At 57.0% G+C, this 48601-nt stretch carries 44 protein-coding genes and 5 pseudogenes; 20 read left to right on the top strand and 29 right to left on the bottom strand.

Annotated features, from left to right (window positions below; genetic code table 11):
• Positions 1–171 precede the first annotated feature (171 nt).
• Positions 172–1095 carry a dihydrodipicolinate synthase family protein gene (locus LCF40_RS19160; RefSeq protein ID WP_224829789.1) on the top strand — a complete coding sequence of 308 codons (924 nt, stop codon included), beginning with the start codon at positions 172–174 and terminating at the stop codon, positions 1093–1095.
• A gap of 129 nt (positions 1096–1224) precedes the next feature.
• On the opposite strand, the gene LCF40_RS19155 is transcribed toward LCF40_RS19160, so the two are convergent.
• From LCF40_RS19155 to LCF40_RS19140, 4 genes are all read right to left on the bottom strand, one after another.
• Positions 1225–3720, bottom strand: coding sequence for a cbb3-type cytochrome c oxidase subunit I (locus tag LCF40_RS19155; RefSeq protein ID WP_224829788.1), 2496 nt, complete (start codon positions 3718–3720; stop codon positions 1225–1227).
• 334 nt (positions 3721–4054) lie between these two features.
• A complete protein-coding gene (gdhB, locus tag LCF40_RS19150; protein ID WP_224829787.1) occupies positions 4055–5347 on the bottom strand; it encodes a glutamate dehydrogenase GdhB in 1293 nt (430 codons plus the stop codon).
• Positions 5348–5349: 2 nt separating this feature from the next.
• The gene (locus LCF40_RS19145; protein WP_224829786.1) at positions 5350–5493 is read right to left on the bottom strand and encodes a rubrerythrin-like domain-containing protein; all 144 of its coding nucleotides are present in this window, start codon (positions 5491–5493) and stop codon (positions 5350–5352) included.
• A 382-nt stretch (positions 5494–5875) separates the two neighbouring features.
• Positions 5876–6619 carry a uroporphyrinogen-III synthase gene (locus LCF40_RS19140; RefSeq protein ID WP_224829785.1) on the bottom strand — a complete coding sequence of 248 codons (744 nt, stop codon included), beginning with the start codon at positions 6617–6619 and terminating at the stop codon, positions 5876–5878.
• A 93-nt stretch (positions 6620–6712) separates the two neighbouring features.
• Between LCF40_RS19140 and LCF40_RS19135 the strand changes: the two genes are divergently transcribed.
• Positions 6713–7687 carry a deoxyhypusine synthase gene (locus tag LCF40_RS19135; RefSeq protein WP_224829784.1) on the top strand — a complete coding sequence of 325 codons (975 nt, stop codon included), beginning with the start codon at positions 6713–6715 and terminating at the stop codon, positions 7685–7687.
• A gap of 173 nt (positions 7688–7860) precedes the next feature.
• Here the strand turns inward: LCF40_RS19135 and LCF40_RS19130 are convergent, their stop codons facing one another.
• Together LCF40_RS19130 and LCF40_RS19125 are read right to left on the bottom strand one after the other, a co-directional pair.
• Positions 7861–8337, bottom strand: coding sequence for a halocyanin domain-containing protein (locus tag LCF40_RS19130; protein WP_224829783.1), 477 nt, complete (start codon positions 8335–8337; stop codon positions 7861–7863).
• Positions 8338–8466: 129 nt separating this feature from the next.
• Positions 8467–8765, bottom strand: a pseudogene (locus LCF40_RS19125) (sulfite exporter TauE/SafE family protein); the annotation flags it as partial.
• A 188-nt stretch (positions 8766–8953) separates the two neighbouring features.
• Between LCF40_RS19125 and budC the strand changes: the two are divergent.
• The 3 genes and pseudogenes from budC to LCF40_RS19110 all read left to right on the top strand — a co-directional run.
• The gene (budC, locus tag LCF40_RS19120; protein ID WP_224829782.1) at positions 8954–9736 is read left to right on the top strand and encodes a meso-2,3-butanediol dehydrogenase; all 783 of its coding nucleotides are present in this window, start codon (positions 8954–8956) and stop codon (positions 9734–9736) included.
• Positions 9737–9834: 98 nt separating this feature from the next.
• Positions 9835–11358, top strand: a complete 1524-nt coding sequence (locus LCF40_RS19115; RefSeq protein ID WP_224829781.1) for a formate/nitrite transporter family protein — start codon at positions 9835–9837, stop codon at positions 11356–11358.
• Between the two features lie 780 nt (positions 11359–12138).
• A pseudogene (locus tag LCF40_RS19110) lies at positions 12139–12755 on the top strand (transposase domain-containing protein); the annotation flags it as partial.
• A gap of 35 nt (positions 12756–12790) precedes the next feature.
• Here LCF40_RS19110 and LCF40_RS19105 read toward each other — a convergent pair.
• Positions 12791–13780: pseudogene (locus LCF40_RS19105) on the bottom strand (LLM class flavin-dependent oxidoreductase).
• A gap of 182 nt (positions 13781–13962) precedes the next feature.
• On the bottom strand, positions 13963–14568 hold the full coding sequence (locus LCF40_RS19100; protein WP_224829780.1) for a TetR/AcrR family transcriptional regulator: 606 nt from the start codon (positions 14566–14568) through the stop codon (positions 13963–13965).
• 160 nt (positions 14569–14728) lie between these two features.
• Between LCF40_RS19100 and LCF40_RS19095 the strand changes: the two genes are divergently transcribed.
• The 3 genes from LCF40_RS19095 to LCF40_RS19085 all read left to right on the top strand — a co-directional run bounded on the left by LCF40_RS19095 (position 14729) and on the right by LCF40_RS19085 (position 17809).
• Positions 14729–15325 carry a TetR/AcrR family transcriptional regulator gene (locus tag LCF40_RS19095; protein ID WP_224829779.1) on the top strand — a complete coding sequence of 199 codons (597 nt, stop codon included), beginning with the start codon at positions 14729–14731 and terminating at the stop codon, positions 15323–15325.
• Positions 15325–16827 carry an MATE family efflux transporter gene (locus LCF40_RS19090; protein WP_224829778.1) on the top strand — a complete coding sequence of 501 codons (1503 nt, stop codon included), beginning with the start codon at positions 15325–15327 and terminating at the stop codon, positions 16825–16827. The genes LCF40_RS19095 and LCF40_RS19090 overlap by 1 nt, the downstream gene beginning before the upstream one ends.
• A 736-nt stretch (positions 16828–17563) precedes the next feature.
• Positions 17564–17809 carry a ferredoxin gene (locus LCF40_RS19085; RefSeq protein WP_224829777.1) on the top strand — a complete coding sequence of 82 codons (246 nt, stop codon included), beginning with the start codon at positions 17564–17566 and terminating at the stop codon, positions 17807–17809.
• A gap of 83 nt (positions 17810–17892) precedes the next feature.
• Here the strand turns inward: LCF40_RS19085 and LCF40_RS19080 are convergent, their stop codons facing one another.
• On the bottom strand, positions 17893–18765 hold the full coding sequence (locus LCF40_RS19080; RefSeq protein ID WP_224829776.1) for a succinate dehydrogenase/fumarate reductase iron-sulfur subunit: 873 nt from the start codon (positions 18763–18765) through the stop codon (positions 17893–17895).
• Between the two features lie 382 nt (positions 18766–19147).
• On the opposite strand from LCF40_RS19080, the gene LCF40_RS19075 reads away from it, so the two are divergent.
• Entirely contained in the window at positions 19148–20329 is a 1182-nt protein-coding gene (locus LCF40_RS19075; protein ID WP_224829775.1) for a tryptophan--tRNA ligase, read from the top strand.
• Positions 20330–20333: 4 nt separating this feature from the next.
• Here LCF40_RS19075 and LCF40_RS19070 read toward each other — a convergent pair whose 3' ends face one another.
• The 5 genes from LCF40_RS19070 to LCF40_RS19050 form a co-directional block, all read right to left on the bottom strand.
• Entirely contained in the window at positions 20334–20783 is a 450-nt protein-coding gene (locus LCF40_RS19070; RefSeq protein WP_224829774.1) for a universal stress protein, read from the bottom strand.
• Between the two features lie 73 nt (positions 20784–20856).
• Complete coding sequence (locus LCF40_RS19065; protein WP_224829773.1) at positions 20857–22647, bottom strand: ribosome biogenesis/translation initiation ATPase RLI; 1791 nt, start codon at positions 22645–22647, stop codon at positions 20857–20859.
• Between the two features lie 206 nt (positions 22648–22853).
• Positions 22854–23981, bottom strand: a complete 1128-nt coding sequence (locus LCF40_RS19060) for a DUF2249 domain-containing protein (protein ID WP_263623765.1) — start codon at positions 23979–23981, stop codon at positions 22854–22856.
• A gap of 150 nt (positions 23982–24131) precedes the next feature.
• A complete protein-coding gene (locus LCF40_RS19055; RefSeq protein ID WP_224829771.1) occupies positions 24132–25103 on the bottom strand; it encodes a hypothetical protein in 972 nt (323 codons plus the stop codon).
• 36 nt (positions 25104–25139) lie between these two features.
• Positions 25140–25454: a CGCGG family putative rSAM-modified RiPP protein gene (locus tag LCF40_RS19050; RefSeq protein ID WP_224829770.1), complete on the bottom strand. Its 315-nt coding sequence runs from the start codon at positions 25452–25454 to the stop codon at positions 25140–25142.
• Positions 25455–25561: 107 nt separating this feature from the next.
• Between LCF40_RS19050 and LCF40_RS19045 the strand changes: the two genes are divergently transcribed.
• The 9 genes and pseudogenes from LCF40_RS19045 to mobA all read left to right on the top strand — a co-directional run bounded on the left by LCF40_RS19045 (position 25562) and on the right by mobA (position 32676).
• Positions 25562–25891, top strand: a complete 330-nt coding sequence (locus LCF40_RS19045) for an antibiotic biosynthesis monooxygenase family protein (RefSeq protein ID WP_224829769.1) — start codon at positions 25562–25564, stop codon at positions 25889–25891.
• A gap of 417 nt (positions 25892–26308) precedes the next feature.
• The gene (locus LCF40_RS19040; protein WP_224829768.1) at positions 26309–26551 is read left to right on the top strand and encodes a hypothetical protein; all 243 of its coding nucleotides are present in this window, start codon (positions 26309–26311) and stop codon (positions 26549–26551) included.
• Between the two features lie 155 nt (positions 26552–26706).
• The gene (locus tag LCF40_RS19035) at positions 26707–26922 is read left to right on the top strand and encodes a heavy-metal-associated domain-containing protein (RefSeq protein WP_224829767.1); all 216 of its coding nucleotides are present in this window, start codon (positions 26707–26709) and stop codon (positions 26920–26922) included.
• Positions 26923–27077: 155 nt separating this feature from the next.
• On the top strand, positions 27078–27740 hold the full coding sequence (locus LCF40_RS19030; RefSeq protein ID WP_224829766.1) for a DUF3267 domain-containing protein: 663 nt from the start codon (positions 27078–27080) through the stop codon (positions 27738–27740).
• Positions 27741–27865: 125 nt separating this feature from the next.
• Positions 27866–29099: pseudogene (locus LCF40_RS19025) on the top strand (IS4 family transposase).
• A 172-nt stretch (positions 29100–29271) separates the two neighbouring features.
• Positions 29272–30450: a hypothetical protein gene (locus LCF40_RS19020; RefSeq protein WP_224829765.1), complete on the top strand. Its 1179-nt coding sequence runs from the start codon at positions 29272–29274 to the stop codon at positions 30448–30450.
• Positions 30451–30556: 106 nt separating this feature from the next.
• A complete protein-coding gene (locus LCF40_RS19015) occupies positions 30557–31327 on the top strand; it encodes an MOSC domain-containing protein (protein WP_224829764.1) in 771 nt (256 codons plus the stop codon).
• Between the two features lie 300 nt (positions 31328–31627).
• The gene (locus tag LCF40_RS23845; protein WP_224829763.1) at positions 31628–32053 is read left to right on the top strand and encodes a molybdopterin-dependent oxidoreductase; all 426 of its coding nucleotides are present in this window, start codon (positions 31628–31630) and stop codon (positions 32051–32053) included.
• Positions 32050–32676, top strand: coding sequence for a molybdenum cofactor guanylyltransferase (gene mobA, locus LCF40_RS19005; protein ID WP_224829762.1), 627 nt, complete (start codon positions 32050–32052; stop codon positions 32674–32676). Before LCF40_RS23845 ends, mobA begins: the two co-directional genes overlap by 4 nt.
• 190 nt (positions 32677–32866) lie before the next feature.
• On the opposite strand, the gene LCF40_RS19000 is transcribed toward mobA, so the two are convergent.
• The 11 genes from LCF40_RS19000 to LCF40_RS18950 all read right to left on the bottom strand — a co-directional run bounded on the left by LCF40_RS19000 (position 32867) and on the right by LCF40_RS18950 (position 44713).
• Positions 32867–34180: a P-loop NTPase gene (locus LCF40_RS19000; RefSeq protein WP_224829761.1), complete on the bottom strand. Its 1314-nt coding sequence runs from the start codon at positions 34178–34180 to the stop codon at positions 32867–32869.
• A 1-nt stretch (position 34181) separates the two neighbouring features.
• Positions 34182–35018, bottom strand: a complete 837-nt coding sequence (locus tag LCF40_RS18995; protein WP_224829760.1) for a HEAT repeat domain-containing protein — start codon at positions 35016–35018, stop codon at positions 34182–34184.
• Positions 35015–35854, bottom strand: coding sequence for a DUF8068 family protein (locus LCF40_RS18990; protein WP_484593365.1), 840 nt, complete (start codon positions 35852–35854; stop codon positions 35015–35017). The genes LCF40_RS18995 and LCF40_RS18990 overlap by 4 nt, the downstream gene beginning before the upstream one ends.
• A 140-nt stretch (positions 35855–35994) precedes the next feature.
• Positions 35995–36726 (bottom strand): molecular chaperone TorD family protein, encoded by a 732-nt coding sequence (locus tag LCF40_RS18985; protein WP_224829758.1) that lies wholly within the window; start codon positions 36724–36726, stop codon positions 35995–35997.
• A 2-nt stretch (positions 36727–36728) separates the two neighbouring features.
• Positions 36729–37547, bottom strand: coding sequence for an ethylbenzene dehydrogenase-related protein (locus tag LCF40_RS18980; RefSeq protein WP_224829757.1), 819 nt, complete (start codon positions 37545–37547; stop codon positions 36729–36731).
• Between the two features lie 54 nt (positions 37548–37601).
• Entirely contained in the window at positions 37602–38678 is a 1077-nt protein-coding gene (gene narH / locus LCF40_RS18975) for a nitrate reductase subunit beta (protein WP_224829756.1), read from the bottom strand.
• Complete coding sequence (narG, locus tag LCF40_RS18970; protein WP_318247913.1) at positions 38675–41770, bottom strand: nitrate reductase subunit alpha; 3096 nt, start codon at positions 41768–41770, stop codon at positions 38675–38677. The genes narH and narG overlap by 4 nt, the downstream gene beginning before the upstream one ends.
• The gene (locus LCF40_RS18965) at positions 41767–41964 is read right to left on the bottom strand and encodes a DUF8120 family protein (RefSeq protein WP_224829755.1); all 198 of its coding nucleotides are present in this window, start codon (positions 41962–41964) and stop codon (positions 41767–41769) included. The genes narG and LCF40_RS18965 overlap by 4 nt, the downstream gene beginning before the upstream one ends.
• Positions 41957–43405, bottom strand: coding sequence for a cytochrome b (locus LCF40_RS18960; protein WP_224829754.1), 1449 nt, complete (start codon positions 43403–43405; stop codon positions 41957–41959). Before LCF40_RS18960 ends, LCF40_RS18965 begins: the two co-directional genes overlap by 8 nt.
• A 1-nt stretch (position 43406) precedes the next feature.
• Positions 43407–44096 (bottom strand): Rieske (2Fe-2S) protein, encoded by a 690-nt coding sequence (locus tag LCF40_RS18955; RefSeq protein ID WP_345777865.1) that lies wholly within the window; start codon positions 44094–44096, stop codon positions 43407–43409.
• Between the two features lie 41 nt (positions 44097–44137).
• The gene (locus tag LCF40_RS18950; protein WP_224829752.1) at positions 44138–44713 is read right to left on the bottom strand and encodes a hypothetical protein; all 576 of its coding nucleotides are present in this window, start codon (positions 44711–44713) and stop codon (positions 44138–44140) included.
• A 614-nt stretch (positions 44714–45327) separates the two neighbouring features.
• On the opposite strand from LCF40_RS18950, the gene LCF40_RS18945 reads away from it, so the two are divergent.
• Together LCF40_RS18945 and LCF40_RS18940 are read left to right on the top strand one after the other, a co-directional pair.
• On the top strand, positions 45328–45654 hold the full coding sequence (locus LCF40_RS18945; protein WP_224829751.1) for a CGCGG family putative rSAM-modified RiPP protein: 327 nt from the start codon (positions 45328–45330) through the stop codon (positions 45652–45654).
• 64 nt (positions 45655–45718) lie between these two features.
• Positions 45719–46036, top strand: coding sequence for a cupin domain-containing protein (locus tag LCF40_RS18940; protein WP_224829750.1), 318 nt, complete (start codon positions 45719–45721; stop codon positions 46034–46036).
• 21 nt (positions 46037–46057) lie between these two features.
• On the opposite strand, the gene LCF40_RS18935 is transcribed toward LCF40_RS18940, so the two are convergent.
• The 4 genes and pseudogenes from LCF40_RS18935 to LCF40_RS18920 form a co-directional block, all read right to left on the bottom strand.
• Positions 46058–46330 (bottom strand): hypothetical protein, encoded by a 273-nt coding sequence (locus LCF40_RS18935; RefSeq protein WP_224829749.1) that lies wholly within the window; start codon positions 46328–46330, stop codon positions 46058–46060.
• A 393-nt stretch (positions 46331–46723) separates the two neighbouring features.
• Positions 46724–47122 (bottom strand): group I truncated hemoglobin, encoded by a 399-nt coding sequence (locus LCF40_RS18930; RefSeq protein ID WP_224829748.1) that lies wholly within the window; start codon positions 47120–47122, stop codon positions 46724–46726.
• A 53-nt stretch (positions 47123–47175) separates the two neighbouring features.
• The gene (locus LCF40_RS18925; RefSeq protein ID WP_224829747.1) at positions 47176–47817 is read right to left on the bottom strand and encodes a helix-turn-helix domain-containing protein; all 642 of its coding nucleotides are present in this window, start codon (positions 47815–47817) and stop codon (positions 47176–47178) included.
• Between the two features lie 333 nt (positions 47818–48150).
• A pseudogene (locus tag LCF40_RS18920) lies at positions 48151–48473 on the bottom strand (IS5/IS1182 family transposase); the annotation flags it as partial.
• Between the last annotated feature and the right edge of the window lie 128 nt (positions 48474–48601).

Raw genomic sequence — 48601 nt, 5'->3', positions numbered from 1 at the left:
GCACCAACGTTCCAAAACATGAGTAGTTGCGTCGCTGCTGGCAGCGACGCTACGGTGATTCACGCCCATATCTCACTGATCGCACAGATCTACGCTCGTCCGAAACAACACTCTGTTTGGTAGGGCCTGGTAACATCAACGCTTATTATCACGCTAGGCCAAATCCAATACGTGTCGTCCGCCGAAGTCACATCCAATCTAAAAGACGCTGCTGTGGGATTGTTAACCCCGTTCGACGACGTCGATACGGACGAGATACTGTTCGAGGAGCTGTCGGCGACGACCGACTGGCTCTACGACGAGGGCATCCGGCTCTTTCTAGCGGGTGCCAACATAAGCGAGTACCATTCGCTCTCCCACCAGGAGCGGATCGACGTCGTCCGCATCCCCTGTGAGACCCTTCCCGCAGACGCGACCGTCCTCGCTGGCGCCGGCGGGAGCACGAAGACCGCGATCGACCTCGGGCGGACTCACGAGGAAAACGGTGCGGACGCGATCATGGTGATGCCGCCCCACCACACGTTCAAACACGAACAGGGCGTCGCCGACTACTACGGCCGGATCGCCGACGCCGTCGACGTCGGCGTCGTCCCCTACCTCCGGAACTTCGAGGTCACGGTCGGGCTCGTCACGGCGATCGCCGACCACGAGAACGTCGTCGGGATCAAGTGGGCGATCCCCGACATCGAACTATTCGCCGAGTGCGTCGCGTCGGTCGACAGCGACGTCGTCTGGATCTGCGGGATGGCCGAGCCGCTCGCACCCGCCTACTGGCTCGAGGGTGCCGAGGGCTTTACCGCGGGTGCGACCAATGTCGAGCCCCGCCTCGGATTGGCGATCTTCGACGCCCTCGAAGCGAGCAATATGGAGCGAGCCCACGAACTCCGCGATCTCGCCCAGCCGTTCATGAACCTCCGGAGCGAGCCGGGCGTGGATAACGTCTACCCCAGTGCCAACAGCGTCCCCGTGCTCAAATCCGGTCTCGAGTGTGCCGGTCGATACGGCGGTCCCGTCCGGGAGCCCCTCGTTGACCTCACCGACGAGGATCGGGAGTGCGCCGAACGGGCCTACGATCACATCCAGGACGGGCTCTAGGAGCATCCGTCGATTTCCCCAAAATGGCGATTACGAGTTCAATGAAACGTTGAAGTTTAATATCAGGTCAGATTATTGTCAAGATACCGCATGATGTTTAGAGTGATATTCCTATAGCTTTAGAGGTAGTTATATCAGATAAAAAAGCGGGAAGAGGAAGACCCAGACGATGTCGACGAAGTGCCAGTAAATCCCAAAGAACTCGACCGGACGGGGATCCTCGAGATAGGCGTCAATCGTGATCACGCGGTAGATCATGAAGCCGGCGATGAATAATCCAAATAGGATGTGAATTCCGTGGAGACCGGTCGTGACGAAGTACATCGAGTACTGAAGGTCGGTAAACCAGAAGACCCCGTGGCTGAACTCGTAGCTCCACTCGTAGGCCTTCACGCCCATGAACGCCAGTCCCAGCAGGACGGTCGTTCCAAGCGTGGCCAACAGACCAGTCTTGTTCTTCCGTTCAGCCATCACGAGCGCGAGGATGACCGTGAAACTCGAGGTGAGCAGGACATAGGTGTTGAGGAGACCAAGTTCGGTAAACGGCGGGACAGGATCCCAGCTTCCCCAGCCCGCGTAGATCCGCATGAAGAGGTACGCGCCGATGAACCCACCGAAGACGACGATGTCCGACGCCAGGAAGAACCAGACGCCGAGCTTCGTGTTACCGACGTTCTCGAAGGGCCACCGCTCGGCGATCGCCATCGTCGGCGCAGTAAAGCTCTCGCAGCCGAACTCGAAGAGCGCGTACGCGACGGTCACCAGGCCGACGACGGTAATCCCAGAGTAGAGATAACTCACGTTGGCCGTGAGCCCCGCGCTCTCGGCGTACTCGGGGTCGAGGGACTCGACCAACGCCGCGACCGTCCCGGTCATCCCGGAGATCCCGAGAAGGGTAACAAAGATTCCGAGACCGATGCCAAACGGCCAGATACTCGCGTGGTCTACGTGTTCCTCGTCGGCGGTTGCATAGCCGTGGACGGGGTCGCGCTCGAGGGTGGTCGCGACGTCGGCAGTCCCGCCACCGTCAGTCGCTGGCGTGTCGTCGACGAACTCGAGGCGACCGCTGGCATAGGAGGGGCGTCCGGGCCAGTTCTCCAAGGGCGGTGGCGAGGGAATCGCCCACTCGGCGGTCCGAGAGAACTCCCAGGGGTTGTCGGGGGCGTCAGGTCCGGAGATCAAACTCTTCCCCAAGGTGTAGAACATGATGAGGAACGAACTCCCGAGTACGAACGCGCCGACGGTCGCCATCTGGTGGTAAATCTGCATCCCCTCGCCATAATGGAACACCCGACGCGGGGTCTCCCAGGCGAGGAACATCGGGAAGTAAAGCAGGTTGAAGCCCACGAAGTAGACCGCGAAGTTGAGTTTCCCCAGCGTTTCATTATACATCTTTCCGGTCATCTTCGGCCACCAGTAGTAGAGTCCACCCACGAGCGCGGTGACGCCCGCGACCATCACGTAGTGGAAGTGGGCGACGACCCAGTATGTGCCTCGAAATTCATAGTCAAGCACGACAGCACCCAGGAACACGCCCGTGATCCCGCCGAGGATGAACAGGACGAGCGCACCCAAGTTGAAGAGGAACGGGGTAGTAAACCGCACGCGCCCCTTGACCATCGTGTAGATCAGCGAGAAGACCATTAGATCGAACGGCAGCGAGATCCCAATCGTCGTTGCCATGAAGAGCGTCTTGATTTCCAGGTTGATCGTCGTCAGGAACATGTGATGCATCCAGACCAAAAAGGACTGGACGGCGACCAGTACCATCGCGATGATAACCCACTTGCGGCCGACGACCCGCCGGCCGGTAAAGGTCTGGAACGTCTCGAACATGATTCCCAGGGCAGGGAAGAAGACGATGTATACCTCCGGGTGACCGAAGAACCAAAACAGGTGTGCCCACAGCAGGCTCGAGCCTTGATCGGTTACGAAGTACCGCGTCAGCAGGATCTTGTCGGTCATGAGCAAGAGCAGCGCTGCGAGCAGGGCCGCAAACGCAATGAGCATCATCCAGACCGTAAGCAGCCATGACCAGGTGAACAGGGGGATGTTCCAGAGGCCCAGTCCCTCCGCTCGTGAGCGGTGGATCGTCGTCAGGAAGTTGACCGTCCCGACGGTAATCGAGACGACGAACAAGGTCAAGGCGACGATCGCGGCGGTTCCGCCCGTAGTCGCCTGGACCGCGGGCGTGTACATCGGGACGTTGAGCGGGGCGTACATCGTCCAGCCGCCCTCGAACGTCCCACCTTGGAAGAAGGAGATTGCGAGCAGAACTCCCGAGAAGAGGTAGAACCAGTAACTAAGCGCGTTTAGGCGGGGGAAGGCGAGGTCCTTCGCGCCGATCTGGAGCGGGACGAGGTAGTTCGCAAAACCCGTCGCGACCGGCGAGAGGAACCAGAACACCATCACTAAGCCGTGGATGGAGACCGCCTGGTTGAAGCCGCTGTTCGAGAGGAGGGTCCCGCCCGGGCTCCAGAGTTGAACTCGAAACAGTAAGGCCAGGACCCCTCCGAAGATCAGGAAGAAAAATGCCGTCACGATATAGAGGATTCCGACATCCTTGTGATTTGTTGTGACCAGCCAACGCTTGATCTCCGTCCTCGGCGGAAAGTGCTCAGCCATTAGTTCTCACTCTTCTTACCGGTTTTGTCACTAATCCCCCTACTTCGTTCAGCGTTGGGTGTGGAATATGAATCGACATTATCTCGATTGGTATCTACTGGCCAGTAGATTCTGTGCCCAACTCGGGGCTCTTTCTGTAGCGTATTAAATCTCCATGACCTTAATAATAGAAGGTCATATTGTCCCTATACACTATTTTATTGTACTATAGAATATTTTGCCCCTTCTATTCTTATATAGTTTCATTAGATGAGAATTTTTGATCGATCGTTTCAATAGTTATGGTCACTGAATTACGAAAGAGGAGTCGACGCAACGAGGCTCATGCGGTGTGTTATGGCCAAAGTCCCCGTGCTTCATGAGCATCAGCGATCCGCGAAAGCGCAACGATGTAGGCTGCATCTCGCCATGTAACCTCTCGCTGGTCGAACTCGGTCCGGACGGCTTGCCAGGCCGAGCGCATCTCCGTCTCGAGTTCCTCGTTAACCCGTTCAAGGGACCACGCCCGCCGGTTGATGTCCTGGAGCCACTCGAAGTAGCTCACAGTGACGCCGCCCGCATTCGCGAGAATATCAGGAATGACTGGGACGCCTCGTTCGGTAAGGATTGTATCTCCAGTCGAGGTTGTTGGGCCGTTTGCCCCTTCGATCACCATGTCTGCGTCGATTGTACCTGCAGTTTCTTCCGTAATTACGTTCCCGAGAGCTGCAGGGATGAGTACATCGACATTGAGAGCAAGTAATTCCTCGTTCGAAATGACATCATCGGCGTGATCCGTTACGGCTTCTGGCTCTTCATCATGTGAGGGGACAGACTGAGTATCGATCCCGTTGGGGTCGTACATTGCGCCATTGACGTCGCTGATGGCGACGACCGAGGCGCCCCAGTCGTCGAGCAGGCGCGCGGCGTTTGCCCCGACGCTGCCGTAGCCCTGGACCGCAACCGTCGTCTCTTCTAGGGGCAGATTATAGTACTCACAGGCAAGTTCGGTGACGATGGCGACGCTCCGGCCGGGGGCCTCCTCGCGGCCCTCGCTGCCGCCAATCACCGGGGGCTTGCCGGTGACGACTCCTGCGATGGTCTCGCCTTCCTGCATTGAATAGGCGTCCATCAGCCATGCCATGGTCTGGGAGTCAGTCCCCATATCCGGAGCAGGGATATCGATAGTCGGACCGATAACGTTGCGAAGCTCTTGGGCGAATCGTCGGGTGAGCCGTTCTTTCTCACCCGAACTGAGCTTCTTTGGGTTTACAGCGATCCCACCTTTTGCCCCTCCAAAAGGAAGGTCCATTACCGCACACTTCCAGGTCATCCACATTCCCAAACCGACACATTCCTCTTTAGTTACTTCGGGATGGTACCTGAGTCCACCCTTATAGGGGCCTCGGACACTGTCGTGTTGGGCGCGGTAGCCCGTGAACATCTCGACGCTCCCATCGTCACGCTCGATAGGAACATTCACCTCGTGAATTTTCGTCGGATATTTCAGACGCTCAACGATGTTGGGGTCGATCTCGAGATAGGCGGCAGCATGCTTGAGTTGGCGACGGGCCGTCTCGACGGCTGACTCTGGCTTAGCTGCTTCCGAGGGTGTATCATCGGACTCAGAGTGAGAGAAGGATACCATTGTTATTCGATTGGTGTCTGCCGATTTCGCATCTGGCCGCCACAGTCGGGACAGTGGCCAGGATTATCTTCTGCTACGATGATGGTGCCACACTCAAAGCACTCGTACGGGCTAGCTTCCTCGGAATCGATTTCAATATCTCTCATTATGAATCGCGAGCGCCGGCGTATACACCGGCTGGCTCTACAATAGAATACTAAGTGTATAAGGAAATGTCTGAGGGTCCACTATCGAACATTAAGGTGCCGTGAGGTATACTACCTGAACGATATTTAAAATTGGATGTCTAAAATACCAGTCGACTAAACAACATTATGGGCAATGGATGATGTGGATTCACCTGCGACTCCGCTTTTCCCCCCGATGGTAGATTCGCATCAACTACTACCAGCACTTTGGGCCAGTATCAAGATTTTCTCAGGGAAACGATAAGGTTTTGATAGTAGCCATTAGAATCTGCCGCTTTACTCTCAAGGATTACAAATGGAGTCTCCGTAATTATGGGATCACCAAACTCAGTGTGATGTACTATGAACACTCGTTTGTCGATTTGATTTTCTGAATAACGCGGTCCGCAAGCTGATCAAATCCTACTGTGGGAGGTTTAACATCGACACAAATAGACTCTGAAAGCAGCGCACGTTCCGTCGGTGTTCCAATTGCACCAATAATTGTCTCCGTGACCTGCTGTTGTAGCACCGAGAGTTGGTCGCGATCATCTGCGATATCAAGGAAGTGCTCAACCGTTTTAGGAGAGGTGAACAATATCCCATCCAACTTCCCGTCTATGGCGAGTGAGACTGACGACCCTGCAGTATTCGGACGCTCCAAACGATATAGATGCGATTCATGAACAGTGGCACCAGCTTCTTCTAGGCCCTGAATCAGCACCTCACTTCCGTGTGCACTGCGAGCGATTTCGACAGTCCTTCCATCAATCTTCGCGGATAGTTCTTCAACGAGTCCTCTGGAAGTAAACGTCGATGGGATTATATCGACTGGATATCCCTGTCTCCGTAGCGCGGCTGAAGTTTGTCGGCCAACAGCGCAAACTGTCTCCTCATCTGGATCCCATCCCTGCTGAACTGCGAGGTTAACTCCCGTCTTACTCGTGAAGATACAATATTCCGCCTGCTGCGGAGTCTGACCTGTCGGACAAATGGTCAGCATTGGATCCGCAATTGGCGACACTCTCAGTGATCGAAGATAACGGACAGCGTCGGCGATACGAGTATCATCAGGGCGAAGGACAGCTACCCTCGGCTTCGACATAGTGGATTCTCCCTCCTTGATGGACTTGGATGTACCGAGAGTCGAGTGATCGATTTCGAGTTCTTCAAGTCCCTCGCTGGATTATTCAATTGTATGGCCAACGAGGATTCGCATGACTACGTCGTCCCCGAGGGTGAAGAAGAACTCGATACGCCTGACGTTCGTGGCTACGATTTTCGGGGCGAGTTTGATCTCGACAAGATGCTTGACTCCTATGCGACGACCGGGTTCCAGGCAACACAGCTTGCCGAAGCCATCGATATCGCCAACCGTATGCAGGAGGCTGATGCCACGATTTATCTCACGTTCACGTCAAATATCGTCTCGTCGGGCCTGCGTGAGACTATCGCATACCTCGTACGGGAGGGATATGTAGATGTTCTTATCACGACATCCGGATCACTAACGGAGGATGTCATCAAGACAGCAAAACCGTTCAAGATGGGTGATTGGAATGCAGATGAAGTGGCACTTCGAGAGCGTGGGATCAATCGGCTTGGAAATCTGTTCGTCCCCTCTGACCGATATGTGTGGCTGGAAGAATATCTGTACGATTTTTTCGACGACTTCTTCGATAAGAAGAAGATTCGAACGCCGACAGAATTTGCGCGTGAATTAGGAGAAACGCTTGACGATGAAGACTCGGTACTGAAGCAAGCGGCAGATAATGACGTACCAGTGTATTGTCCGGCACTGACAGACGCTGAAGTCGGGAACTTCCTATACTACTACCGACAGAGCTATGACTCAGATGTTGGAATCGAGATCTTGGATGACTATGATTCCCTGATTGAAGATGGTCTATTAGCGGATACAACCGGTCTGATAGCCGTTGGTGGTGGAGTCCCAAAGCACCATGCAATCATGACGAATCTCTTTCGGGGCGGGGCAGACTACGTTGTCTATATTTCAACCGGAATGGAGGGGGATGGATCGCTATCTGGTGCAACACCGAGCGAAGCTGTATCATGGGGAAAAATAAAAGAAGAGCAGACAAATTATACACAAGTTGAGGCAGAAGCAACACTTGTGTTTCCGCTCTTGGTAGCAAGCGCGTTTAAACAATAGACCTTAACAATCCTATCGGGTTAGAAGTATAGGTCTGAACAGGCCCAATTGTAACTTGGAGTGTCACAGCACTAAATCCGAACGCGATTAACCTTACTTGGCCCAAACGCTATTGCTCTCAACGTCGGACGTTACAGCGGTTTCGAAACTACCTCTGTGGCGGTAAATCGATACTATTCAACGACGATAGCCCCCTTCATTCCCTGGTTGACGTGGGGAGAACAGTAGTACTCGTAAGTGGCCGCTTCCTCGAAGGTTTGATCAAACGTCGCTCCTTCGTCGGTCTGTATCTCGCTTTCGAAGCTGTCGTCGGCAACAACGTTGTGGCCGCCGCCGTCGCCGGTCCACTCCCAGACGACGGTCGTTCCGGTATCGACCGCGATCGCCGCCGGATCAAACTGATAGCCCTCTTGACCGGCTCCAACTCTCACCGTGACCTCGTTCTCGCCAGTGTGATCAACGACCCCGTCGTAGTTATCCACGTCGTTGAACCAATCCCCGAAGTCATATTCTTCGGTGCTTCCATTTCCGTTCCCGCCGTTGCTGGTGCCGTTTCCGTCGTCACCGAGACAGCCCGCGATAACCCCGAGCGCTATCGCGCCGCTGGTTGCCTGCAGGAACTGTCGTCTACCTGGATCGTAATTGATCATCGTGCACCGTTAGTAAGTATTGAACGGATACAATCCTTGGGTTGATTCCTATAGAGTGGGAACTGGCCACGTTGGCTACCTTCATCTGACGTAGCTAGCCTGATCCATGATATCCACGAACTGCTCAATGCCACGAAGCGGTTCGACCGCCGCGGTCACCGAGTTGGTCGTAACGAACAGTACCCCACCGAGCGCGCCGAAGACGGCCCCGAACACGGTGTAACTCGCCGTCCGTCCGAGGTTGAACAGCGTGTGTTGGCGGACCCGTACGTCGTGAGGTGGGCCCCGCGGTTCTCGCGGTTCCGATCCATCCGGTCGGAGTAGATCGTCACGAGCGGGCCACACATCCCAAGGCAGTGGGCGCCGGCGAGCAGGCCGATGACCAAGAACAGCGCCACGTCGACCCCGAGAAGAGTAAATATGTCCATGGACCGGTCCTTGTCTCAGCTATCGGCTTTACGAGGTAATGGGTTTCACCTCACCGACGTCTCCGGTGTCAGTCTTCGAGAGATGGACCAAACGATCTCTGCTGATCCGACCGTACCTCACGGGGATGAGTAACAAAGTACGACATACGGGAGTAACATTGATACGTTTCGCCGGCTCGATTGTAATTATGGTGTCAAAATTGTCGGGAAAGGTCGCTATCGTAACGGGTGCTGCATCGGGAATCGGGAAGGCAGTCGCAACCGCCTTCGCTGCGGAAGGTGCGTCGGTCGTACTCGCAGACATCGACACGGAAGGAATGTCCGAGACTGATGCATCAATCGACGGTGAGACACTCACAATCGAAACCGACGTCAGTGATTCCGAAGACGTCGATAAGATGGTCGAGGACACAGTCGATGAATTCGGTGGGCTCGATATACTCGTCAATAACGCAGGTGTTGGAACGTTCGGTCACGTGACGAACCTTAGTAACGAGGACTGGGAGCGAACAATCGGTATCGACCTGAACTCGGTGTTCTACGGGAGTCGTGCTGCACTTCCACACCTCGAAGACTCGAACGGGTGTATCATCAACACGGCCTCCATCTCAGGGCGCGGCGGCGACCACGGTCTCGAAGCATACAACGCGGTAAAAGGGGGTGTGCGAAACCTCACAAAGGCGTTAGCGATTAATCACGGTCCAGAGGTCCGAGTCAACAGTGTCAGCCCTGGATTCGTTCTGACCGATGCGACACAGGATTTCCAGGAGAACGAAGCAATCATGGACGAGTACGAAGAACGGATTCCCTTGGAAAGAGGCGCTGACCCGGAGGAAATCGCGAGCGTGATGGTCTTTCTGGCTTCCGATGCTGCCTCGTATGTCTCCGGCCATGATCTCGTTGTTGATGGCGGGATGACTGCGTCGGCCGGACAGCCGAAGTTCGCGAAGCACCTCGGCCTCGAAGAGTAATCGGACAAACGCTCTTCTGTAGCAGGGTGATTTCGTATCACGTTGAAAACAACGGGGAGGCTAAAGTGGTGAAGGCGTAATCATACACATAGCATCCCATGAGCCGATCAATAGTCTCTACACTCTCAACTCCGGTCACAGAGCGGGATCACATCCGCGGCCCCGACGATGCACCGCTCATACTCGTTCAGTATGGCGATTTCGAATGTCCGACTTGCGGAGAATTCTATCAGGAACTCAAACAAATTCAAGACCGCCTTGGGGACCAGTTCCAGTTTGTCTTCCGCCATTTTCCGCTCACTGAAACCCATCCGCACGCACTGCGCGCCGCAGAAGCTTCCGAGGCTGCAGCCGCTCAAGGAAAGTTCTGGGAAATGCACGATCTCCTTTACGAACACCAGGATGCACTTGAAGACGATGATCTCTTGAAGTATGCCGCCGATCTGGGGCTCGATACCGAGCAGTTCGCTTATGAGCTTGATACCGGTGTCCACGAGGAACGGATCGAGGAGGACGTTTCGAGCGGAGCGCACAGCGGCGTCGACGGGACCCCGACGTTCTTCATAAACGGCCATCGATACGACGGACCCTTCGAACACGACGCATTGCTTGAAGCGATCGCCCAAGCGGGCGATCTTACTGCGATCCAAGCGTCTATTCGACATCGTGACAGGGCAATGCGCGAGACGATCGAACGGGCGCGAAGTGGAGCACCGGCTGCAGGTGCGGCTATCCGCGATTATTTCTCGGCAGATGAAATCTTCCAGCGGCTTGTCGCCACCGCAGACGAGGAGTTCAGCCGGAGCAATCGCCTTTTGTTCATGAGTGGGTTAGCTGCCGGCCTTGCGATTACATTGACGTTTCTCGCTCGATCTGCGGTTACAGCGGCCGTTCCGACTGAATCGGCGGCACTAATCGGGAATTTATTCTATCCGGTTGGCTTCGTCCTCATCGTGATGGGACGGTATCAGCTATTCACCGAGAATACACTTACACCCGTCACACTCGTGTTGACGCGCATCGCAAGTGTGCGAAACCTGCTCCGACTCTGGGGAATTGTCATCGTGGCGAACGTTCTCGGGGCAACGATCGGAGCATTCGTTCTCGCGACGACCGGTGTGTTTACGGCTGAAGCCGCCTCCGTCGCAAATGGTTTCGGCGAACATGCTTTCGCAACCGCCTGGTGGGACCTCTTTTTCAAGGGAGTGTTCGCAGGAAACATCGTTGCGGCAATGGTTTGGCTCGTGCACGCGAGTCGGGACACGACGACGCGCTTTCTGCTCGTCGTCTTCCTCATGTTTCTGATTCCATCGGCCGATCTATTCCACTGTATCACCGGTGCGTGTGAGGTTCTCTATTTCGTCTTTCAGGGACACGCAAGCCTCTGGGCAGCGTTTGCAGAGTTCTTCGTACCAGTCACGCTCGGCAATATCGTCGGTGGCGTCTTGTTGGTAGCCCTGCTCAACTATAGCCAAACGGCCGAGCGACAGTTCCCGGACCGAGATGCGAACCAACTCAAACTCACCTGGGCAGAGTGGCTGTATAGTCGACGTACAGGTCAGCCTCAAACAGCCTCATTTACCGGTAGTTCCGAAGATGAGCCGACCGAGTCAGGCCGGTAATCGCCCGCAAATGGTAGTCCTGCAAACTAAGTTTCTTCCTCCCTCCGATTCCTGTCTTAACAATGATGTGGTCAAACATTGGACAGGCCGCTCAAGCAGATTCCCTGCCATGATGGGCTCCAGTGCCCGCGCTGCTGCTCTGAGTCAATGAGTCAACACGGCAGTTATCGAGCGTATCAGCGGAATCTCTGAAAATTAGATCCCGTAATCATAACAGAATATAACAACATGTTACTCCGTACCGGTTAATCCTCCCAACCTGCCGGGCCCATTACTCATCACTATTAGCGGAGAGTGGTAGTGTCAACCTCGTCGCCACTCAGGGGGACGTTGCAGAACGCACTCGTTGCCTATTCCCATTGTGCAGCGATGGATGAATTGTCGTGGTTCTCCAACTTCAAGAGAACGAACAGGTGTTGGTAGTTCGCCTGTCGATGGTGTGTCTCTGACTAACAGCACGATCCTTCGAATCGGTATGGCTTGAAAGCGGACCGTGTACTCAAAGAGGTGATACTGGAAACCAAAAGTTGTGCGGCTTGCAAGAATTCCTCATCTGTGAAAGCGACCGGGCCGGGTGTGGGGATTTAGCCCGATCGTTCGCCATCAGATAGCACGACCTGGGGGAACGGTTGGAAGGGGAATCAGGTCGTGCAGTTAGAGATTATACCCGAACAATTATAGGTTTCATGGTTCTCCCAAAGAGGGTTGGGAATGGTATGCTCGCCAGCTCTGGACGCAAGCGGGACCAACTAGGCGGATTTAGAAGAATCTTGGTAGAACGAATGGACGGCGACGCCCGTTCGGGCGTTCACCGTCCATCACCATGCGACCAATTGTTTAATTCAAGAATAACTACGATTCTAGCGAAATTAGGCGTTGAACACTCTCACGAAGCGGTCTGGAACTATGTACATCGGCTGGCTGACAGCGGGCATGACCCGCCGTTGGCTTCGCCGACACGGGTCGCGGTTGACGAAACTGCTGTCAAAATATACGGAAGGTGGTTTTGGTTGTATGCTGCAATAGACCTCGAGACGAAGTTGCTTTTCGATGTCGCGTAATTCGGTCGGCCTGGCACTGATCCAGAAGTTGCATTTCTCCACCAGTTGACCGAGTAACACGATCTCTCAGAAGCGACGTTTTTCGTCGATCAATTTGTCTATCGGATTGTTCTTTCTCGAGTAGGATTAAGCAGTCGAGTCGGATATACCAATCAAAATTTCCCTGAAAAATGGTTTCACACACTCAAAATTCGAGTCGAACACTTCCCCAATTTGTGAGTGGGCAGTTGGGCGAGCGAACACCGCTGGATTGAACATTTTGTACATTACTATAATCATCAGAGACCACTCCAATCGCTCGATGGACGAACGCCAGTCGAAGAGGGACTGAACTAATCAGTGCCAGCGGAGTCAATTTATCTGGTTAGTGATTAGTTGAACGCCGGGATAACTTCCTCACCGACCAGCTCGAGTTGGTTGCAGACTGTCTCGCTCGGCATTCCGGAGTGGTGGAAGCGTACAGCGAGATGGTCAAGCGCAAACCGGCTCTTCATGTCCTTGATCTGTTCAATAATCTCGTTTGGTGTCCCAACAAGAAAGTGGTCCTCCGCGAGTTTCTCGAAGGTTTGGAGGTCTTCCTGACTGATGTAGGGATGTTCGAATGACCCCCCGTACTCGTCGAGGTAGGACTGGTAGAGATACTCCTTCCCAAGTTCGACGGCCTCCTCGTGGGTTTCGGCGATGACACCGTCGCGCATCAGGGGATGGGGCATCTCGTCCCAGTTCGCGTCCATCTCTGTGACCATGTCCTTGAGCTTGCGCGTGCGCTTTTCGACACCCTCGTTGTGCATAACCGGTCCGGGAACCCAGGCGTCGCTGAACTGTACGGAACGGCGGAGTTGCCTGTCTCCCCAGCCACCGACCCAAAGCGGTGGGCGAGGATCCTGTACGGTTTCGGGAATGGGTTGCCAGTCCTCCACCTCGAAGAACGGGCACTCGAAGTCGAGAGGCCCATCAGATCAGAAGAATTCGTCGAAGAATTTTAGGCTCTCGATCATTCGGCCGGCGCGCTCGTCCATCGAGACGCCGAAGGCTTTGAACTCCTTGGGAGCGTAGCCGAGGCCAACGCCGAGTGTGAGACGACCGTCGGACATCAGATCGAGTTGGGCCGCGCGCTGAGCGACGTGGAGCGGATGATACAGCGGGACGATCATCACCGCCGTGACTAGTTCGAGTTCGTCTGTGGTCGTGGCGATGCCGGCCTGCCGAGCAAGCGGCGCGGGCCAGTAGTTGTCACCCTCGGTTGCCTGGTGGTCGTTGACCCAGGTGGAATCGAAGCCAACGTCCTCGGCGAGTTGGCACTCCTCAACCGCGTTGTTGAAGTTCCTACCACCCTCTGTCGGACAGAAACCGAACTTCATATTCAAGACTTTTGTTGTATCCGGGAAGTGTCTATCGAAGGTCGGCAAATAGCCAACAGATTCGGTACTTTTCAGCCATGTTTAATTAATGATGTGGTCCGTCCCCTCGGAGTATCAATTTGTAATTACGGACCCGCTCGATATCGGTGACCCATAGGCAGGTCCCCCACCGCTTGATAGCGTCAGTTCTCCGGTCGGTGTTCAAGCGTCGCTGCGACGTACTCAGCGGCGGCCCGTCTCCCAGTCGATAGTGCCGTCTCCTGATCAAGGACGACAGCCCGAGCTCGGGCCCCGTCGACGATCGTCATAAGTACTCGGGCTACGTGTTCGGCGTCCGCGTCGGCGAAGACCCCCGCGTCGATGCCCTGGTTGATCACGGTCTCCAGTAAGTACCGCACGTAGGCATCGTTCTGCTGGAATCGTTCCCTGAACGGCTCATTGTAGGGCGCCTGACTTCGCATCTCGAGCATGGCGATCAACAGATCGGGGTGGTCGTTCGCTTTCACTAGCAACTGATCGAGCAGTAATTCCAATCGTTCCTCCGGATCAGTCGTCTCGACCGCGTGGACGGCGTCTTTGAATTGGCCGATGACGAAGTCGAGAAACGCCGCGAGTAGGTCATCTTTCGTGTCGTAGTGGTAATGGATTGCAGCCGTTGACTTACCATACTCGTCGGCGATCCGTTTCATCGTGAGATCGGCGTACCCGTGAGAACTTAACGCACGATAAGTCGCCCGTATGATTGCATCGTCGGGATCCTCATCCGAGCGGTCCGGAGTGTCGGTCATTACGCTCATTCAACACTGTCAAGGGATAACAGTTTTGTACGCGCTGGCTCGGATACAGTTGACTATTGACCGATCGAGTATCGTCGAACCCCTAGGTCTGTCGCAGTCGTCCAGCTCCCCAAGGCTTTTGACTGACTGGTTAGTAAGTAGTTATACTCGAATGAACGACTCGGAGCAAGAAATTATCGAGGCGACTTACCGCACTCTCTGCGAATACGGCTACGCGAACCTCACGATGCGGCGGATCGCGGACGAATCGGAGCTGAGCAAGGCGACCATTCACTACCATTACGACAGCAAGGACCGTCTTTTCAAAACGTTCCTCGAGCGCCTTTACGAGCGGTACGTGGACCGGTTAGACGAGGTGTCGGGTGAGACCGCGCGCGATCGGCTCGAGGCGCTGCTCACCATGGAACTCGCGGACAGGGAGGCCGATCCGTGCATCAACTTTCAGACCGCGATGCTCGAAGTGCGTGCGCAGGCCCCGTACAACGAAGACATTCAGGAGATGTTGAGCGCGTTCGATGAGGCGCTGATCTCTAGCCTCCGCGAGATGATTGCTGACGGTATCGACGCAGGCGAATTTGACAACTCCGTTGATCCCGACCTGGCCGCCGATCTCCTGACGACAACGATCAAAGGCGCGCATACGCGGCATATCGCCGTTCAGCATCCACTCGATCATTCCTACAGAGCTGCGAGTACATACGTCGACACGTATCTCCTCGGCGAAAACCCATCGAAGGTGACCGTCTGATGGGACTGGGGGAGTCCATCGACTCGCTCTTTAGAGGTCCGGAGGGGCTCGATCTCACTTCGGGTGACATCGGCTGGCCGCTGTTTTACCTCTCGCTGCCGATCATCGTCCAGAACCTCTTTCAGGTACTATACAACCTGGCCGATACGTTCTGGCTTGGTCGCCACAGCACCGAGGCACTGTCTGCGATTACGTTCGCGTTCCCAGTCGTCTTCCTAATGATTTCCCTCGCCCTCGGCGTCTCGGTAGCGGGGAGCGTCCTCGTCGCTCAGCATATCGGTGCAGGGAACGAAAAACGCGCCGCGTACGCCGCCTCACAAACGATGGCCTACGCGGCCGTCATCTCGATTGTCCTCGGCATCTTTGGTTACGTCTTCGTCGACGATATCACTGCGCTCCTCGGCGTCAACGAGACGGTCGCGCCGTTGGTCGTGGAGTACATGCGCGTCTACGCAGTCGGCCTGTTCGCCGTCTTCGGCTTTGCCGTCTTCATGGCGCTCATGCGTGGGTACGGCGACACAGTTACACCAATGTACGTGATGGCCGGCTCCGTCGTCCTCAACATCGTCCTCGATCCAGTTCTCATCTTCGGGTTCGAAGCGAATCCTCTGTTCTCGTTCCTCGGCCTCGGTGGGCTGGAGGCGTCCATGCTGACAGCGACCGGCTTCACCGGCTGGGGGATCGGGGGTGCCGCAGTAGCAACGGTGTTCTCGCGGGCGGTCGCTCTAGTGATTGGACTCGTCATCATGTTTCGCGGGAATCGCGGCGTGCGGATCCGCCTCTCGGAGATGGCCCCAGACCGTTCGTTCGGGTGGACCATTGTCGACATCGGACTGCCAGCCTCCGTTGAGGGTGCAGCTCGATCGCTCTCTATCACCATGCTCCTCGTCGTCGTAGCGACCTTCCCGAACGAGGTCAGCGGGGCGTACGGCATCGGGACGCGTATCTTTTCAGTGATCTTCCTGCCGGCGCTTGCCGTCTCGCAGGGGATCGAAACGATGACCGGCCAGAATATCGGGGCCAAGGAAGTCGACCGCGCCGCCGAAACGAACCACTTCGGTGCACGCGCCATGCTCGTGCTCCTTACAGTGGGAGGCGGACTCATCATGCTTGCCGCGAGACCGATCGCCGGCATCTTTTCTCCTGATCCGGCGGTGGTCGACCACGCCACGACCTTCCTCCGCGTGACCGGGCTCACCTTTGGTTTCATCGGGGTCATGCGCGCCTACACCGGTGGCTTCCGCGGTGCCGGTCATACGATGATCGCGGCCGTCATCTCCCTCGTAGCGCTTGGTTTCGTTCGTCTTCCAGTCGCCTGGGTCGCCTCAGGCCCGCTCGACGTGATGGGACTCTGGATTGCCTTCCCCATCTCGAACGTCGTCGGCGGGGTTGTTGCGTACCTCTGGTTCAAGCGTGACACTTGGCGCAACGGCAATCTGACTGAGAGCAAATCATCGCCCGAGGGAATCGGATCGAGCGTCTCATCGCCCAACGACGATTGAACCTGACCGACGTGATCGAGACCACAGGACGGTGTTGGAACGAATCAGTTGGGAGCGATCGATGAACGTGACGCACAGCAACATTGGTCGCCTCTCGAGAGTAAGCCGCTCAGGGAGCAGCGAGTAGCGTTGAGAGGCGACGCAATAATGGAGGGGTGTGCCTCTGACAATCGGGTTCCGAACTAGAGGAGCCAATCCGAAACCCACCTTCCATATTCTGTCACATTAAGTATATAGTTTTCGGCCGCTATGAGAAAGAAGGTGGGCCGCATTGATTAGTCGCGCAGTATCACACTGGTGCATTATCCTAACAACAGAGACCGTCTCGACCGTGGGGTAACTTCGCTGCGATATTTCACTATCACTATGCTTTCTAGCTTTTTGTCTGTCATGTATGTGGTATTCTTTCAATCTACTATATTCCAAGGAGATTTAAAAAGCGTAGGGAAAATTTCAGGTATTGGATTCAGAACCGCTCAACCCCTCTAACAGATAGTGACCACACTTGAGAGGATTTCAATTAATCAATGTGCAAACCTACGTAATAGTTGTTTCACCAACGTGTCGAATTCATAGAGATCTATCAAAGCCAGGTTCAGTACTATAAGGACTGAAAGCAAGCTATTACGACGGTCCGGGAGTAACTACCACAAAAACACCGTCGGTATCCCCCTGATCAAACAGAACAAATCGTTGAAACGGACGATTCAAAGTTCCACAGACCGATATTCACTCAATGTACGTCGAATTCGACCGCGATACCTGTACAGGAATCTTCAACTGCGTCCACGAGTGGGAGAAGTTCGTCGAGGATCGTGATGCGGGGAAAGCGACGCTCGTTGCAAGCGACGAGTTCGAGCCCGATCACTATAGACGAGACGTTCCCGAAGGAGAGGAATTCGATGCGAAAATGGCCGCTCGCGTTTGTCCGGTAGACGCAATCACCATCTACGACGAGGAGGGAGAACAATTGGTTCCGTAGTCTGCTCTTGACTGTCATAGATCGCGTGAGTTGAAGGTTTGACCACTACGTTGTCGAGTAGCCCTGCAACCAGATATCTCCGATCACCAGAATTTCTGGTTCTGTTTGACTGACTCGCGCTTCAATTCCTGGATTTCCTCAGTGATCGGAATATTCTTCGGACAGACGGTAGTACACGAAAATTGCGTGTGGCACTGCCAGACGCCATGTTCCTTGTCCAGGAGTTCTAACAGGCGCTCTTTGGCGTCATCGCCTTCTCGTTCATCGAAATAGAACCGATACCCTTTGACGATAGCGGCCGGCCCGATGTACTCCTCGTCAAACTGAGAAGGATTACAAGACGAGGTACAACACCCGCACTGAATGCAGCGAGAAGCCATCTTGATCTTCTCGCGGTTCTCCGGACTCTGTCGTTGTTCTTCTAAGTCGCCGTCGGGGAGGTCGTCGGGTTGAAAGTAAGGTTCGACAGCCTCCATCCGTTCGTAGAAGTGGTCCATATCGACGACGAGATCCTTGATTACCGGTTCGTGAGGAAGCGGTTCTACCTGGACTGGAGTGTCGAGATCCGAAATCTGGGTCTGACAACCTAGTCGCTGTCGTCCGTTTATAAAGAACCCGTCGCTGCCACAGACGGCCATTCGGCAGGAGTGCCGAAACGTGAGCGACGAGTCGAACTCGTCTCGTGCATAGATGAGTGCATCCAGAACGGTCATCCCCCGCTCGTAGGGGACAACAAACTCATCGAATCGGGGGTCTTGTTTGTCCTCAACGTCAGGGTCGTACCGGAATACCTTCAGGCGGACAGTTTGGCCAGTCGAATCAGTGCTGTCTTCGGCGAGTGACTGTGACTCGGAGTCGGCTGCTCGCTGGTGTTTTTCTTCGAGTCGCCGCTGCTGTGGTGACGAATCTGTATCGGACGCGGATTCTGAACTGGAAGGAGTCTGTGGTGAACTCATATGTATTGTTGGGAATCCGATGTCGAGGCTGGTGCCATGGGCCTCACAACGATAGTCCGTGTTAGGAGTTAACGAAGCGTCCGCTAAATAGCTAACTCCGAACTGACAAAACAGATGGACGATTCCCTGTACAAGGTAGTTCCTCCAGAATCCGAAGGAACATTCGTCGACAGAATAGATATCCCTGCTACTACCATATCTCCGTACAGGATGCCCACTTTAGCGAGATGTCGATCACGGTCGTCGGTTGTGAAGTTTCTCCAGACAGCGTACAGTGTCGAAGGACTGGGTTCGAGGGAGCTACACCTAGCTAGTCTATCTATATCACGCCCAGCTCTCTCACCGGCACCATTCGATCCGTGTACCCGAAGCTCAATCAACAATGACTGACGACGAAGCGTTCACCGTTACACCATACGAAGTTGAGGGAGACGTCGATTACGAGAAACTTCTCGATGAGTTCGGAGCTGACAGGCTTACGGACGAGCAGATTTCAGCATTTCCTAAACCAACCCATCCATTGGTCCGGCGGAAGGTCTTTTACGCAGAACGCGATGTCGATCGATTTCTCGAGGCCGTGAATACAGAGAATCCGCATTCACTCGTCACAGGACGTGGTCCGTCTGGACTGATGCACATCGGTCACGTCTTCCCGTTCTATTTTGCAAAATACATCCAGAAGCAAACAAACGCCCTCGTGTATATCCCGATCTCCGACGACGAAAAATACCTGCTCAAGGATTTGCCCCTCGAGAAAATCGACGGCCATACACGGGAAAATTTACGAGATATACTCGCTGTCGGGTTTGATCCTGACCGGACCCGTATTATCGTCGATACGGCTGACGCGGACGTAGTGTATCCGCTCGCAACGGCCTTTGCGAAGGAAGTGACACAAGCAACAGTTGACGCCACGTACGGTGCGCCACCAAATATCGGAATTTCGTTCTACCCCGCCGTACAGGCAGTACACCTTCTTCTCCCACAACTCGTCGATGGCCGACATCCGACACTCGTACCGATCGCAGTCGACCAAGATCCACACATCCGTGTTTGTCGAGATATTGCGAGTAAGCAGCGTTACAATGTGAATAAACCAGGTGCGCTACTCTCGAAATTCCTTCCAAGTCTTGGGGGGCCAGGCAAAATGAGTTCCTCAGATGATGCTCCAAGTATCTTCCTCTCCGACGATCGAGAGACGGTGTTCGAGAAAATCCGTCAATTCGGTTTCTCCGGTGGCCAATCAAGCGTCGAAGCACACAGAGAGCAGGGTGGCGACCCTACAATAGACGTCTCGTATCAGTTCCTAGCGTACTTCTTCGAGGAGAGCGACGATCGACTGGACCAGCTCGCACGTGAGTACCGCGACGGGTCCTTACTGAGCGGTGAACTCAAAGACATCGCAGCGACACAGATTGCTGATTTCCTCGAAGAGCACCAGCGGCGACGGGCAGAAGTAGGATCGCTTGCGAACGAACTCATGCCGTATCGATTGACCGAAAACGAGCGGAGCCGTGCTCGCAAACGAGTCGGATATCCTACCGATGCGGTAGTTGAGTGGTAGAGCTCTATTCCTCGACTTCAGTCTTGACGACGACGGTCGGTCGAGTCGTCAGCCGAAGGACGCGGTCAGTAACACTTCCGAGGAGCGCGCGATATTCTGCTGGTCGGTGTTTCGTTCCGAGGACTACCATATCGACGTCGTTCCGGTCTCCATACTCGAGGATCGTTTCAACTGGATGACCATGCTTGAGCGCTTCTTTGGTTTTGACATCGAACTCTTTCGCACGTGACTGGACCTGCTCGATCGCTTCCGTACCGAATTCTTCGAGTCCGTGTTCCGGGCCTTCTGCTTCATTCACGTACTCATCGCCGCTGTAGGCCGTGTAGACACTTTCATCGACGACAAAGAGAACGTGCAGGTTGGCATCGTGTTCCTTGGCAAGCTCGATCGCGTGTGTTTCGGCGTTCTGCGATGAGACAGTTCCATCAGTGGTGAGCAGAATACGGTCGTACATTCTATCTGGAATTCATCCCATCACCCAATAAGACTACCCTGCGACTCCCATCTCCCGAGAGGACATTTGATGGTTAGCCTCGGTAGTAGTATTCGCCGCTCGATTTTTGTTTCCGGTCGAGTTGACTGCCCGGCTTATTCACTCGCGGTCTACCAGTTCGTTCGTCCCGACGAAACGTGATGCCGAGGGCGGATAGAAACGCGTTCATCCCATTCCGCATCGATTGCGGAGAATTCGCATAGCCATTCTGACTCGGTTCGCCCTCGAAGACGATCAACCGATCGGCGACTCGATCGATGACGAAGAGGTCGTGATCCACGACAAGGACGGGTTGGTTCGTTCGTTTGCTGAACTGGTGAATCTGGTCAGCGAATACCACTCGACGGTCTACATCGAGGAATGCTGAGGGTTCGTCCAAGAGATAGAGATCTGCGTCACGAGCGAGACAGAGCGCGATCCCGGTACGCTGCAACTCCCCACCCGAAAGCGAGTCGAGTGAGCGGTCGTACAACGATTCGAGATCGAAGGGATCCTGGATTCGCGTCTTGAACGATTGGGCGTTGATATCGGTTACTGATGCGAAGCGCTCACGGACAGTAACGTCACCGTCCGGCGCAATGAACTGGGGTTTGTACGATACGACGACCTTGTCCGGCACTCGCCCACTATCGGGAGTTACACTCCCGGCGAGCATTTTCACGCACGTCGTTTTTCCGAGCGCGTTCTCTCCGACGATACCCACAGATTCTCCGGCGTGAATCCGTCCTGGTTCGACGACGAGCGAAAAGTCCGCAACCGATTTTGCAAGCTTCGGATATCCGAGAGCCGGTTCGCCGTGTCGACTCTTGCGAGAATCAGCTGACGGGAAGTCGATCGAATGGCGTCGAATCTGGACGTTTTCCTCCGATAGTTTCCCCTTCAGGAACTCGTTGATGCCCGTCCGGACTGCCGAGCGCTGGGCGACGACGCCGAATCCCCCCGGTTCACCGTACAGGACGTGGATCGCGTCAGAGAGTAGGTCGAGCGTCGCAAGGTCGTGTTCTACGACAACAGCCGCGGTATCGGTTTCCTGCACGTGATTGCGAATCGTCCGTGCCACTGACAACCGCTGTTTGATGTCCAAAAACGACGATGGTTCGTCGAACAGATAGAGATCCGCCGTCCTCGAGAGAGTCTCCCCGATAGCAACCCGCTGTCGTTCACCCCCGGACAGATCAGACAGTGACCGATCGAGAATTGAGCGGATATCGAGAGTATCGACGAATCGGTCCGGTTCGTCCGAACGGATAGCGAGCAGTTCGCGTACCGTTTCCGCGTCGGTCTCATGGAGGGTGTCGACCCGCTGGTTCTTGTATGCGGTGACGACCGACTCATCTCGGAGCCGTTCGAGATGGGTCTGCAGAGTCGTTCCCCGAAATGACTTGATTGCCCGATCCCAGCCTGACTCTTCATCGGTATCGCCAAAATTCGGCACTCGGTTGCCAGCCAGAATATCCAACGCAGTACTCTTCCCGATGCCGTTGCGGCCGAGAAGGCCAATTACGGAACCATTGTCCGGAATGGGGAGATTGTACAAACGGAACCCGTTCTCGTCGTACTGGTGAACGAGTTGCCCGGTTTCCGCTGGAAGCGGGACGATTTGAATCGCGTCGTTGGGAATCTTCTTTTCGATGAGCCTGTGCTCGGCTAGCACGTTGGCGTCGTCGATGTGGAGTTCACCGCTCTCAGTGACGTGGAAACCCTCGTGTCCGGATCGATTCAATGGATCGTATTTGACGGCGATGTTTCGCACTTCGTCGGTGACTTTGTCCTGGTCGATGATTGCGACGTATTCTTGCTTCCGTCCGCGTTCGGGCCCTGTCATAGATTATCTGAACCGGCTGACCGAGCGTTCTTTAGCTGCTGTCGTAGGGTTGGTTCCGGCAACCCAAATCCTAAGTGGTGGGTCGAGGTTTGCTCGATCACGGGAGCCAACCCAGACCACGTTCTCGACCGATCGAGCGCCATCGCGCCGACGTGTATCCAATAGATGGTCAGGCTCACCTTCGACTCGGTAGCCAATTACGCCGTTCAGAACGGGGCTCCCTCTTCTGCGGGATCTAATGACGCCTCTTCGCCTTCGGCGACTTTCCCGACGAGCACTTGGAACTCCCCGGGTTCCTTCTGTCGATACTGCCAGTGGAATTCCGGACCTTCATCGGCAGTGAACTGATGGTACAGCGGCTTCGGATCGTGGTCATTGACGAGGATGAACGCTTCGCCCCGTTCGAGGTCGTCGTATGCCTGGAAGATCAGTTCGTGGCGACGAGCGGGCGGATACTCCCTGACGTCGAGTTCCTGGCTGACTTCGACATCGGGGTCCTCGCCGGCTTCGGACGCTGCTCTCTCGTCTCCATCAGCCTCCTCACCGGCGTGATGGGTATGTCCATCGTGATGAACATCCTTACCGGCACAGGAGCTTGCCTCGGCGTCTTCACCGTCGACGTCCGCGCGCTTCGTGATCCAGACGGCGACGCGTCCCGGCTCCTGCTCGACAATCCGCCACTCGAAGGCGTCGCCATATCGCTGCTGGAACTCCTGTTTCAGCGGCTGGGGTTCGTGGGGAGCAACGATCTCCATCGCTTCGCCTTCCGGGATCATTCCGTACCGGTGGTGTATCGACGGGTGCCGCTCGGATTTGGGAATCTGACGGACGTCATACCGGGTAATGATCCCGTCGTCCGGCGCAGTCGACTCCTCGGTCTTCTCGATAGCGACGCGCCAACCACGTCCCCCTTCCTCCAGATATTCCCACTCGAAGGTCTCTCCGCGTGTCGAGCGGAGCTCGTGGTACAGCGGCTTCGGATCGTGGTCGTTGACGAGTACGAACCCCTCCCCGGGGGCGAGTTCGTCGAAGCCCTTGAGCAGCACCTCGTGGCGTCGCTGTGGCGGCATGACGCGGACGTCGAAGTCAGGGAGCGCGTCGGCGGCGAGGTCGCCCTCCACCGCGATCGCCATCCGAACCTCGTCTGCGTCCCTCGTCACGTCCCACGAGAACTGGATGTTATGTTCGATTTGATACCGCAGTAGCGTGAAGCCGGGCACTTGATCTGCAACCAGATGAAGCGTGTCTCCCGCTTCGACATCGTCGAACAGCTCGTAGAGGCGATCTCGACCGTCCTCACGAGACGCACCGGTCAGGTCAATCTCCGTACCCATACTGTCGACTTTAGTGCCGGGGTGCATAGACACTGGGGCGAACACTTCCGCCAACACCTCGAAGCGTCCACCTCACAGTTCGTTCCCCGGGACCAGATCAATAGCCGACGACTCGTCACGGAGACTCTTTGTTCGATAACTGGCACGCCTTCAACAGGTACTCTCGCGAAATACGTAGAGATCGAGCGGCGACACTTCCCAGTCGGTGGACCCGGACTGTGGAGACATCTTGCCCTCTCTTTCGATGTGAGATGGGTCTAAATCCGTAGTCTCGATCCGTGGGGTGTCACCTGGCCAATCGTCCGGAACGACTCCCAAGAGTTCTATTCGACCCATCCCTGCCACGTGGCGAGCGGATTCGAGGTGGTCATTGGCGAACACCCAACCGCCCGCTCGCAGGTTCCTCTCTACGATTGCCTCCTCGACGAGCCCCGCATTTCGAAGGATGATCACGTCGGCGCCACCACCCACAGTATATGTCGTAGCATCGGCCCAACGGGCCGCGTACCCCGCTGCTGCCAAGTCGTCCATCGCCGCCACGTCGACATCGACGTACGTAACATCGGTCTCGGGAAACGCGACCGATGGGCTCACGCCGTGACCCGATCCAGGGTGGTACACGACATCGGCGTCGATACCGAACCGATTGGCGACGGCTCGGTACTGGGCGATCCTATCTGTGAAGGTGACTGGCGACGTGCCGGCGTTCATCGACACCCGGCGGGCGGGACACAGTTCAGCTGGCAACAAATAGTCGCGTTCACCCGTCTCAGGGTGGGTGCCATACCCGGCTGCATGAACCGCCAGTGTCGCCTTCCGCACCGGTTCGGTTGCGGCGATGACTTCGGACCAGTCAGAATCTGTTTGATCTCGGGTTTGCTGAACATACCCCGTCACCGCGTCGCTGGCTGCGTGATAGCGCTCAAGGACGTCGTTTGTGACCGCGACGCCTGACTCCTGTACTTCCTGCATCGTCGCGTCCGGTTCTGCCGGTGTAGCGTGGTCGTCGTTCGAGAGTGGCTCGTTTGCGTCCTGCCAGCCACTGAGGAACGACTCATACTCTGCAAGTGCCTTCCGCAATCGCTCGGCAGCGAGCCGAAGGTCACTAACAGTAGTCGTCATCTTCGGGCGTCAAGTCACGGTTGACCGTTCGCACACTCATACCTCGACGCGGACGATATGACCGCCACGGTTGCATTGACAGACGTACTCCCAGTGGACCGAGTCACCGAACGTTTCCTCGGGTGGTTCGTGGAGATACTCTGATGGGTGCCCGTATGCCTCGTAGGTGACGAGTTGGACGAAAGACCCCCCGACGGTATTCTCGACCGCTGTAATCCCCTCTTCGACCAGTAGCTCTCGATCTGCCGCGTGTTCGGGTCGTTCGAGGTCTGCTATCCATGCGCTACTGTGGACGTGATCGGTGACCGGTTCGGTCCCGTGGTTCTCGTGATCGCTGACGGTGTCGGCCATTCTCGAAGCTACCACGGTTATAACCTTAAATTCACGAACGAACGTACTCGGCACGAACATATCCGAGCGAGAATTTAGGAGACGGCGGCACTAACGGTCTCACAGGAATGATCGTCGTTTCTAACCGGATTACCATTCCGGATGAGCGGGTAGAGATATTCGAAGAGCGCCTCCGAACGAGTTACGGGATTGAGGATAGGCCGGGGTTCCGCGGGATGACAGTCCTCGCACCCGTCGACGCGGAGGGCCACATCACCATGACGTTCTGGGAGACGAGAGAAGACTACGAAGCGTGGCGAGAAAGTACTGTCTTCGAGTCAGCACACCAAGAGGCGTCCGCGGAACGTGCCTTCAAGGACGGGAACCAGGTCGAGATTCACGAGGTCGCCGTCGATCGATCGACGACAGAATCACCAGTACACGTCAGTGAGGAGTGAGAGTTCCGTGGCACTCATCGTGGAGCGCGTACCCAAACGGCCGTTAGTCAGCCGGTTTTGCTAGTCTGGGCTCATCCCTCAACCAATGATCGCTACAATACCGCGTCGCGTCGATTCGACGACATCACCTGACCTATGGGCGTGATGAGACGAAGGTGGACGTTCGGAGTCGGGTTCGCAATCCTCGGTGCACTCACCGTCGTCGCCATCCAAGGAATTGACTCAGTACTATTCGGCGCCATCGTGGGATTTTTTGTCGGGAAAGCGATTCAAAGTCTTCTCCTGACGGTCAAGGGCCCCCGGACCCAATGACGGAGTTTGATAGGTCTCGGCCGCGGGATAGACTCGTTATTGCCTCCGACAGGATCCAAAACAGCAGTGATTTGGCGATGATTGACCACCGATAGCTTGAGTGAAATGGGAGATTCAGAAGACGTGGAGCAGTATTCGTATCTGATTCGAACGAGACCGGGTCGGGACGAGTACGTCGTTGCCACAATTCGGAAGTACTACGAGGAGTTGGTAATCGACGTAGAGAAAGGCTCGAATGGAGGTGAAGATGATCTCATCATCACGGCTATTACTGAAATCCCAATCGGGGCGATCGAGCGCATTGGAGAGGTCAAGACAGTGGACCAGTTGCCTACCGGAACCCAGTAACCGCCCGATCTATCTGACTGTGCGACAGGCCATAAACCCGCAGGGGGTGCTGAATGCTCTCCGATAAACTAAGTGGATCTCTACGAAGGTCACTGACACTCGGAACAAATTCGTGTGAATCGTTACCACCGTTCGACGTCGACTAGCAAAACGATATGGACTCAATTGCCACCGTACCGGTCATCGATACGGTCTTCGAGTGCGACAACTGCGAGAACACGATCATCACCGTCTTGGAAGGAACCGCTGGGATCGATGGAGTGACCATTGAGACGGATAATCGAGCCTTGGCTATCGAGTACGATCCCGAGACTACTAATGACGAAGAGTTACACGAAATCGTCGAGATGTGGGGATATGCACCCGAGTGAATTATGCCCTCCTGGCTCTGTTGAACCCTCAGAATTTGATGCAAACGCCATGTTGGATATAGAGGGTGTATGCAGCGCGGGAAGGGTTTCGTCGGTCTGGAAGCAATAATTACATATACAATAAGAGTACTTTAATCAGTTGACGAATGTCGTAGATGACGGACAAAGACTCGATTGAAGCCGCTGAAACCGAAGCCGACGACGCCTCTCCGCCGCCGACGCCGGAGGGATACAATGACCCATATCAGTTTGAATATTCCAAACTGCCCCTTACTCTGGCTGGGATTGTACTGACGGTCGTCTCCACTGTCGTCTACGGGTGGCTTTTAATTCAGTTGCAAGGCTCAGAGGCTCTGTTTTTCGTCTTTGAAGTTGAGGGCGAGGAGGGAATCAGCTTGGGCTTCGATCTCATCCGAATGGCGGTCCCCTTGGTGGTCGCGTTTCTGACCGTCGCCGTGGTCCACGAACTGCTCCACGGCGTGGTTTTTCAGCGATACGGATACGACGTGAACTACGGCGTCTGGTGGCGATTTGGGGCGGTATACGCAGCGGTGTTTCACCAGTTTCACTCCCGTGAGCATAACCTTCGGGTCGGGATCGCACCGTTGGCGATTTTTACTGCCCTCTGTCTGCCGTTACTCGCGGTTCCCAGTCCATTGGTCGCCACGTCGGCGTTGTTCGCCCTCGTGTTGAATACTGCTGGATCAGTGGGTGATCTCTACGCGCTCTGGCGGTTCTATCGGATGCCAGAGGGAACGGTTTTCTACGATATCAACATAAATAACATGTACGTGTTCGAACCGCTTGACGCCGATTAAAGCTCTAAAACATCCGTCTTTAGTTAAGAGACGAACCGCATGACAGCGGCGACTTATCGGGATTTCTTTGCGAGAGGAATGAGGAGGCGACGGCTGTGTCAACCAAAGCCTCCTCATCCCGGCTTATGCGTCGGCTCACTACATTATTTCCCTCCGAGTCCCTCGAAGAGCACGCCAAGGAACTCGGCGTGGTCGAACGCGACCGCAAACTCCAGATTCCAGCGTTCGTCTGGGCGCTCGTGTTCGGCTTCGCTGCAGGCGACAGCCGAACACTCGCTGGCTTCCGACGCAGCTACAACTCCACAGCCGACGAACCGATCTCGCCTGGTGGCTTCTATCAGCGGTTGACACCCTCGCTCGCGGAGTACCTCCGCGACCTCGTCGAGACCGCACTCGACGAGGTCGCTGTTCCCGACGCTGTCGACGCTGATATCGACCGATTCAGGGACGTGATGATCGCTGATGGAACCATACTGCGGTTGCACGAATTTCTCTCCGAGGAGTACGAAGCCCGGAAAGAGGAGCAGGCTGGAGCGACGCTCCACCTGCTCCACAATGCCACCGACCAGACGATCGAACGGCTTGACGTGACTGACGAAAAAGCGCACGACAGCACACTGTTCGAGACAGGGCCGTGGCTGCAGGGGCGGCTCGTTCTCCTCGACCTCGCGTACTTCAAGTATCGCCGCTTCGCGTTGATCGATGAGAACGACGGCTACTTCGTGAGTCGGCTGAAGAAAAGCGCAAACCCGGTGATAACGGTGGAATTTCGTGGATGGCGCGGCCGCGTTATCCCTCTAGAAGGCAAGCAGATCCACGACGTCGTGGACGATCTCCATCGCGAGTACATCGACGTCGAGGTCGAAGCGGAATTCAAGCGAGGTCCGTACGATTGAATTCGGTCGCTGGATACGAAGGGGTTCCGCGTCGTCGGCGTCCTCGTTGCGGACGCCGATGACTACCATCTCTACATCACGAATCTGTTCAGAGAGGAGTTCCTCCCGGCTGATCTTGCAACGCTGTACCGGTGTCGGTGGGGGGGTGGAGTTGCTGTTCCGGCAGCTGAAGACACAGTACGAACTCGACGAGTTCGACACGAGCAACCCGGCGGTTGTCGAGATTCTGCTGTACGCTGCGGTGCTGTCACTGCTGGTAAGCCGTGATCTGCTGGATCTGGTCACCGAAGAGGCCGACGATGAAATCGTTTTCCCGCCCGAGCGCTGGGCGGCGATCTTCCGGTCGCACGCCCAGCTCATCCTCCACGAACTCGGCAAACACCTCGGCTATTCGCCACCGCCGCTGTTGAAGCGATTGATCGAAGACGCACAGAAAATTCACCAGCAACGACCAATCCTTTAAGAGACGCTCGTTACCGCTACGTAACCGAGGTGTGAGGGCTAACTAAAGACGGATAGTCTTAGATCCATTTTCAGCAAGCAGACTCAACTAACCAGCTTTGTGAGGTACTGAGACCGGTAATCTCTCTAGATGAGGGACAAATGTTTGGCTGAGGGAGGTGAACGGGGGATCCATGACCGGGGGCAAAACATCACGATGGGCACGGCGATACGTCGCTGTGTCGGCTTGTTGGCTAATTCTTTGGCAGGTCAGCCTTCTTGTCGGGATCCCGAATCGGACCGAGGTCGTCCTCGGACTCTACGGCTTCGTCCTGGGCATCGTCTTCGGAAAGGCGTACTCACTCGTGCCGACATACTTCGATCGGACGCTCGCTGATCCGCGAGCCGCAGTTGTTGGGCTTCCGCTCGGGGGGATCGGGGTTGCGTGTCTGGCAGCTGAACCGTTCGCCGGCGTCCCCCGAATCGTTGGCCTCGTCGGAGCAATCTTCTGGGCAGCGGGCGTCGCCGTTTTCGTCGGAACTCTCGCTTGGACGGTCCGGGATAACCTGACCGGCAGGGAGACGGGGACGGGAGGCGTCAACGTCCACCGGGCGTCCGTTGATCGGATTGCCAATGCCTTCGTACCGATCGTGCTGGCGTACCTTCTTCTTGGGAGCTATGAGACCGTCGCCGCATATGGCCTTGTCCCGTCGCTTTTCGACGCCTATCTCCCCCGAACAACGCACCTTCTCGGAGCGGGTGTTGCAGCCCTGCTCATATTCGCACTTGGATATCGTCTCCTTCCCCGATTTCTCGTCGCCGACGTGCCCAAACCACTTGTCATTCTCGTCCTCTCAACTGGCGCGCTTGGCCCAATCCTGCTGGCCGCCTCCCTTCCTGCCGGGACCTTCCTCCTCGTCGGCGGACTACTCGAGACCATCGCGATCGTCGGCTATGCAATCGGATTCGCTCTGCTCTTCTACCGATCGGATCGTCGCCGGGTCGCCTTCTATGGCATCGCTGCGGGCGCAGCCGGCGGTGTCGTGGCAGTGTTCGTCGGTCTCTGGATCGCGATCACCGGGCTCTCGGTGGATCTAATCGCGGCCCACCGACGCCTTATGTTGCTTGGCTTTCTCGGACTTACTATCATCGGCGTCTCCTTTCAGTTCTACCCGCCGAATGTCGGGCAATGGCCGGGCTGTGCCGACCGAACTGCGCTCGTCGTCATCGTCCTGCTCGCTGGTGGGGTTGCGCTTCAAGCAGGCGGACTCGCGACCGCAACCGCTTTTTTCGAGGGAATGGGGATTCTCCTCGGTATCGGTGGTGCCCTCGGGTACGGCTACCTGCTCGCCGGGGCGTTTGCAACGCGGTGAGGGTGTTCAGCGGGCCTGGTTGGATAGGTCAAACCAGATAGTTGTGATCTTGAACGGCCCCCGCCTTCGCACGAACGCTTAACGGATCCGATTACAAGCATCCACCATGGCACGACTCGAGCGGCTGCGGGTGTATCCGGTCAAGGGACTCGACGGGATTGAGGTTGACGCAGCATCGGTGCTAGATGGAGGGACGCTTGAGTTCGACCGGGAGTTTGCACTCTTCGATTCGGATGGCGAGATTCTCAACGGGAAACGGACCGACAGGATTCACGACCTCCGTACTGGCTTCGATCCAGAATCGTACGAACTGGCGATCGAACCTCCGGACGGTCGAAAACGGAGGTTCAATCTCGTCAGCGATCGGGAGGCATGTGCACACTGGCTCGGGGAGTTCTTCGAGGAACACATAGAGTTATCGCGGGACCAATCGACGGGGTACGTCGACCGACGAGAAATGGGGCCGTCAGTTATCAGTACCGCGACAGTAAAGGCAGTTGCCTCGTGGTTCGACGAGCTGGCCGTCGAGGGTGTACGGAGGCGGCTTCGGGCGAATATCGAGGTGTCGGGCGTCCCCCCGTTCTGGGAGGATCGGTTCGTCGGAGATGACGCGCCCTCGTTCAAGATCGGCGACGTCACATTCGAGGGCGTCACCCCGTGTGGACGGTGTGTCGTTCCCCAGCGCGATCCCGACAGCGGGGAACCTCTCCCCGAGTTCAGGCAACGGTTCGTACGGAACCGGGAGGAGACGTTCCCCGAGTGGGCGGATCCAACGGCGTTCGATCACCCCTATACAGTCATGATCATTACACGAGTTCCGGGCGTTGATCGCGGACAGCGTCTTCAGATCGGCGACCAAGTCTCCGCGAGCAACTGACCGCGCTGCTACAGGGATCAGTGACTGAGTTCATAGGCTTACGTCTTCAGACTCTTACTGTGCGCGTTCAAATGGCGTTATAAGCCTATTACGAGGAATCTCAAAAGAAGAATTCTGACAATTATCGCTAATTCATGTAGCGAACCCTGGCGGGCTGATCGGTCGAGTCAAACGGTGGACCACAACAGTCCCATATTCTGTCGAATAAGGTCAGCTGTGAACTATTTCATGATATGGCCGTACTCTACTAAAACTATAAAGACGATAATTTGATGCCGATCACCGACTTCTACTTCCCCAATGGGGGTTACATTCGTCGGGCAGACGTCAATCGAAGTAGACCCCGAGGACTTCCCGACTGACGAGCTCCGAGAAACGTTTCAGTGTTCATCGGGTGAGCCAATTCCAGGCGAGTGGCATGGTGTCCCGATTCGTTCGCTCATCGACGTGGCACGTGTTTCATCGGGGACGACTCACGCGCGTATTCGTGGGTCCGACGGGTTCACCGTTTGTCTTCCGATTGGGACGGTCATTGATGGACTGATTGCGTTCGATCGGAGACCACTCGATGACTCACGGACCGTTACGGACGCGAACTTCCCTCGCTTCGTTGCCCCGGGAATTTCGGGAATCCGAACGGTGAAATCAGTTGATCGGGTCGAGACAATCCAGCTTGACTCCAATCAGGAAGCTCAGGAGTTCGAAAACCTATTACTTGATTCATGACCTCGAGTGAGCGGACAGAAAGAACGCCGCGCGCAGCAATTGTGCTTGCAGGCGGGTACTCCCAGCGCTTCGGTGACGGGGATAAAGTGTTCGCAGAACTCGATGGTCGACCATTACTATGCCACGTCGTCGAGAGAGTTCAGCCGGTCACCGATACGACCGTGATCAGTTGTCGGGACGAACAGACCCCGGCTATCCGATCCTGTCTCGGGGACCCCACAGATGTCAGGATTGTGCCCGACCCGGTTACAGACTGCGGACCGGTCGCGGGTATCGATGCCGCACTCACGAGTTGTCGTGCAGACACTGTCGCCGTCCGTGCGGCTGACGAACCGTTCCTCGATCCGCAGTTGCTCACCTTCCTGTTCGAACGATTGGCTGAGTCCAGTACTGACTGCGTTATCCCTCGTGGGTTCGAGGGAAAACTCCAGCCCACACAAGCAGTCTACCAGCGTGATGCACTTATTGAAGCGAGCAGTCCGAACAAAAGTCTCTATGCAGTCGTCGATCAGCTTGATTCCGACATCGTTCCGTCCGCAGCTGTTGAACGACACGCGGATCCTTGCGTTTTCTTTGACATCGACACGCCCGACGACCTCGAACGAGCGAGATTGATTCAATAGGGATAGACTCTGGAGAGTCCTCCGCCGGTGCGAGATCGGCACCGATGCGAGCTGGAAGTCCCGAATTCACTGCGACTCTCGTCAGAACCTCCAGAATACGGGTGTACCATGTACAGGCCCGGTCGTGATCTGAGACCATGGCTGGCTCTCAGCAGGGTCTCGTCCGATCAAAGCTCTCCCGTGAGGAATCTCAGGTAGTGAGGACGGTCCGTACAAGCCAGGTATCCGGATTTTGCCGTCTGGTTTCGAACGACTCTAGTCGCTCCCCATCATCGATGAGCTCAAGCAGATACTCCCGGACCGGCGTGGGGTCACGATCGCTCACAATGTAGAATCGCTCGCCAAGCTCGACGTCTTCGAAGGCATCTCCGACGCGATCGCGCCGGTTCTCGGGCGGAACGTCGCGCAGGTCGACGGCGCCCTCGGGCACGTTGACCTCCCAGATCTCGTCGAATCGATCGTTCACGGCCGTCCCGAGTTCCCGGGCGTGATATGAGAGTTCGTCCGATGTTGGCCGTGGCGTCTGTTGCATCTCGGGCGAGAAGGGGATCTCCGCGAGAACAGGGATTTCCAGCGACTCGACTGGGTTCGTTCCCTCGAACAGTTCGTGCGGATGGCCGCATTCCTCACAGACGAACTCACCCATGTTCGAGACGACGCCGAGCACCGGCACGTCGTTTTCCTCGAACAACTGGATCGATCGGTGGGTGTCCGAAACTGCCGCATGAAAGGGCGTCGTAACGAAGACGACGCCGTCGACGGGGGCCTCCTGTAGCGTCGTCAGCGCGACGTCACCGGTACCCGGCGGGAGGTCCAGTACTATCGTGTCGGGGTCGTCCCACGCCGTTTCCTCGAACAATTCCGTGAGCGCGTCGTGGGCCATTGCGCCCCGCCACGCAAGCGGCGCGCTCGAGGACATCAGCCCGACGCTCATCATCTCCAGCCCACCGGCGTCGACGGGGATTGGGTTCCCGTCCTCATCGGAATGAATCGGCCCGCTGACCGACAACAGCTCTGGGACGTTGGGGCCGTGGATGTCGGCGTCGAAGATGCCCACGTCGTCGCCGTCTACAGCGAGCGCACACGCGAGCGACGTCGCGACCGTGGACTTCCCGACGCCCCCTTTCGCGCTCGCCACCGCGATCACGCGATCGGCAGCCCCGATCCCGAGGCTTCGGTCCTCGGCCATGGGTTGGGACTGGACGTGTTCGACGTGGGTACGCTCGACACCGGCCACGTCCGAGGCCGCCCGGATCAATGTCTGGGTCACCGACTGGGCCTCCTGGGGCGGAAAGTCGCTCAAATCAACATCGATGGCGACGTGGCCGTCATCGACACGGATATCCTCGATCAGTCCCGCCTCGAACACCGTCACATCGGCGTCCGGGTCTCGAACCCGGCGAAGTGCCGCCTCGATATCGTCCGAATCGACCGTGGTCCGGTCGTCGTTGCGGTTCTCGTCGACTCGTTCACCGTCGTCGGATTTCCGGTTGTTGTGTTCCATGTCAGAGATCCGGGCGCCGGTTCAGACGGCTTTCACCCGGAAGATCCGCGCTGTCGTTTTCGATACCGCCGGTGAACTGCCGCCGGAACTTCCCGGGATCGGCTTCAATGGACCGGGCCGCGGTGCTCCGAACGACCTTCGGTTCCGACTCGTCGCTTGCGATCTCGGTCAATCGCTCGTCGGCCCGCTCGTCGTCAACGCCGGCCAGAAGGTGGGCCGCCCACTCACGGGCGCGCTCGCTATCATCCCGGGAGAGCTCGAGCAGCAGGTCCAGCGTGTCCTCACCGCGAATCTTGAACAGCGAGATGGCAGCGTTCCGGCGCACCGCGTGGTGATCGTCGGCGAGTGCCGCTTCGAGGTGTGACTCGTACGCAACACGGTCGATGCGGTCGAGCGCGACGACGGCCTCCGCGCGGACCCAGGGGTTCTCGTCGTCGAGAGCCCCGAGGGCGGCATCACCGGCGCGCTCGCCGCCGAGGTTCCCAAGCGATTCGACGGCGAACTGTCGGACGTCGGCGTCAGCGTCCGCTAAGCCGATGGTGACGAGTGCGTCAAAAAGTCCCTCGGCCGGGCGTTCCTCCCCAAGCGCGAGCGCAGCCCGGCGGCGTTCGACGACGTCACCCGACGTGAGGTCTTCGATTAGGTCGACGGCCGAACGGTTAGCGACCGGTCCGAGGTCGGTCGCTTGGAGTTCACGGGGCGTTGCCTCGCCAAGCGTCACGTCACGGCTCACCTCGATCTCGTCAAGGCCGTCCGGCTCTTCGCCGAAGCCCGGGCTCTCCTCGGGGTGGACGCGGGGGTCCGTCGGGCCGTCGGTGGCCTCGTCGGCATCTCTCATGTCCTCACCTCCTTGGATCTGCGTCCCCCGTTAGCACCGTCGTGGGCCTCTCCGAGGAGCCGCCTCGCGGGAACGAGTACGAGCGTTGCGCCGAGCACGACCGCCATCGCGCGCGGGAGCGTCGCTGGGATGCCGGCGAAGACGAGGAGACCGGCGCCGACGGCGAGACCGTAGTCGCGGCGGCGCAGTCCCGCGAAGGCCGCTCCGCTGGCGCTTCCGAACGCGAGTGCGACCAACAGGTGTGGAACGTCGACTACGGCAAAGCCGACAAGGAGGGCACTCCCGGCGACGAACGGGGCGGTCGCGCTGGCGAAGGCAACGAGCGCGAATACAAGGGCGGTCACACCGAGCGCGATCCAGTCGCCGTCCATGTGGATGCCGATCCCGGTAACGCCGACGAGCGCGAACGCACCACCGATGCCTCGATAGCCGGGCCCCGCCAGGCCGATAGTACTTGCTAGCGAGAGGCCGATCCCGACGACGAGCATGGCGGCGATCGCGCTCCGACGGAGTCGGCGATACGTGGCCGGCCGTCCCAGTCCGCCAAGAAGCGCCAGCCCGCCGCCACCGACGACCGCCGCGGCGGCCGGTAGGGTCGCGCCGGCATCGAACGTAACCAGCAGCCCGAACACGCCCGCGAACAAGAGACCAACGCGGACGGCGTCTTGTCGGGTGGCAAGCGCGACCGCGACGAGCGCGACCGCGCTTGCGACCGCGCTTCCGGTGGCAGCAAGCGACTGGATCCACCCAGGGACGACAACAGGATCGTACGGCAGGTTACGGAGGACATCGAGTGTCATTGTCCCGGTCACGACAGCGAACACGGCAGTGGCCATGCCGAGGACGACACGTTCGCGATCCGCAGGCGTTCGTGGCCACATACCCCGTTCGCTCGACGACCAAGGGACCGGCCCGTCGGGACCGGTGTCACCGTCACCCTCGGCCGTGCCGGGTCGCGCGGTTGAGGACTCGTTGCTCACGAGTTGCCCTCCCGACGGTCGGCTAGATCCGCCACGTCGGAGGCCGTGAACCGGTCCAAGAAGCTGCCGAGGCGCCCGTAGAAGCCGGTTCCGGGCTCGGTTCCTAGTCGCTCGGTGAGGCCCTCCGAAAACACCCGGAGGTGTCGGTCGTGGAAGTCGAGCCGGGCCGCTGCTATGTCCGGATCAACGACAGCCTCTCGACGACAGAGGTAGCCCATGAACTCGAGTTCAAGCCTGAGGTGATCGTGGTTACGCCGCACTTCCTGATCGACCTGGCAGCCGAAGTACTCATAGGCCCGCGCAAGGTCGAGGTTTACGTCGTTCCAGGAGACGTCCGGGCGATAGTCCGACTCGTACAGCGACACCGGTGGACCCTCGTTGTGTACGGTGCCGTCGGTCTTGTCGACTACCTCTGAGTAGCCGACGACGAAAAGGTCATTATATCGTGCGGAGAGATCCTCCCGGTCCTCTGTGACGGTGAAGTCTGGTGGCTCGACATCGAGGGCACAACGGTCGAGCAGTTGCTCGAACTCGTCGGTCACGTCGCCGCCGGCGAGTGCACGGTACAGGTCCGAGTCGGCCTCGGTGAATAACCGCGCCAGGTGCGCGTATACGGCACCACGAGCCCCAGGGTCGACATTGATGTCTCCGGAGATGGCCGTGACATCGACGTGGTCTCCCGCCTTGGCGGCCGTCTCAGTCCGCTCGTCCTCGTCGTGTGCGGCCACGGTCACTCACCCCTCGTTCGCCGGACGCCCTCGATGGTCACGAGCGTCGTGAAGACGATGGCGAGCCCGGCCACCGTCCAGAGGATTGCTTCGTAGGGTGGGCCCTTGGGACCGGGCCCGAGTGCCAGGTAGTACCACTCGCTCGTGGCTTTCTGGCCCGAGCGTTCCATGTTCGAGCCGTTCCACACCGCGACGGCCGCGTCGACGTCCTCGGTCGCGGAAAATGCTGTCCGGTTCGCGTCCTCTCCCGCGAGCGGTCGCGAGAACACCACGCGCCAGCGGTCGTCGCTATGGGTGGCGTTCGTCCGGAGCTCCCCACTGGTCATGACAGTCGTAGTTCCGGGGCCCCCGGCCAGAAGCTCCTGACTGGAATTCAATCCGTTCCAGTACCATACGTTCACCGGGTTGTCCGTACCCCCCATGGCGATGGGCGGGCGTTCGGACTCGTTTGCCGGCACCTGCACGGCGACCGCGTCAGCGAACTCGCGGACGTCGTTCGTCGATGTGTCTCGGGTCGCGTCCGCCCAGGAGAGGCGGACGTACAGACGTTCGTCGGTTCGGGCGCTGGCGACGCGGACTTCTTCAACCGACGTGTCGTTGGCGGCCGGGACGGCGGCGTCGGCGCTGCTGAGAGGAACACCCACCGACGGGGCCTCGTTCCACGCGTCGCCCTCGGCGCCATCGAGTGAGTCACCGTCGGCCCCGTCGTGGACCGGGATTTCGTAGGCCGGGCGTGCCGAGACTAGCATAGGCACGACGGTGGCGGTCGCGACCAGCGCGGCGGCGAGCAAGCCCGCCAGGATAAGCGACCTACGGGCCATCGGGCCACCTCCGTCGGCCGGCCGCTCGACCGCGACCCTTGCGGGCGGAAGCCATCAGTCGAACACCTCCAGCCGGTACTGGTCCTCGGTATCGGTCGTGGTCAGCAGCTCCATGACCTCGCTCTCCTCGCCGCGTTCGACCCTCGAGCGCTCGCGGTCAATCGTGTTCAACGCCTCGTTGACGTCCGGGCCGAACAGCTCCTCGAGGTAGTCTCTGGGGATCCGCTCGGCGTTTAGGGATTCGCCGCTCTCGGAGTGCTGGGGCGGCGCGAACGGCGGAATGTAGTAGACGTTCGGCTCCGTGCGGTACTCGGGGTGGAGCCGGACGGCGACCTCGTATTCGTTGACGAGCTTGTGGATCGGTCCCTCCTCGTCGTCGAGGTAGCCCACGAGGCGAAGCTGGGGCGGGCAGTCCTCCGCACAGGAGGGGGCGTGGACCTCGCCGTCTGGCCCCTCGCCCTCGATACGTGGGTAGCAGAAGATGCACTTCTCAGAGGTCTTCTTCATCGCGTTGTAGTACACCTTCCGGTAGGGACACCCCTCCACGCAGTAGCGGTAACCCCGACAACGATCCTGATCGACGAGAACGATGCCGTCCTCCTCGCGCTTGTACAGCGCCGAGCGCGGACAAGCCTCGACGCAGGAGGGATGCGTGCAGTGGTTGCAGATCCTGGGCAAGTAGAAGTAGTAGGAGTTGGGGTACTCGCCGGCTCCCTCATCCTCGTCGAAGTTCGGGCCCCAGCCGGCCTGGTCCATCGGCCGTAACGGTTCATCACTTCCCTCGTACATCACCTGCTCGTGGTTGAAGTCCCACGGGCGGCCGTAGTCTTCTCTATCTTGTAACTCACCGGGGGTGCGTTCCTCGCCCTCCTCGTCCCAGCCGCCGCCCATCTCCTCCCAGTCTCGTGGATAGCCCGATCCAGGCTTGGTCTCGACGTTGTTCCAGTACATATACTCCCGGCCGCCCCCGTCGGTCCAGTTCGTCTTACAGGCGATGGTGCAGGTCTGACAGCCGATGCACTTGTTCAGATCCATCACCATCGCGACCTGGTGGTCGATACCGTCGGCGAGGCGGACCTCGGTCCCGTCGCCTGCCGGGTCGTTGGCCTGGCCGTCGTCGGACTGGCTCATTGACCGTCACCCCCCTCGTGGTCGTCGGAGCCGTGGATCGGGTCGCTCGATTCAGCATCCGTTACGTTGCCGTCTGACGTATTGTTCCCGTCGGCGGGTGGGGCCTCATCGGTCTCGTTGGTCCCTTCCATACCACCGATATCGTCGACTTCCTCTCCCTGTTCGTCCGACTCGTTCGCCGGTTGATCGTTCTCTTGGTCAGCATCGGCGTCGGGGTCCTCCTCGATGGGCTCGACCTCAACGCGAACGTCGCTGTTGACGCCGGTCGGGCCCCAGTAGTTCGGGCGGAAGGAGAGGTGGTCGCCGGTATCTTCGGGGTACTGAACGAGCTGTGTGGGTTTCATGTACATGGACACGAGTGAGTTGAAGTTGTTGCGATCGGGGAACTGGAACCGCTCCCAGGCGAAGTACATTCGCGCGGTGCCAGGCTCTCCGCTCGGGTAGCGCTTGGCCTGGATCTCCACCTCCCCGACGTCGTTATATATCCGGACCGTGTCGCCGTCCTCGATATCCCGGTTGTCCATGTCCTCAGGGTTGAGGTAGACGACCGGTTCGCCCCGCTGTAGCCGAAGCATCTTTGTCGAGTCCCGCCAGGTCGAATGGATCGACCAGCGTCCGTGGGGCGTGTTGTACCGAAGCGGGTAGTCTTCGCGGTCCTGGAGCGTCGGCGACTCCTTGTGGGTCGGGAGCTCCTCACCGAGATCGAGAAACCAGTCGTGGTCGACGTAGTACTGCTGACGCCCGGTGAACGTGGGCCAGGGTTGTTTATCCTGGACATACCGCTGCCAAGCGGTGAACGGTTCACCCTCCTCTAAGTCCGAGGTCCAGTGGTCACCGACCGAGACGAAACGTCGGGGCTGCTCGTCGATGTCCTCAAAGGTGATTTGCTCGTCAGAGTCCTCGGGGTTGGTCTCCTCGGAATGTTCAAGGATGAATTCACAGGCTGCCCGGTCCTCGGCGAGGGCGTCTGCCTCCTCGGTCTCCCAGTCCCGGACGAAATCATCGTGGACCGACTGAAGATCGATATCACGGTCACGCCCGCGGTCCTCGACGGGATCGACGCCCCGCTCAGTGGCAACGTCTTGTATCTTCGCGGCCAGTTCCCGGAAGATCTGCCAGTCAGTCTTCGATTCGCCAAGTGGCTCGACCGCTGGCGTGAACGGGTGGACGTAGCTGTGCATATCTGTCATCGAGAGATCATGTTTCTCGTAGTGGCTGGCCGTCGGGAGGACGATGTCCGAGTACAGCGCCGAAGAGTCCATTCGGAAGTTGATATCGACGATCAGGTCGAGTTTCGGCCAGAGCTGTTCCTCGATGGCGACGTTGCCCTTGGACTGGTTGAAGTAGTTACCCCGCCACATGAACAGAACGCTCGGATCCGGACGGGACCCGTCCTCGCGCTCGGACGGATACACCGGCATCCAGTCACGGTCGATCGACTCTTGGATCATCTCGGCCGTCTCCTCGTCGACGTTCTCGATCACGTCGGAGTGGTAGGCGGTCCACAGCGTCGTCGGGACTGAACGGACGTTTCCGGTCGGGTACGAGAGGCTCCGCCAGCCACTGTACGTCCAGATCTTCTCCTGGCCGACGTAGTGGTCGAAGCCCGTTCCCTGCCGGCCGAGGTTCCCCGTCAGTGTCACGAGCAACTGGATCGCGCGGTTGCCGAGGTCGTTATGGTACCAGTCGTTGACGCCCTTCCCGTGGATGATCTTCCCGCGCTCGACCCCGGCGAACTCACGAGCAACCTCCTGGTGGGTCTCACGGCCGACGCCGGTGACGTCGGCGACGTACTCGGGCGTATATTGGGCGAGTTCGTCCTGGAGGTTATCCCAGACCGACCTGACGTCGACCTGGCCCCCGTCGGCAGTCGAGACGGACCTGTCGACTGAAAGCTGAGGATCGAACTCGAGTTCGATACTGGCGGTCTCGTCATGTTGGCCGTCCCGGTCGCCCAGTGAGGCTGGCGCGACCTGCAGGTTACCGTCGCCATCCTCCATCACGAAGACCTTCTCGGGGTCGTCGACATCGCCACCGATGTCGGGAACCTCGCTTGCGCGAAGGAACTTGCCTGTGTCCTCCCGTACCAACAGCGGCATGTCCGTCTGTTCCTTGAGATGGGCCTCGTCGTATAGTTCCTCGTCGACGATGGTTCGGGCCATCCCGAGCGCAAGTGCGGGGTCACTGCCCGGTTCGGGGCTGAGCCAGTCGTCGCAGTGGATTGCAGTCTGAGAGTAGTCGGTGAACACGCCGACACGTTTCGTGCCGTTGTAGGCGGCCTCTAGGAAGTACTTCGCGTCGGGGATCCGCGTGACGTTAATGTTCGATCCCCAGGCAATGATGTAGTCGGCGTGGTACCAGTCGGCGCTCTCTGCGTTGTCCGTCTGGGTGCCCCAGGTGATCGGTTCGCCCGGCGGCAGATCCGAGTACCAATCGTAGAACGACATCGTCACGCCACCAAGCAGGTCTAACAAACGACTCCCCGAGGCGAAGGAGACGGGACTCATCGCGGGGATCGGCGTGAAGCCGTTGATGGCGTCGTACTCCTCCGCCTGGACAGTGTCCACGATCTCCTCGGCGATCTCGGTCAGTGCCTCGTCCCAGGAGATCCGCTCCCAGCGGCCCTCGCCGCGTTCGCCGGTCCGGCGAAGTGGGTGGAGTACGCGGTGATCAGCGTTGACATAATCGGAGTAACAGGCCCCCTTCTGGCAACCCCGAGGGTTGGGATCGGGGGAGTTCTCGTCAAATTTGGGGTAATCTGCGGCCTGAGACTCTCGCCAGACCTGGCCGTTGCGGACGTATACCTCCCATGAGCAACTGCCGGTACAGTTGACGCTGTGAGTCGAACGAGCCGTCGAGTCCCAGTCCCACTCCTCGCGATAGAGGTCTTCCCAGTCGCGGTAAGGATAGTCGCCGATCGGGTCGTCGACGACCTGGAGCGTCTCCATTCCCCCCTGTTGGTCGGCAAGACCGATGCCGGTGACCCCAAGTGCCGCCCCAAGACCTATTCCTTTCAGGAAGTCTCGGCGTGCCGTGTCAATGCCTGTGGAAGCCGATTCCGAGTCGTCGTGGAAGTCGTTACTGTCACTCATTGTCGATCTACAACCACTGTTAGCAGTCCGAAGACGACGCCCAGCGTCGCGACGACGAGGCCAGTTGCCGTTCCGCCGCCGACGTGGAGCCCGGTGCCGATCAGGACGACCCCGAGTAGTTTGCTCGCTCGATCCACCCACCGGTACCTGTGTTCAGACAGAACCGGCTTCCAACCCTCGTAATGGTCACTCATCGGGGTCCTCCGGTTGTTTGCCGTCCTTATCAGCGACCGGCGACGTCTCATCTGGTGTATCGATGGCATCAGATCTGGCGTCACTCCGGTCACCCCCATCGTTATCAGTAGCTCGTCCCCCAGCTTGCTCGTCATTGCCGAACCCGCCGAGGACGGCGTAGGTTGTGAGGCCGGCAAGAATGGGGCCGATGATCAATATTGCCGTCAGATATGGCCTGATCACAGCCGTCGTTGATCCGACGAGGTCGGCAACAATGACGTCCATGCCGGCGATCGAGGCCAGCATCACGAAGACAACTCCAGCGATTCCGACTGCAGTGGGGACGGGGCGCTCCAGCGGGTCGGCTCCGAAATGAGTCGGCTCTGACTCGTAGTCGATAAACGGCCAAACGGCGACGGAAACGAACACCAGGCCGGGTAACAGGAGTCCGCCGACGAACTCGGAACTGACGTGGACTCCGAACAGGTCGAAACTCATCCATGCCGGAGTCAGCTTCAGGAAGCCGTACCCCCACATCAGGAACCAGTCGGGCATGACCAGGGAAGGTGTACTCGCAGGGTCGGTAGGCCCATACTCGGCGATATTATGGACAGGAAGGAATCCAGCCAGTAACGACAGCACCGCCAACGTCAGGAAGAAGACGGCAGCGCTAACCGCAGCCTGATTTGGCACCATCGGCAAACCGATCACGACACTATCGTCATCACGGTCAACATGCTCGCGTCCGGTCACGTCCTCGTCACGCGGGGCCTCAGTGTGCTTTTGGCGTATCAGTATAACGAAGTGCAAGCCCAGTAACCCTGCGATTAGCAGGGGTATTACGAGGACATGGAGAAAGAACAACCTGGGCACTGTCGCGGTTGATGGGAAATCACCTCCGAAGACGATCTGTCCGATTGGGTCGCCAAGCAATGGTATCGACGTGGCGATATTGTAGCCGATGCTTGCCGCGGTACTGGCGAACTCATCAAATGGCAACGCATAGCCGGTGTAGGCTGCTGCCATCGCGAGGCTAGCAAGGGCGGTTCCGACGAGCCAGTTGATTTCACGAGGGTTGCGATACGCGCCTGTGAAAAACACTCGTAGCATGTGCAACCCGATCGAGGCGATAAATAGGTGGGCAGCCCAGTGATGTAACCGCCGGATGAACATACCGAAGGGCACGTCATAGGTGATGTTGAGGACGCTGACGAACGCTTCGGGCATTTCTTCACCTTGGTACTCAGCAACACTTCCCTCGTATGTGACCTCCGTAGTGCTCGGTTCGAAGAAGAAGCCCAGGAAAATGCCCGTCAGAACCAACAATAGGAAACAGAACGCGGCAACCTCTCCAAGCAGGTACGAATCCTCCGCGGGGAAGGCCTTTCCGAGGAACGTCTGAGCCTTGCTGAGACCGAGTCGGTCGTCGAACCAAGCATAGACGCGGTCGAATCGTCCCATCTCACTCACCCCCTCCAACTCCGACTGGAGCCTCGAAGTCCCCGACAGCGATTAGTTCTCCATTGCTCGAGATCGTGATCGGAAGCTGTGGGAGCGGGCGTGGCGGCGGGCCGCCGGTCACGTCGGCACCTGAGAGCGGATCGAATCGACCCGAGTGACAGGGACAAACCAGCGTATCGCCGTCACGGTCGGCGACCATACAGCCTGCGTGCGTACAGACCTTCGAGTAGGCAGCGTAGCCGCCGGCCGTGAACTCGAGTCTGGTCGTGCCGCCGTAGGCGTCCTCCGGGAATCGGACGAGCAACGTCGGCGCCCGATCGATGCCCGGTCGCGGCTCCGGAAAGACAGTTAGGTGGTCGCCCTCCGCTAGTTGATCTTCTCCGATCCGTGCTCCCTCCTCATCGATGAGGGCGACGCCATCGGAATAGACGGGTCCGGTGTAGGACCGCTCAAAGACCTGGGTCAGTCCCGCAAGCGGCGCGGCGAGGCTTCCGACGGCGGTCAGTCCACCAACAGTCGCCAGAATCTTCGCGTAGTCCCGCCGTGCCATCATCGCACGATTATCACGCCATAATCCTGTGTAGATGCTCGGTGTGTCGGTCGGCGCCGTCCCAGAACAGGGACAGTCGTCGGTAGTCCGAGCCTCCTCGCTTCGGTCGGGCTCCGAGCTCTCCTTTGCGTTGGTTGTCATAGACGATCGCGAGCTGATCTCATCCCGTGTAGGCTCGTTCATCAGTGATCCCTCCGTTCAGCCACTTCGACGTGTGGCATGAACCAGGCGTAGTAGGAGACAGTCAGACCGGCCAATGACATGAACATGCCAAAGGCGTAGATGCCGAAGTATTGAGTCCGGGCCAACGTGAGGTACTCTCCGGTGAACAACGCCGCGAAGGCGATGGTCAGAGCGGTCAGCCCGCCCATGGCGATCAGTCCCTCAGCAGCATCACTGGAAGAGTGGTACCCAACGATCCACCGATCATCGGTCTCGATCCAAGATGCTGTGAGACCGCTCCCGTCTGTGAGAGCCGCGTCAGTATCGGCGTTGGGTCTCGCAGCTCGGTCCATGAAGCGGTGAAAGAACGCTGTCACGCCGACGAGGCCGAAGAGTGCGATCCAGACGATAACTCCCACTTGGCTTGGAGAGAGCTTGTTAGGCGTATCGATGAATCCGTCTAGTGGTCGAATTTCGCTGACGCTGTGATCGATTTCGATTTCCTCCGACGGCGGTTCGCCCTGTAATCCGATGAACCACATCGGAAGCAGGACAGCGAGGAGGATGCCAACGATGATGATAGTACGACGATCCATAACTGATGAGAATGTCGTCTATTCACGCCCTCTCGATAGTCCTGTTCGACTGTTTTCTCTCCATACTTGCCACGACAATGGAACGGTTGTTAAATGTTATCACCGTCCACCTCCATACAAGGTGAAAACGTCATACTCACCATATCCACTCGAAAACTTCGTCCACGCCTTATCGAAGCCAGGAACGGGATTCCCTATCGTTTCGTTCTTACTATGTATCTCGATCCATGGGGAAATCTCTCGCAGGAATGAATTCCTCTCTTCTATTGAAGTGTGCCCATCTGCTGGTTTTTTCGTTGAAATATTTGAGGTACCAGTCCCCATAGCTGGCATCCATCGAGTTAGATGTAAATTAGTTTTCCCGAACATCTTCGGTAATCATTGCGCAAGAGTATCAGTATCCTTCTGTGGTCATTCGATATATGGGGATTGCCACCACTTTCATCCTCATATATGCCAATTAAATTTTATGCCACACTATTGCCGTCTACTTTCTTTCAGAGGAGTTGAACAATTATGACGAGGGGTGGCCGTGATCGGTATGCGTGGCGAGGTCGATGTGATCGGGCCGTCTTACCAAATTCTTTTTGGGAGAGGCGAACATATGTGTCGTTATGGCAAGCCATTCCCATGATCACGATCATGGTCACGGCGAAACCGAGCCGGTCACGGATCGGACTCACGATAACTCGTGGTCAGCCAATCTTGAGAAACCGCAGTACGCAGATGATCGTTCCTTACTCGAACAGCACGCGATCGAAGCAATCGAACAGACAACGGACGGTCACCACGTCAACCTTGTCACGCACGAAGCCCATGGCCACCCCGAGACATATCTATACGACACTCTCAGCGACCGATTCGGAGATTCGGGTGTCCGTTGGGAGTATGTTGAACAGTGTGGGTGCGGGGGACATGTCGTCCGTGCCTATGTTGGATAACGATCGATAACACAACGATTGGTATTGGAAAATTCCGAACCCGTTTGACTACTATTCAAACACTATGGCCCATATCAAATCGCTACAAGAACTTGAGGGGGAACCACATTCGAATGCATTTCCCAGTGAGGAACCGAAGACGATTCGATTGACCCTCTCTGCTGGGGAGCACGTTAAACCCCATGCCCATCCTGATCGGGAGATTGTGCTCTATCTCGTCACTGGTAGTCTTGAGCTCCAACTTGATGAGGAAGCGTATCATGTGAACGAGGGTGATGTGGTTCACTTTGATGGAGCTCAAGATATTTCTCCAGTTGCGAAAGCTGATAGTATCGCGTTGCTCGTTCTCTCTGAAAAACAGGAAGGGGCCGACTCGTCATAAGGGAACTAAAGAAGTAGAGATCTACTGATCTAGATCAAAGAGACTGACTATCGTCTGAACATCTTCGTCATCATATCGTTGGTTGTCTTCTAATTCTGGCGCTGTCAATACTCCCTCAACGATGGCAGTGGCCATTTGCCGAATAATCTCGCGTTGTTCACAGGTAAATTCTTGGTTCGCCTCAAGTCGATTAAACATTCTCTGGATCTCTTTTCGTTTGATTTCATCACCATAAGCACGTAGCGCGCTTTGAACAGCCTCTGGATCTAGATCGTCTTGGTCAGAAACGCTCATGAACAACACCTCATGCCGGTATGAACGGATGGACTCGAACCGAGCCAAACACTTCTAGAAACTGGGTCACTGTGCCGTTGGGGATATACCACCTCGTAGTACGAGGACGCTCACAAAGATACTCGAAGAAGGCCATCACTGGACAGTACATGCTCATCTACACTCTCCATATGATGCTCTCACCATAACAACTAATTTCCTAGCCATGAGGAAAAGGCAACCCCCGAACATATTCGATCGTCTTTCTCTGTGGGAACAAGTGGATAAATTGGTTGCGTCACAAAATATCATTTCTGCAAGTGTTATTTCAATTTGTATCACTGAAAAATAACTCCCCGTTATGCGTTTTCCTTCCCACCATTGTAGAATACGCTGCTGAGAAGGGTAAAAACACTACGAAGTCACTGAACTAGCTTCCCCACTTTCCGTAATCTCTACGATTTTGGGGCGTACCTCCTCAACCGTCTCAAGGACCAGTTCGCGGTCTTCGTCTGAAACACCGTTTTCGGCCAAAGCAGTATTCAAATGCTCTGCCACGACATTGAACTCGGTATCGGTGATACCCATCCCTTTGTGAGCTTCACGCATATCGTCCCCTGAGTACTCGACCGGTCCGCCGGTTACTGCCGAGATGAATTGCACCTGATGAGCTCGGAGTTCTGTCGTATCACTATCCTCGAAATGGTGAATCACGCGCTCGTCGTTCAACACGCGGTCGTAGAAGTCGTTCACTACGCTCTCCACTGCCTCGTGTCCACCGAGTCTGGTGAATACCGTCTTGTCGTTACTCATCGTATGATTATCAGCTAACGAAGGAGAAGGAAGTTACGAACTCGAAATCGTAATCACAGAGTAATATAGGTTTCATTCTCAATGAATTGCTTGATTATCTTTTCTTCCGCTCGATGGAGTGTCTCACTGCACGTTGATTTAGCGAGATCAATGTTCTCGGCGAGTTCAGTGAGCGAGCACCGTCGCGGTGTATCATAGTAGCCGTGTCTAACCGCGGTAGTTACGAGGCGTAATTGTTGACCGGTCAGTAATTGTTCGGGTTCGGTTTGCTGGTGAATTTCATTCACCGTAAACGGAATACCGAACTTGTCTAGTTGTTCACCGAGGTCTGAGAGTCGATGTTGCGAGGCAGTGATATCCCACTCAGCGTTCCCGTCTTTGATCGTGAACGGCATTGTAAGCGGGACCCCCGAATCTTGCACTGGTAGCAGGAGCAAAGGCATTGTCGTCTCAAACTGGACCAAGGCTGTGTCCTCGTATTGCTGTAATTTTGTGAGTTCAATCACCGAATCATTAGCTCGAATATCAGCAATAACGCTCTCGATATCAATGGCGGTAATCTCGGTGAGTCCTACGCCCGTGCTATCATCCGTGAGGGCTGCCAGAATACGGATATTTGCGTTTGGATACTCACGTGAGATGTCGCCAATCCAGATTCCTTCTGGGATTGTGAGAGTGATCTTAGCTTGTGGCATCAGTATTCGTCTGTATATCTTCGTCTGCGCCACAATTAGAAGTACCGAACATGTTAGGCGAGATTAACAGTACTTAAGAAAGCGTGTGATGCCGCCGAGTGTTTGCCAGAGGTTTCATTCGACTGTGGGAATCGTACCCTTGTCGTCAGACATACAAGCTTTCTCGGTGACGACGTTGCGAATGAACGGGTTCTCATCTCGTTGCTGGCGCTCAAACGCAGTTTCGGCGAGGCTGTGATATTCGACGACAGACACTGTTTGATCATCACACTAAGGTGACGTCGCGAAACGAGTCGACGCTGGCGAGTGATCAGTGTCGTCGTCGAGGACGAGGTGGACGTCCTTGACTGCCAAGGAGTTCGTGTTGACTAAGATTATCGTTTCCACCGATTGAAACGAGTAGGCTGCGCGGTCACAGTAGTGAAAACTAGTTTGATCGTACTGGAAACCACTTGCGTTAATGGCTGCTTCTCCACTCCAGCCCGTCTGCTCCACGCGCTTCGGCGGAGCAGACGGGGGAGTTCACGCATCTGGTACTCTTGTTCCCACTGACAGAGCAAACTGTAGTGCGGTTCCTCATCGAGGTCAAACACGGCGAGGACACCAGGCATTTCATCAAGATAGTCCTCGGTCTCACGCAGATTCTTCTCCAATTCCGAGCCTGTCCAAGAAACATCGACAGAGAACTCACATGACGTAGACCTTATCTAGCAGAAACTCCTGTATAGCGTAAGGATTCATCCGTGACGTTCAATTTTATCCGATACGATCAAGATCAGCAACA

Origin of the sequence: Saliphagus infecundisoli (genome assembly GCF_020177375.1) — an archaeon.
Lineage (GTDB): Archaea > Halobacteriota > Halobacteria > Halobacteriales > Natrialbaceae > Saliphagus > Saliphagus infecundisoli.
Note: the sequence above shows the minus strand (reverse complement) of the source record. Positions and strands in the feature narration are given on the sequence as shown.

What these genes read in the sequence shown, in the direction of transcription:
- LCF40_RS19155 (WP_224829788.1), bottom strand. Translation starts at nt 3,720, where the DNA reads ATGGCTGAGCACTTTCCGCCGAGGACGGAGATCAAGCGTTGGCTGGTC.
- gdhB (WP_224829787.1), bottom strand. Translation starts at nt 5,347, where the DNA reads ATGGTATCCTTCTCTCACTCTGAGTCCGATGATACACCCTCGGAAGCA.
- LCF40_RS19145 (WP_224829786.1), bottom strand. Translation starts at nt 5,493, where the DNA reads ATGAGAGATATTGAAATCGATTCCGAGGAAGCTAGCCCGTACGAGTGC.
- LCF40_RS19140 (WP_224829785.1), bottom strand. Translation starts at nt 6,619, where the DNA reads ATGTCGAAGCCGAGGGTAGCTGTCCTTCGCCCTGATGATACTCGTATC.
- LCF40_RS19135 (WP_224829784.1), top strand. Translation starts at nt 6,713, where the DNA reads ATGGCCAACGAGGATTCGCATGACTACGTCGTCCCCGAGGGTGAAGAA.
- LCF40_RS19130 (WP_224829783.1), bottom strand. Translation starts at nt 8,337, where the DNA reads ATGATCAATTACGATCCAGGTAGACGACAGTTCCTGCAGGCAACCAGC.
- budC (WP_224829782.1), top strand. Translation starts at nt 8,954, where the DNA reads ATGGTGTCAAAATTGTCGGGAAAGGTCGCTATCGTAACGGGTGCTGCA.
- LCF40_RS19115 (WP_224829781.1), top strand. Translation starts at nt 9,835, where the DNA reads ATGAGCCGATCAATAGTCTCTACACTCTCAACTCCGGTCACAGAGCGG.
- LCF40_RS19100 (WP_224829780.1), bottom strand. Translation starts at nt 14,568, where the DNA reads ATGACCGACACTCCGGACCGCTCGGATGAGGATCCCGACGATGCAATC.
- LCF40_RS19095 (WP_224829779.1), top strand. Translation starts at nt 14,729, where the DNA reads ATGAACGACTCGGAGCAAGAAATTATCGAGGCGACTTACCGCACTCTC.
- LCF40_RS19090 (WP_224829778.1), top strand. Translation starts at nt 15,325, where the DNA reads ATGGGACTGGGGGAGTCCATCGACTCGCTCTTTAGAGGTCCGGAGGGG.
- LCF40_RS19085 (WP_224829777.1), top strand. Translation starts at nt 17,564, where the DNA reads ATGTACGTCGAATTCGACCGCGATACCTGTACAGGAATCTTCAACTGC.
- LCF40_RS19080 (WP_224829776.1), bottom strand. Translation starts at nt 18,765, where the DNA reads ATGAGTTCACCACAGACTCCTTCCAGTTCAGAATCCGCGTCCGATACA.
- LCF40_RS19075 (WP_224829775.1), top strand. Translation starts at nt 19,148, where the DNA reads ATGACTGACGACGAAGCGTTCACCGTTACACCATACGAAGTTGAGGGA.
- LCF40_RS19070 (WP_224829774.1), bottom strand. Translation starts at nt 20,783, where the DNA reads ATGTACGACCGTATTCTGCTCACCACTGATGGAACTGTCTCATCGCAG.
- LCF40_RS19065 (WP_224829773.1), bottom strand. Translation starts at nt 22,647, where the DNA reads ATGACAGGGCCCGAACGCGGACGGAAGCAAGAATACGTCGCAATCATC.
- LCF40_RS19060 (WP_263623765.1), bottom strand. Translation starts at nt 23,981, where the DNA reads ATGGGTACGGAGATTGACCTGACCGGTGCGTCTCGTGAGGACGGTCGA.
- LCF40_RS19055 (WP_224829771.1), bottom strand. Translation starts at nt 25,103, where the DNA reads ATGACGACTACTGTTAGTGACCTTCGGCTCGCTGCCGAGCGATTGCGG.
- LCF40_RS19050 (WP_224829770.1), bottom strand. Translation starts at nt 25,454, where the DNA reads ATGGCCGACACCGTCAGCGATCACGAGAACCACGGGACCGAACCGGTC.
- LCF40_RS19045 (WP_224829769.1), top strand. Translation starts at nt 25,562, where the DNA reads ATGATCGTCGTTTCTAACCGGATTACCATTCCGGATGAGCGGGTAGAG.
- LCF40_RS19040 (WP_224829768.1), top strand. Translation starts at nt 26,309, where the DNA reads ATGGGAGATTCAGAAGACGTGGAGCAGTATTCGTATCTGATTCGAACG.
- LCF40_RS19035 (WP_224829767.1), top strand. Translation starts at nt 26,707, where the DNA reads ATGGACTCAATTGCCACCGTACCGGTCATCGATACGGTCTTCGAGTGC.
- LCF40_RS19030 (WP_224829766.1), top strand. Translation starts at nt 27,078, where the DNA reads ATGACGGACAAAGACTCGATTGAAGCCGCTGAAACCGAAGCCGACGAC.
- LCF40_RS19020 (WP_224829765.1), top strand. Translation starts at nt 29,272, where the DNA reads ATGACCGGGGGCAAAACATCACGATGGGCACGGCGATACGTCGCTGTG.
- LCF40_RS19015 (WP_224829764.1), top strand. Translation starts at nt 30,557, where the DNA reads ATGGCACGACTCGAGCGGCTGCGGGTGTATCCGGTCAAGGGACTCGAC.
- LCF40_RS23845 (WP_224829763.1), top strand. Translation starts at nt 31,628, where the DNA reads ATGGGGGTTACATTCGTCGGGCAGACGTCAATCGAAGTAGACCCCGAG.
- mobA (WP_224829762.1), top strand. Translation starts at nt 32,050, where the DNA reads ATGACCTCGAGTGAGCGGACAGAAAGAACGCCGCGCGCAGCAATTGTG.
- LCF40_RS19000 (WP_224829761.1), bottom strand. Translation starts at nt 34,180, where the DNA reads ATGGAACACAACAACCGGAAATCCGACGACGGTGAACGAGTCGACGAG.
- LCF40_RS18995 (WP_224829760.1), bottom strand. Translation starts at nt 35,018, where the DNA reads ATGAGAGATGCCGACGAGGCCACCGACGGCCCGACGGACCCCCGCGTC.
- LCF40_RS18990 (WP_484593365.1), bottom strand. Translation starts at nt 35,854, where the DNA reads ATGGCCACTGCCGTGTTCGCTGTCGTGACCGGGACAATGACACTCGAT.
- LCF40_RS18980 (WP_224829757.1), bottom strand. Translation starts at nt 37,547, where the DNA reads ATGGCCCGTAGGTCGCTTATCCTGGCGGGCTTGCTCGCCGCCGCGCTG.
- narH (WP_224829756.1), bottom strand. Translation starts at nt 38,678, where the DNA reads ATGAGCCAGTCCGACGACGGCCAGGCCAACGACCCGGCAGGCGACGGG.
- narG (WP_318247913.1), bottom strand. Translation starts at nt 41,770, where the DNA reads ATGAGTGACAGTAACGACTTCCACGACGACTCGGAATCGGCTTCCACA.
- LCF40_RS18965 (WP_224829755.1), bottom strand. Translation starts at nt 41,964, where the DNA reads ATGAGTGACCATTACGAGGGTTGGAAGCCGGTTCTGTCTGAACACAGG.
- LCF40_RS18960 (WP_224829754.1), bottom strand. Translation starts at nt 43,405, where the DNA reads ATGGGACGATTCGACCGCGTCTATGCTTGGTTCGACGACCGACTCGGT.
- LCF40_RS18955 (WP_345777865.1), bottom strand. Translation starts at nt 44,096, where the DNA reads ATGACAACCAACGCAAAGGAGAGCTCGGAGCCCGACCGAAGCGAGGAG.
- LCF40_RS18950 (WP_224829752.1), bottom strand. Translation starts at nt 44,713, where the DNA reads ATGGATCGTCGTACTATCATCATCGTTGGCATCCTCCTCGCTGTCCTG.
- LCF40_RS18945 (WP_224829751.1), top strand. Translation starts at nt 45,328, where the DNA reads ATGGCAAGCCATTCCCATGATCACGATCATGGTCACGGCGAAACCGAG.
- LCF40_RS18940 (WP_224829750.1), top strand. Translation starts at nt 45,719, where the DNA reads ATGGCCCATATCAAATCGCTACAAGAACTTGAGGGGGAACCACATTCG.
- LCF40_RS18935 (WP_224829749.1), bottom strand. Translation starts at nt 46,330, where the DNA reads ATGAGCGTTTCTGACCAAGACGATCTAGATCCAGAGGCTGTTCAAAGC.
- LCF40_RS18930 (WP_224829748.1), bottom strand. Translation starts at nt 47,122, where the DNA reads ATGAGTAACGACAAGACGGTATTCACCAGACTCGGTGGACACGAGGCA.
- LCF40_RS18925 (WP_224829747.1), bottom strand. Translation starts at nt 47,817, where the DNA reads ATGCCACAAGCTAAGATCACTCTCACAATCCCAGAAGGAATCTGGATT.